The 57,671-nt window shown below is 62.6% G+C and carries 45 protein-coding genes and 6 pseudogenes (2 of these 51 running past the window's edge); 12 read left to right on the forward strand and 39 right to left on the reverse strand.

Annotated elements, in window-relative coordinates; translation table 11 throughout:
• The 9 genes from JQT59_RS01085 to JQT59_RS01125 form a co-directional block, all read right to left on the reverse strand.
• A protein-coding gene (locus tag JQT59_RS01085) for an SDR family NAD(P)-dependent oxidoreductase (RefSeq protein ID WP_213571235.1) crosses the window boundary here: on the reverse strand, window positions 1-124 show its 5' end (the start). 620 nt of this gene lie to the left of the window's left edge; the window shows 124 of its 744 coding nt (coding positions 1-124); the start codon lies at window positions 122-124; its stop codon lies beyond the left edge, outside the window.
• Window positions 121-954 carry a TauD/TfdA dioxygenase family protein gene (locus JQT59_RS01090; protein WP_213571549.1) on the reverse strand — a complete coding sequence of 278 codons (834 nt, stop codon included), beginning with the start codon at window positions 952-954 and terminating at the stop codon, window positions 121-123. The genes JQT59_RS01085 and JQT59_RS01090 overlap by 4 nt, the downstream gene beginning before the upstream one ends.
• A 299-nt stretch (window positions 955-1,253) precedes the next feature.
• Entirely contained in the window at window positions 1,254-2,684 is a 1,431-nt protein-coding gene (locus JQT59_RS01095) for an aldehyde dehydrogenase family protein (protein ID WP_213571237.1), read from the reverse strand.
• 48 nt (window positions 2,685-2,732) lie between these two features.
• Window positions 2,733-4,445, reverse strand: a complete 1,713-nt coding sequence (locus JQT59_RS01100) for a thiamine pyrophosphate-binding protein (RefSeq protein ID WP_213571239.1) — start codon at window positions 4,443-4,445, stop codon at window positions 2,733-2,735.
• A complete protein-coding gene (locus JQT59_RS01105) occupies window positions 4,435-5,361 on the reverse strand; it encodes an SDR family NAD(P)-dependent oxidoreductase (RefSeq protein WP_213571241.1) in 927 nt (308 codons plus the stop codon). Before JQT59_RS01105 ends, JQT59_RS01100 begins: the two co-directional genes overlap by 11 nt.
• A 30-nt stretch (window positions 5,362-5,391) precedes the next feature.
• The gene (locus JQT59_RS01110; protein ID WP_213571243.1) at window positions 5,392-7,233 is read right to left on the reverse strand and encodes a flavin-containing monooxygenase; all 1,842 of its coding nucleotides are present in this window, start codon (window positions 7,231-7,233) and stop codon (window positions 5,392-5,394) included.
• A 43-nt stretch (window positions 7,234-7,276) separates the two neighbouring features.
• On the reverse strand, window positions 7,277-8,650 hold the full coding sequence (locus JQT59_RS01115; RefSeq protein WP_213571245.1) for an aromatic ring-hydroxylating oxygenase subunit alpha: 1,374 nt from the start codon (window positions 8,648-8,650) through the stop codon (window positions 7,277-7,279).
• 24 nt (window positions 8,651-8,674) lie between these two features.
• Window positions 8,675-9,520: an SDR family NAD(P)-dependent oxidoreductase gene (locus JQT59_RS01120; protein ID WP_213571247.1), complete on the reverse strand. Its 846-nt coding sequence runs from the start codon at window positions 9,518-9,520 to the stop codon at window positions 8,675-8,677.
• 7 nt (window positions 9,521-9,527) lie between these two features.
• Complete coding sequence (locus tag JQT59_RS01125; RefSeq protein WP_249353650.1) at window positions 9,528-11,060, reverse strand: SMP-30/gluconolactonase/LRE family protein; 1,533 nt, start codon at window positions 11,058-11,060, stop codon at window positions 9,528-9,530.
• Between the two features lie 247 nt (window positions 11,061-11,307).
• Here JQT59_RS01125 and JQT59_RS01130 point away from each other — a divergent pair, with 247 nt between their 5' ends.
• Window positions 11,308-12,318, forward strand: coding sequence for an LLM class flavin-dependent oxidoreductase (locus JQT59_RS01130; protein ID WP_213571251.1), 1,011 nt, complete (start codon window positions 11,308-11,310; stop codon window positions 12,316-12,318).
• Window positions 12,319-12,459: 141 nt separating this feature from the next.
• On the opposite strand, the gene JQT59_RS01135 is transcribed toward JQT59_RS01130, so the two are convergent.
• The 16 genes from JQT59_RS01135 to JQT59_RS01210 form a co-directional block, all read right to left on the reverse strand.
• Window positions 12,460-13,308, reverse strand: coding sequence for an SDR family oxidoreductase (locus JQT59_RS01135; RefSeq protein WP_213571253.1), 849 nt, complete (start codon window positions 13,306-13,308; stop codon window positions 12,460-12,462).
• Window positions 13,305-14,618, reverse strand: coding sequence for a CaiB/BaiF CoA transferase family protein (locus tag JQT59_RS01140; protein ID WP_213571255.1), 1,314 nt, complete (start codon window positions 14,616-14,618; stop codon window positions 13,305-13,307). The genes JQT59_RS01135 and JQT59_RS01140 overlap by 4 nt, the downstream gene beginning before the upstream one ends.
• Window positions 14,619-14,621: 3 nt before the next feature.
• Entirely contained in the window at window positions 14,622-15,788 is a 1,167-nt protein-coding gene (locus tag JQT59_RS01145) for an acyl-CoA dehydrogenase family protein (protein ID WP_213571257.1), read from the reverse strand.
• Between the two features lie 25 nt (window positions 15,789-15,813).
• On the reverse strand, window positions 15,814-16,542 hold the full coding sequence (locus JQT59_RS01150) for a FadR/GntR family transcriptional regulator (RefSeq protein ID WP_349306970.1): 729 nt from the start codon (window positions 16,540-16,542) through the stop codon (window positions 15,814-15,816).
• 142 nt (window positions 16,543-16,684) lie between these two features.
• Entirely contained in the window at window positions 16,685-17,458 is a 774-nt protein-coding gene (locus tag JQT59_RS01155; RefSeq protein ID WP_213571261.1) for an SDR family NAD(P)-dependent oxidoreductase, read from the reverse strand.
• Complete coding sequence (locus JQT59_RS01160) at window positions 17,455-18,960, reverse strand: class I adenylate-forming enzyme family protein (RefSeq protein WP_249353584.1); 1,506 nt, start codon at window positions 18,958-18,960, stop codon at window positions 17,455-17,457. The genes JQT59_RS01155 and JQT59_RS01160 overlap by 4 nt, the downstream gene beginning before the upstream one ends.
• A gap of 48 nt (window positions 18,961-19,008) precedes the next feature.
• Window positions 19,009-20,049: an ABC transporter ATP-binding protein gene (locus JQT59_RS01165; RefSeq protein WP_213571263.1), complete on the reverse strand. Its 1,041-nt coding sequence runs from the start codon at window positions 20,047-20,049 to the stop codon at window positions 19,009-19,011.
• The gene (locus JQT59_RS01170) at window positions 20,049-21,140 is read right to left on the reverse strand and encodes an ABC transporter ATP-binding protein (RefSeq protein ID WP_213571551.1); all 1,092 of its coding nucleotides are present in this window, start codon (window positions 21,138-21,140) and stop codon (window positions 20,049-20,051) included. The genes JQT59_RS01165 and JQT59_RS01170 overlap by 1 nt, the downstream gene beginning before the upstream one ends.
• Before the next feature lie 29 nt (window positions 21,141-21,169).
• Window positions 21,170-21,769, reverse strand: coding sequence for an ABC transporter permease (locus JQT59_RS01175; protein WP_249353585.1), 600 nt, complete (start codon window positions 21,767-21,769; stop codon window positions 21,170-21,172).
• 299 nt (window positions 21,770-22,068) lie between these two features.
• Window positions 22,069-23,034: an ABC transporter permease gene (locus tag JQT59_RS01180; RefSeq protein WP_283253996.1), complete on the reverse strand. Its 966-nt coding sequence runs from the start codon at window positions 23,032-23,034 to the stop codon at window positions 22,069-22,071.
• Window positions 23,035-23,128: 94 nt separating this feature from the next.
• Window positions 23,129-24,607 (reverse strand): ABC transporter substrate-binding protein, encoded by a 1,479-nt coding sequence (locus tag JQT59_RS01185; protein ID WP_213571267.1) that lies wholly within the window; start codon window positions 24,605-24,607, stop codon window positions 23,129-23,131.
• A 417-nt stretch (window positions 24,608-25,024) separates the two neighbouring features.
• The gene (locus tag JQT59_RS01190; protein WP_213571269.1) at window positions 25,025-26,158 is read right to left on the reverse strand and encodes an acyl-CoA dehydrogenase family protein; all 1,134 of its coding nucleotides are present in this window, start codon (window positions 26,156-26,158) and stop codon (window positions 25,025-25,027) included.
• A complete protein-coding gene (locus JQT59_RS01195) occupies window positions 26,155-27,354 on the reverse strand; it encodes an acyl-CoA dehydrogenase family protein (RefSeq protein WP_502939688.1) in 1,200 nt (399 codons plus the stop codon). Before JQT59_RS01195 ends, JQT59_RS01190 begins: the two co-directional genes overlap by 4 nt.
• On the reverse strand, window positions 27,351-28,133 hold the full coding sequence (locus tag JQT59_RS01200; RefSeq protein WP_213571271.1) for an enoyl-CoA hydratase/isomerase family protein: 783 nt from the start codon (window positions 28,131-28,133) through the stop codon (window positions 27,351-27,353). The genes JQT59_RS01195 and JQT59_RS01200 overlap by 4 nt, the downstream gene beginning before the upstream one ends.
• Window positions 28,130-29,083: an acyl-CoA dehydrogenase family protein gene (locus JQT59_RS01205; RefSeq protein ID WP_213571273.1), complete on the reverse strand. Its 954-nt coding sequence runs from the start codon at window positions 29,081-29,083 to the stop codon at window positions 28,130-28,132. The genes JQT59_RS01200 and JQT59_RS01205 overlap by 4 nt, the downstream gene beginning before the upstream one ends.
• Entirely contained in the window at window positions 29,080-30,228 is a 1,149-nt protein-coding gene (locus JQT59_RS01210; protein WP_213571275.1) for an acyl-CoA dehydrogenase family protein, read from the reverse strand. Before JQT59_RS01210 ends, JQT59_RS01205 begins: the two co-directional genes overlap by 4 nt.
• Before the next feature lie 215 nt (window positions 30,229-30,443).
• On the opposite strand from JQT59_RS01210, the gene acuI reads away from it, so the two are divergent.
• The 5 genes and pseudogenes from acuI to JQT59_RS01235 all read left to right on the forward strand — a co-directional run bounded on the left by acuI (window position 30,444) and on the right by JQT59_RS01235 (window position 36,509).
• Entirely contained in the window at window positions 30,444-31,427 is a 984-nt protein-coding gene (acuI, locus tag JQT59_RS01215) for an acrylyl-CoA reductase (NADPH) (protein WP_213571277.1), read from the forward strand.
• Window positions 31,428-31,453: 26 nt separating this feature from the next.
• Entirely contained in the window at window positions 31,454-32,647 is a 1,194-nt protein-coding gene (locus JQT59_RS01220; RefSeq protein WP_213571279.1) for a MaoC family dehydratase, read from the forward strand.
• Window positions 32,648-32,681: 34 nt separating this feature from the next.
• Window positions 32,682-34,397: a class I adenylate-forming enzyme family protein gene (locus JQT59_RS01225; RefSeq protein ID WP_213571281.1), complete on the forward strand. Its 1,716-nt coding sequence runs from the start codon at window positions 32,682-32,684 to the stop codon at window positions 34,395-34,397.
• Between the two features lie 236 nt (window positions 34,398-34,633).
• Window positions 34,634-35,011, forward strand: a pseudogene (locus tag JQT59_RS01230) (aminotransferase class III-fold pyridoxal phosphate-dependent enzyme); the annotation flags it as partial.
• Between the two features lie 28 nt (window positions 35,012-35,039).
• The gene (locus JQT59_RS01235; RefSeq protein WP_213571283.1) at window positions 35,040-36,509 is read left to right on the forward strand and encodes an NAD-dependent succinate-semialdehyde dehydrogenase; all 1,470 of its coding nucleotides are present in this window, start codon (window positions 35,040-35,042) and stop codon (window positions 36,507-36,509) included.
• A gap of 912 nt (window positions 36,510-37,421) precedes the next feature.
• Here JQT59_RS01235 and JQT59_RS38220 read toward each other — a convergent pair.
• Window positions 37,422-38,988 (reverse strand): annotated as a pseudogene (locus JQT59_RS38220) (IS1634 family transposase).
• Window positions 38,989-39,310: 322 nt separating this feature from the next.
• Here JQT59_RS38220 and JQT59_RS01245 point away from each other — a divergent pair.
• Complete coding sequence (locus JQT59_RS01245) at window positions 39,311-40,114, forward strand: FadR/GntR family transcriptional regulator (protein WP_213571285.1); 804 nt, start codon at window positions 39,311-39,313, stop codon at window positions 40,112-40,114.
• A 169-nt stretch (window positions 40,115-40,283) separates the two neighbouring features.
• On the opposite strand, the gene JQT59_RS37945 is transcribed toward JQT59_RS01245, so the two are convergent.
• The 7 genes and pseudogenes from JQT59_RS37945 to JQT59_RS01270 form a co-directional block, all read right to left on the reverse strand.
• Window positions 40,284-40,478, reverse strand: coding sequence for a hypothetical protein (locus JQT59_RS37945; protein WP_349306975.1), 195 nt, complete (start codon window positions 40,476-40,478; stop codon window positions 40,284-40,286).
• A gap of 9 nt (window positions 40,479-40,487) precedes the next feature.
• Complete coding sequence (locus JQT59_RS37950) at window positions 40,488-40,751, reverse strand: transposase (protein ID WP_349306980.1); 264 nt, start codon at window positions 40,749-40,751, stop codon at window positions 40,488-40,490.
• A 331-nt stretch (window positions 40,752-41,082) separates the two neighbouring features.
• Window positions 41,083-41,283, reverse strand: a pseudogene (locus JQT59_RS37955) (IS110 family transposase); the annotation flags it as partial.
• Between the two features lie 708 nt (window positions 41,284-41,991).
• Window positions 41,992-42,723, reverse strand: a complete 732-nt coding sequence (locus JQT59_RS01255; RefSeq protein ID WP_213571287.1) for an ABC transporter ATP-binding protein — start codon at window positions 42,721-42,723, stop codon at window positions 41,992-41,994.
• Window positions 42,716-43,489, reverse strand: a complete 774-nt coding sequence (locus JQT59_RS01260) for an ABC transporter ATP-binding protein (protein WP_213571289.1) — start codon at window positions 43,487-43,489, stop codon at window positions 42,716-42,718. Before JQT59_RS01260 ends, JQT59_RS01255 begins: the two co-directional genes overlap by 8 nt.
• A complete protein-coding gene (locus tag JQT59_RS01265) occupies window positions 43,479-45,488 on the reverse strand; it encodes an ABC transporter permease (protein ID WP_213571291.1) in 2,010 nt (669 codons plus the stop codon). Before JQT59_RS01265 ends, JQT59_RS01260 begins: the two co-directional genes overlap by 11 nt.
• A 10-nt stretch (window positions 45,489-45,498) precedes the next feature.
• The gene (locus JQT59_RS01270; RefSeq protein WP_213571293.1) at window positions 45,499-46,731 is read right to left on the reverse strand and encodes an ABC transporter substrate-binding protein; all 1,233 of its coding nucleotides are present in this window, start codon (window positions 46,729-46,731) and stop codon (window positions 45,499-45,501) included.
• Window positions 46,732-47,196: 465 nt separating this feature from the next.
• On the opposite strand from JQT59_RS01270, the pseudogene JQT59_RS38225 reads away from it, so the two are divergent.
• Window positions 47,197-47,280, forward strand: a pseudogene (locus JQT59_RS38225) (DUF4193 family protein); the annotation flags it as partial.
• A gap of 112 nt (window positions 47,281-47,392) precedes the next feature.
• Here JQT59_RS38225 and JQT59_RS01280 read toward each other — a convergent pair.
• Window positions 47,393-50,674, reverse strand: coding sequence for a protein kinase domain-containing protein (locus tag JQT59_RS01280; protein ID WP_213571296.1), 3,282 nt, complete (start codon window positions 50,672-50,674; stop codon window positions 47,393-47,395).
• Window positions 50,675-50,896: 222 nt separating this feature from the next.
• Complete coding sequence (locus JQT59_RS01285; protein WP_213571297.1) at window positions 50,897-51,046, reverse strand: hypothetical protein; 150 nt, start codon at window positions 51,044-51,046, stop codon at window positions 50,897-50,899.
• Window positions 51,047-51,278: 232 nt separating this feature from the next.
• Here JQT59_RS01285 and JQT59_RS01290 point away from each other — a divergent pair.
• Window positions 51,279-52,509: pseudogene (locus JQT59_RS01290) on the forward strand (IS3 family transposase).
• A 477-nt stretch (window positions 52,510-52,986) separates the two neighbouring features.
• On the opposite strand, the gene JQT59_RS01295 reads toward JQT59_RS01290, so the two are convergent.
• Window positions 52,987-53,124: a hypothetical protein gene (locus JQT59_RS01295; RefSeq protein ID WP_213571298.1), complete on the reverse strand. Its 138-nt coding sequence runs from the start codon at window positions 53,122-53,124 to the stop codon at window positions 52,987-52,989.
• Window positions 53,125-53,455: 331 nt separating this feature from the next.
• Here JQT59_RS01295 and JQT59_RS01300 point away from each other — a divergent pair, with 331 nt between their 5' ends.
• On the forward strand, window positions 53,456-53,761 hold the full coding sequence (locus JQT59_RS01300) for a hypothetical protein (RefSeq protein ID WP_249353672.1): 306 nt from the start codon (window positions 53,456-53,458) through the stop codon (window positions 53,759-53,761).
• Here JQT59_RS01300 and JQT59_RS01305 read toward each other — a convergent pair.
• Window positions 53,704-54,934: pseudogene (locus JQT59_RS01305) on the reverse strand (IS3 family transposase). The gene JQT59_RS01300 and the pseudogene JQT59_RS01305 sit on opposite strands and share 58 nt — an antisense overlap.
• 192 nt (window positions 54,935-55,126) lie before the next feature.
• On the reverse strand, window positions 55,127-56,146 hold the full coding sequence (locus tag JQT59_RS01310; protein ID WP_213571299.1) for an esterase/lipase family protein: 1,020 nt from the start codon (window positions 56,144-56,146) through the stop codon (window positions 55,127-55,129).
• A gap of 370 nt (window positions 56,147-56,516) precedes the next feature.
• Here JQT59_RS01310 and JQT59_RS01315 point away from each other — a divergent pair, with 370 nt between their 5' ends.
• Both JQT59_RS01315 and JQT59_RS01320 read left to right on the forward strand, forming a co-directional pair.
• Window positions 56,517-56,876, forward strand: coding sequence for a hypothetical protein (locus tag JQT59_RS01315; RefSeq protein ID WP_213571300.1), 360 nt, complete (start codon window positions 56,517-56,519; stop codon window positions 56,874-56,876).
• A 103-nt stretch (window positions 56,877-56,979) separates the two neighbouring features.
• Window positions 56,980-57,201 (forward strand): hypothetical protein, encoded by a 222-nt coding sequence (locus JQT59_RS01320; RefSeq protein WP_249353586.1) that lies wholly within the window; start codon window positions 56,980-56,982, stop codon window positions 57,199-57,201.
• Between the two features lie 233 nt (window positions 57,202-57,434).
• On the opposite strand, the gene JQT59_RS01325 is transcribed toward JQT59_RS01320, so the two are convergent.
• Window positions 57,435-57,671: the end of a hypothetical protein gene (locus tag JQT59_RS01325; protein WP_213571301.1), read on the reverse strand. Its footprint extends 561 nt past the window's final position; only the last 237 of its 798 coding nucleotides appear in the window; its start codon lies off the right edge, out of view; the stop codon is at window positions 57,435-57,437.

A 57,671-nucleotide genomic window follows, 5' to 3' on the forward strand; every position in this document is an offset into this window, starting at 1 on the left:
TCTGCGCGGCCTCACTATCCAGGTCGAAGATCGCGACCTGGTTTCCCTCCTCGGCGAGCCGGCGACTGATCGCTTCGCCGATTCCAGAGGCACCGCCAGTGACGATTGCCGTGCGAGTGGTCATTTGATCGGTTCCCGACCGACGAGCGTCGTGCGATTCATGACTCGTGGCTTTGTGCGGTCGAAAGGGAGTACGCGGTGCAGCAAACCGGTGTTGTCCCAGATGACCATGTCACCGAGGGACCATTTGTGTTGGTACACCTTGTCAGGCGTGGTGGCCCGTGCGACGAGATCGTTCAGCAGTGCTCGTCCTTCTTCGATGTCCATTCCGACAATCTCCGACGAGCTGATTCCGTATACCAATGAGCGGCGGCCCGATTCGTGCTCCCAGACGAGTGGGTGCCTACGTTCGGGGCGCGAAGCCCATTCCTCGAGTTGCGCCTCGGTGGGGTTAGGGTAGGCCGTACGTTGGTTCATCTCGAATGTGTGGATCACCTCGTACTTGGAGAAGCGTTCCTTCTCTTCATCGGAGAGATCGTCGTACGCGCGGTAGGTGCTGGCGAATTCGGTTTCTCCACCTGTCTCGGACAGCACACGGCCGGTCAGAATCGAGGCTTTCGCCATGATCGGGTCCGTGAGTCCATCGATGTGCCAGAAGGCGTTCGCGGCGAGGTATTCGGCGTTTCCATTGGCGGGGTCGAAGCTGACCTCCATGATTTCCTCCGCGGCGGGAGGCACGTCGGGAAACTTTACGAGTTCGCCGAGTCTACGGGCGAACTTGACCTGGGTGTCGTCATCGACGTTGATTTCGCGAAAGAAGATCACACCGTGTTCTTCCAGTGCTTCTAGTACTGCGTTAGGCAGATCTTCGTCGTGAAGGAGGCGGTCGATGTCGACTCCGACGATCTCTGCTCCGATACCGACTCCACTTTCTTTGACAATGAGAGTGCTCATTTTATGGCTCCTTGCCTCTGGGATCAGAATTATTCGAACGGTGATGGGCTTGCCTAGCGGTGATACGAAAGTGGCCGACATCTGTGTGTACCTGCGCCCTGGCAGGGACGAGACGTTCCAGCGCCGTAGACCGGGTCGAAGCTGTGTTGCGCGGGGATCGCGGTACGACAGTTATATGTAACCCACCCTTGCTGCTCGACGCTTCGGGAGTGATTTGGACCACTCGGCAGTCATTGACAGTTAGTGCTGTCTCCCCAGTTATGTAATTACTATCCTAGTGGGGTAGTCGATCTGAGGTTCTATGCTCTATCTGGCGAGTGCCCAAGGATTGCTTTGATCTCCAAGTAATCGTGGAATCCGAACTCGCCCCATTCACGCCCGTTACCGCTCTTCTTGTAGCCGCCAAACGGGGCGGCGAAGTCGAATCCGTCATTGATTGCAACAGATCCCGCTCGGATCCGCTTGGCTACGTCGCGGGCGGCCTCGAGGTCATTGCCCGCCACGAACGCGGCCAGTCCATACTCCGTATCGTTCGCTATTTCAATCGCGTGGTCGATGCTGTCGTAGCTCAGAATCGTGAGGACCGGACCAAAGATCTCCTCGCGCGCAATGGTCATGTCGTTCTTCACGTCGGCGAACACTGTCGGCTTGACGAAGTAGCCGGACGTCAGCCCCTCGGGCCGACCGAGCCCACCGTGTACGAGGGTGGCGCCATCGTCGATGCCCTGCTGGATCAAGGTCTGGATCGCGTCGAACTGCGATTTGGCCACTACCGGGCCTATTGCGAAGTCGCCGTTGGGATCGCCTATCGAAACGTTCGCCGCGGCCTCTTTGGCAATTTGCGCTGCTTCTCCCATCCGGCTGCCTGGTACCAGCATGCGTGAGGGCGCGCTACAGGTCTGACCGGAATTCATCATCATTGCCATGACGCCCTTGGTGACATTGTCTCGGAAGGAATCGTCATCGAGAATGATGTTGGGGCCCTTGCCGCCCAGCTCCTGCGTAACGCGTTTGACGCTTGTCGCAGCGTTGGTCGCGACGGAGACTCCGGCACGGGTGGAGCCGGTGAAGGAGACCATGTCCACGTCGGAATGACTGGCCAACGGGCCACCCACAGACGGTCCGTCGCCCTGCACGAGGTTGAACACGCCTGCTGGTACGCCGGCGGCATCGAGGATCTCGGCGAAGATCTGGCCGGTGAACGGAGAGCGCTCCGACGGCTTGAGGACCATTGTGCAACCGGTTGCTAAGGCCGGAAAGACCTTGACCGCAATCAAATTCATCGGCCAGTTCCACGGCGTGATAAGTCCGCAGACTCCGATAGGTTCTTTGACGATCAGCGAGCCGCCGCGCTGCTCTTCGAAGACGAAATTCTCGAGCACGTCGATCGCCGTGGTCAGTTGTCCCGCGCCGAGGTTCACTTGAAATCCGTTGGCGAGTGAAGTTGGAGCACCCATCTCCTCAGTGAGCGCCGCCCCAAGGTCACCGGCACGCCGCTGATACTCCGCGAGAATGCTGCGCAGCACCTCTACCCTATCGACGATACTAGATTGCGACCAGGTAGCAAAGGCTTTCCGCGCGGCGGTCACGGCCCGATCGACGTCGGCACCCGAACCGAGCGCAACTCGGCCCGCCACCTCCTCTGTTGCCGGATTGACGACGTCAAACGTTGCCTTCCGCGCCGGGTCGACCCATTCACCACCGATGTAGAACTTGAGGTACTCACGCATGGCAGATCGTCTCCTTGCTCGTGTTCTCCGGATGTGCTGCCGGAGAAGTCACTGGTATCCCGATCCCTCGGAGTACCAGGTTTTGAATTCGTCGTAGCTCGGCATCTCTTCCGAGTTCGCCTTCGGATCGACCGCCACATGGATCACCGTCGGCTTCGTTTGTACAAGAGCACGTTTGATCGCAGGAGCGATGTCCTCATCGCGGTTTACGTACTCGCCGAGACAGCCGAAGCCTTCCGCGACCTTGTCCAGGCGGGTGTTCTCATCCCAGTGCACGGCCGTCTCGAGAGAGCCCTGCCCGAAGACGCGTTTGTAGACACCGACTTCCAGGCCCCAGGCGTAATCGACGGCGACAACACACACCAGAGGCAGGTTCAGCCGAGCGGCGGTCTCTAGCTCCGAGATGTGGAACTGAAACGCCGAATCGCCGGTGATCAACATGATCGGGCGTTTACCGCCATCCGCCACTCCCGCACCGATCGCGTAGGGAAGTCCGGTACCGAGGTGACCGAAGTTCTGATTCCACATGACGTCGTGCGGCTTGGCCTGCGAGTATGTCCATCCGAAGATGACCGTCGCTCCACCGTCGCGAACCATTATGCCGTCGGACGGAAACGCCTTCGTCGCTTCGACGATCAACCGTGCCGGATGTACAGGAGACATGCCGGACGGTGCGGTCTCGGCCAGATCGGCCAGCTGCGCGGCGTCTTGCTTGATCCAGCCGTCCAACTCCGGAGAAGCCTTCCGGGGGGAGTCTTTCAATGCCTCGACCAGCTGCGGAACGACTGCACGCAGATCGCCGACCAACGGCACATCGATGGTGCGGTTGACGCCGATTGCCTCCGGATCCTGTTCGACAAGAAGCCATTTCCGATTCTCTTCATTGGCGACCCAGTGCCGCCAACGGCCGAAGTGAACCGGCTCACCCATTTCTGTACCGATTGCCAGACACAGGTCGGACTTGACCACGGCGTCGATTGCCGCAGCAGAGAACCCGTAGGGGAATGTGCGGTCCTCGAGGCCCTCGATGAAGGACGTGCCACCTGAGGTCTGAATGACGGGGCAGGCCATGAGATCCGCTAAGGCCCTGACGGATTCACCGGCGCGGGCTGTGTGGACGCCGTGCCCGATGAGCAGGATCGGATGCTGTGCGGCACCGATCAATCGGACCGCTTCGTCGATACGGTCCTGTCCTGCCGTCTGGTTCACCAGGCGGTAGGATGACGGCGGCCCTGCCGGGGGTACGTCCAGTTCTTCCATGACCATGCTGGTCGGGAACTCGATGTACACCGGGCCCGGCGTTCCCGAGAGCGCCTTACGCATTGCCTCGTGGACGATGTCGTCGGTCTGATTGGCGTACTCGATGCTTGCGTTGTACTTGACCGACGCATCGAAGAGCGGCGCCTGCTTGACGAACTGAGTACGCCCGCGACGCACCCGCTGTTCGGTGACGCGTGCGCGCTGTCCACCGATGAAGATGATCGGGGAGTTCTCCACCAAGGCGCACATCATGGCGCCCGACAGGTTGGCGACACCCGGTCCGACCGTTCCGATGCACACCGCGGGCTTGCCGGTCATCCGCGATACCGCTTCGGCCATGAAGCCGCCGGATTCTTCGTGATGCGGCCCGACAACAGTCCAGCCGCGTTCTTCGGCAAGACGGAACATATGAACGAAGTTCGCGTCGGGAACACCGAACAGGGTGTTGATTCCCTCTGCCTCGAAGAGGTCCAGGATTCGTTCGTACACTTTAACTGACATGCGTGATGCCCTTCGTGGCGATCTCAAAGCTCTTGCTGATGTGATCTACGTGCGCCGACGGAACAACCGGCAGGATCCATGGGTCGTCGGTGTTCCGGATTTCGTCGATCTGCTCGGCGACGTCCTCGATCGACCAGGACGACTGGTACACACCCGGCGATTCGGCGACGAAGACCCGCGATACGCGGCCGGCGATCGACGACAGGATCTCGCCGGTGATGGAGCACGACTCGTGCGCCAGCCAACCCACAGCCGGAGCCGCGAGCGCCGGATCCATCGGGGGGTAAGCCGATGTGTCATAACCCTCGGCCAGCCGGGTGAGCGCGCCCGGTAGAATCACGTTCGACTTGATCCCCTGCGACTCGCCTTCGAGAGCAATCACATTGGACAGGCCGATGATGCCTGCCTTTCCGGCAGCGTAGTTCGCGATCCGCTTGTTGCCGTAAATCCCACCGATCGACCCTGTCAGGACGACACGGCCATATCCCGCCTCCGCCATCAACGGAAACGCCGGCCGGACCACGTGGAATGCGCCTCGCAGATGAACGTCGAGGACGGCATCGAAGTCGTCATAGGTCATCTCCGACAACGTTGCGTAGCGGTTGTTCCCGGCGTTGTGGATCAGAATGTCGACCTGGCCGTAGTTCGACATGGCGGTGTCGATGATCGCTTGCCCACCCTCAGCGGTCGCGACAGTGTCGATCGACACGACCGCCTCACCACCATTTGATCTGATCAGCTGCACGACTTCGTCTGCGGGACCTGTGTCGACACTGTCTCCACCGATGCTGCTGCCGGGGTCGTTGACCACCACCTTCGCGCCCCTCGCTGCGAGCAGCAGCGCGTAGGCGCGGCCCAAGCCACGCCCCGCGCCGGTAATCACTGCGACGCGGCCGTCAAATCTGAGCTCAGTCATTTCTGCCTAATCTCTCGCGGAGGTGCAGGCTCACAGAGCATCTGCACCAATCTTATCGGCCTGGATACCAGGCATCTCGCCTGTTGCACGCCACTCCGCAAGTATGTCCTCGAGCACGTAGAAGCCGCCCCAGAATGGTTCGCCCAGGTATGAGCGGATCTGCTTTTCACCCTCGTTGTTGTAGTAGCCCGGAGTGCATTCGCGCTGGAAGTTGCTGTTGTCGATGTCGGCTTCCCTGATAGTCGCGCCCCACTGCTCTTGGGCTTCCGCAGTCGGTTCCACCGTGGTGAATCCCTTCTCGCGGGCCTGACGGATGATGTAAGCGATGTGGTTGGCCTGCTGCTCGAACATCGCCGTCGTCGCAGCGGTCACCCCGCCCTGGATGAAGCCGGTGAAGAACTGGTTGGGGAACCCGTGGCTCATCGTGCCGTGCAGGGTCTTGTAGCCGTCACGCCAATGGTCGTAGAGCGAGATGTCATCGCGTCCGACATAGGGCGAGATCCCCAGACGACGATCGAGGTCGGTAGTGATCTCGAAACCGCTGGCGAAGATGATGCAATCGACTTCGTACTCGATGCCGTTGGCAACGAGGCCCTTCTCGGTGATTCGCTCGACGCCCTTTGTGCCCGAGACGTCGACAAGGGTGACGTTGGGGCGGTTGAACGCCGGCAGGTACTCGTCGTTGAAGCACGGGCGCTTGCAGAGGAAGCGGTAGTACGGCTTGAGGATCTCTGCGACTTTCGGATCCTCGACGATCTGGTCGACGCGATCGCGAACACGCTGCATGGCCTTGTAATCGTGCTCCTCGCGGAGCTCCATGAACTTCTCGGGCGTCAGTGTGGCCCAGCCGTCGGTCTCGTCGAGATGCGCCTGCACATTGCGGCTGACCTCGGTCCAGCCGTCACACACGAGGTCCGGCTGACCCGGTGCGTACGCCTCGAAGGCACCGGTGTGGAAGTTCCGACGGATCTCTTCCTGCCAGCCCGGCTGCAGTGTGGCGGCCCAATCCGGGTCTGTGGGCACGTTTCCGCGGGCGTAGATGTAAGACGGTGTCCGCTGAAAGACCGTCAGGTGCTGCGCAGAGCGGGCGAGGTGAGGCACGATCTGGACGCCACTGGCACCGGTGCCGATCACGGCAACCCGCTTGTCGGCGAGTTTGTCCAGCCCGCCGTGCATGTCACCGCCGGTGTAGTTGTAGTCCCAGCGCGCCGAGTGGAAGGTATGACCCTTGAAGTCTGAGATCCCCGGGATACCAGGCAGCTTCGGCCGGTTGAACGGCCCCTGGCACATGACCACGTAGCGGGCCCGGATGTCGTCGCCGCGGTTGGTGCGCAGATGCCAACGACCGATCTCGGCGTCCCACACCTGTTCTTGGACAAGAGTGCTGAGAATCGCATTCTCGTAGAGCCCGAAGTGCTTGCCGATCCGCTGGCAATGTTCGAACACCTCGTCGCCGTGCGAGTACTTCTCCTTCGGCACGTACCCGACTTCTTCGAGAAGCGGAAGGTACGCGTAACAGTCTGAGTCGCACTGAATTCCGGGGTACCGGTTCCAGTACCAGGCTCCACCGAAGTCACCGGCGAGGTCGATGATGCGGACATCTTCGACGCCGGCCTCCTTGATGCGGGCCGCGGCGACGAGGCCGGAGAAGCCGCCACCCAGCACTGCAACCTCGATGTCTTCGACCATCGGTTCCCGCGGAACGACCTTCGTGTAGGGGTCCTCTTCGTAGAAGTCCCGGAACTCCTTCTTGGTCTCGAGGTATTGCGCTTGGCCTTCGGGCCGCAGGCGCTTGTCACGCTCGGCCAGGTACTTCTCGCGAAGTGCGGCCTGGTCGACGGTTGGGGTCTGCGTGGGTTCGCATTTCTGCATCTGTAATTCCTTGGAGTGTCGAGCTGGACGGATGACGGCGTGTTCAGAGAAGGTCGGACGGACCTTCGTTGCCCATGTAGAGAGCTAGGTTGTGGTGGAGGTTGACAACGCTGCGCTCGCGGTAGGGGTTCGGCTTGGGCCCCGTGAAGCCACGCGTCTTCATACCTTTCTGGACGGCAGACATGTTCACGAAATCTTGCGGCAGAACAGTTCGCCAACTCGGATCTTCCGGCGGGGTGTGTTCCCACTGCGTTTCGGGTTCTTCTCCTTCGGGGAAGAGCTCGTAGACGGCGGCTTCGAAGATGCACTTGTCGGGGTCATCGCCATAGGGCCGGGCGTTGTAGCACAGCATGTTATTGAGTGCGTGGCCGATCTGGAAGTTGGGGAAGATCTGCCATGCGGTGCCACTCTTCGCCACGATCTTCGGGTCGACGGTGGGCCAAACCACGCCGCGGTTCGCATCGTCTTTTCTCGCGGAGTCCAGCCAGTGCCTCATCACCTGGTCGGGAGGTGTGCCTTCGGGCAGTTCGTTGATCAGTCTCTGCGCTGCCTCCACCAGGGTCTGTGTGGTGTTGGTGTTGGCCGCCTCCCACGTAAAGTTTTGTAGTTCCATTGTCGAGATACGGGCGTCCGGTCCGCTACCGATCCGGAGTTTGGCCTGGTTTTCTTCCATGCCTTTGGGCGCCTCGTAGCCGATGTTGCTGTGCTTTCCCTGGGCACGGGACCACCCGAGGAAAGACCCGAAGCCCATGAACTCCGGATGGGTATACGGCACGTGGTACGTCTCCATGAACGCCTCGAGCGCAACCTTCCAGTTGCAGTCGGCAATCAAGTACTTTCGCCAGCGGTAGCGCATGTTGTGCAGCTCGAAGGGCTCGAGAAGGCTTGCAGCCGGCTCGAGGTAGTCCCTTAGGGGTTCGCACTCCGGATCCATGTTGATCCAGATCCATCCACCCCAGGTGTCGACCTGTACTTCTTGCAGTCGGCTCTGCTGCTCGGTGAGAGCGCCCTGCCAGTCGCCGCGCTCGGGGGCCCAGGTGTTCTTACCTTCGAGGTCATACGTCCATCCGTGGAATCCGCACACAAATGTTCGGCAGTGACCCCGTGCCTCGTGTTCTCCGGAAGGGGTTTCGACGAGCCGGCGCCCCCGGTGAGAGCAGACGTTGAAGTGCGCGCGGATCGTATCCGGTGCGCTACGAACGATGATGAACGAGTCGTCGAGGATTTCGTAGGTGAGGTAATCACCGACGTTGGGAATCTCTTCGACTCGCCCGACCTGTTGCCAGACCTTGGACCACAGTTTCTCGGCTTCGTCACGTGCGTATTCGCGGGAAACGTATGCCTCCACGCCGAGTTTGAGCGGCCCGGAAAGGGGCTCTACTTCTTGCTGATCGACGTCTTCGACAATATCGGTCATGGCATTCTCCTTGGAAATAGTTTCTCAATGCGTCATCGCGGCGCGAAAATCCTCGTCCTTGAGGAAAAGGGACGTGTGGTCTGCACCCAGATGGGACCACTTGAGGTTCAGGCCACCATCGACCAGCAGCGTCTGCCCGGTGATGTAGCTGGAGAGGTCCGACAGGAAGAATAGAATTGCCCCGGCTTGCTCTTCGGGAGTGCCGCGCCGGCCCATTGCGATGGCCTGCTGGTCCCGGATCGAATCCTCCTCGACAAAGCTCTTCGAGGCCGGGGTAGCGGTCACTCCCGGCGCGATCGCGTTGACGCGGATGTTGTCTGTTGCCAACTCCACGGCCATCGTGCGGGTTGCGGCGACGAGTGCGGCTTTCGCGGTGCCGTATGCGATATGGAAAGGGGCGGTGTTCATTCCGCTGATCGACGAAATCGACACGATCGAGCCTGACAATCCTCGGGACTTGAGTTCGGCGGCCACGGCCTGGCTCATGAAGAACATCGGCTCGATGTTCTGCTCGAACAGATCTCGCCAATCAGATCGCGTAACCCGGGTGGCCGGCATCCACGTGCCCGGAGCGGCGCCACCGGCGACATTGACCAATCCATAGAGCGTCCCGTCAGCCTTGGCGGCTGCCGCTATGACCGTCGCGATGCCTTCGTCCGTACCGGCATCAGCAGCGACCGGAACGATCGACAGCCCTTCTGCCACAAGAGGCTCGATGTGGGTATTGAGGTTCTCCGCCGAACGGCTGACCGCGATGACGGTGGCGCCGGCACTGGCGATCATCTTGGTCACCGACGTCCCGATCCCTCCCCCGGCAGCTCCGGCGACGATCACGATGCGACCGGTGAGATCTACAAACGCGTTGTCCATAAACAGGTCAGCCCTTCTTGCGCAGTGCGAGGACGCTGCCCTCTGCGTCAGCGGAAATGTAGATGGTGCCATCGGGTCCCACCGCGATACCTGCGAACGGTCCTTGCGCGCCGGAAAGTGGCGGCAACCCCTTGAGCGGTTTGGTTTCGACACCTTCGGGCGCACCCACAGGCACGTTGACCGCCACCGTGGTGCGGGCTTTGGTCTCGAGGTCGACAGCAACCACCGATTTGGCACCGACGTCCACGATGTAAAGGGTGCCGTCGTGGACAACGATGCCGTGGGGCTCTTCGAGGCCGTCGACGACGACGTCGATCCCCGATCCGGTGGCCGCAACGATCCGACCGGCAGCGGATTCGGCGATCAGACAAGTTCCGTTGGCGGTGAACGCCACATCGATGGGACGCTTCAGATCTCCGGCCAAGCGTTCTGTCTTGCCGGAGTTCACCCACTCGACGGTGCCTGCGCCGAGGTCAGCGACCGCGATGGTGCCGGTGGGGGACACCGCGACACCGTAGGCCTGATCGAGGCCTTCGGCGAGGATTTCGCTTTCTGCGGTGCCGGGGTTGTACCGCGAGACGGTGCCATTACCGCTGACGAGGAACTCCCCGTTGCCGACGGCAGCCACCCCGCGGGCGTAGCCGGGGTATCCGGGACTGAACATCATGCCCAGCGCTTGCACGTCGCCACCTGGATGGAGAGCGTGGAAAAAGGAGCCGTCGGCGATGTGCAAGGTGCCCGTGCCATCGACGGCCAGGCCCAGCGGCCAGGTCAGACCGTCAGCGAGCGCCGTACGGGTTTCTCCGCCGGCCAGGATTTCGGTGATCTGTCCGGTGAAGCTGGACACGAACAGGCGCGCGCCCGCGAAAGTGAGGTTGTCGAGACCGGGAGCCAGGCTCGCGAGCACGGTTTGCTCACCGTTGCGGGGATTGATACGCAGGACCTGCCCGGAGGCGACCTGTGTGGAAACGATGAACCCTTCAGAGTCGAACTTGACGGCGTCGGGCACTCCGAGGTCGGCCGCGACGCGTTCTGGCTCGCCGCCCTCGGGATCGATCCGCCAGATCTCGTTGGTGCCGAGCAGCGGGTAATAGAGCTTCCCGTCGGGACCCACCTCCATACCGTTGGGCAAGGGCAGGTTCTCGAGGAGCACCTTGGGTTCACCGCCACCGGGGGTCAGTTCCATCAGGCGTCCGCCGATTCGACATTCGTTGACGAACAGCCGGCCCTGGTGCACGGTGATTCCGTTCGCGCCGGGAAGATCATCGCGTACGAGCCGGGTGCTTCCGTCGGGAGTGCGAACGCTGACGCGGCCATCGCAGTATTCGGTGATGTACATGTCACCGTTGGGAGCAAAGGCGACGTCGTCGGGTCCGACGATGTCGCTTCCTTTGGCGCTCACCGTTTCGACGTCGCCGGTCTCGAGATCGAGCGCACTGATGGTGCTGCCGGCGACCTGGGCAATGTAGATACGACCGTCAGGGCCCGTCCGAATGCCGTTTGCTCCGAACAACCGACTTGGTTGGGTCAACCGCTCCAAACTCCATCCGTCGATGACGCCGAACGGGGCGCTGCTGGTAAAGCGGGCTGTTGCGGACAATTTGAGCCTCCAGACAATGAGAGCGAACTCGCTACTTCGAGGGAAAGTTGACAATCGCGGTAGGTCGACCATTCGTGACGTACGCCACTCTCCCGGCAAGTTAACCAACAGACAGCCAACAATGCAAGTCTTGCTATCCTTGTTAGGATTAAAGTATGGTGTCGGTCACACACGATGAAGGAGTGATGTGACCCCTAGACTCGACTTCGGCTATCTCTACGACTTCCGCAACCCCCGCCACTCGGAGCGTCCTTGGTCTGACGTATACGCGGAAAATCTTGACGTCATCGCTTGGTCCGAGACCGTTGGATTCTCCGGCGCCTGGGTTCCGGAACACCACAATGCCAGCGACGGCTACCAGCCGGCACCGATGGTTGCGCTCGCCGCGATCGCAGCACGCACCGATACCCTGCGACTGGGTTCTGCCGTCTCCCTCGGTCCGCTTTACCATCCCGTTCGTTTTGCCGAGGAGTGCGCTGTTCTCGACATCCTCTCGCGCGGCCGAGCGGAGATGTCGCTGGCAATCGGTTATCGCCGAAGTGAATACGACGCCTTTGGCCTCGACTTCAAGACTCGCGGCAAGCGTTTTGACGAGTTCCTGCACATCGTGCGTGCACTCTGGGCGGGCGAGACCGTGAACTTCGAGGGTCGCCACTTCACGGTGAAGAACGCAAAGATAATGCCTCCGTCACCTCGCGGACAGGTCCCGCTCTACATCGGCGGATTTGCCGACAAGGCACTCGAGCGGGTCGCCAAGTACGCCGACGGATATTTCGGTAACGAAGAGTTCTGCGACAGCTACGTCGCGAAGCTCCAAGCACAGGGAAAGGACCCGGCTGAAGCCGGCATCCGCATTCAGGGCCTGTTCTACGTCGTCGCCGAAGATCCAGAGAAAGCGATGGAGGAGCTTGCTCCCTACTACCACCACGTCAACAACAGCTACGGCGAGTGGCTGAACGAGGACAATGCCATCGGCTTCGACAATGCCGCGCTCAAGCCGATGAGTCTTGAAGACTTCAAGACGAGCGGCATCCTGGAGATCGCGACACCCGACAAGGCCATCTCGAAGTTCAAGGACTTGCAGGAACGCACGAAGGCCGAGCACTTCATGATGATGATGCCGGCCGGGCTGCCGTCGGACCGCTTCATGGAATACGCGCAGGTGTTCGCGGACAAAGTGATTCCGGCTTTCCGTTAGTTCTTTCCCAGGGCAAGGATACCGCCACGCCGGGATTCTTGAAGAGCGACGGAGGTTTCCTGGTCTCCCGGGTCGACCCGGGAGACCAGGTCCAATCCTTCTGCGCCACTGATCGAGTCTCCTCAATCCGGCCAGTGGCAGCTACCGCCGGTGCATCCAGAAGTCGAGTTCGAGTTCTTCTTCGCTACCCGCATACCGATACGGGGCAAAGTCCGTAACACCTTCCGAGGCCAACACCTCATCGTCGATGAAGCACTCACCGGTGGCCCCGCCGACCGCATTGGTGAGCAACACATAAGCGGCATCCCGCATGATGTCGGTCTTGCGGCTCTTGGCGGTCAACTCCTCGCCGAGAACGTTTCGCACGGCTGCGGTATCGATGGTCGTCCGCGGCCACAACGAGTTCACCGCGATCGAGTCGCCTTTCAGCTCGCGGGCCAACCCGATCGTCACCAGGCTCATCGCAAACTTGGAAATGGTGTACGCCGTGCCGATGTTGTCGAACCACTCGGGTGTAAGGCTGATCGGCGGCGACAGCGTCAAGACGTGTGCGTTGTCCGAGCGGCGCAGGTGCGGTATCGCTGCCTTGGTCAGAGCAAACGCACCCCGGGCATTGATATCGAGCATCAGATCGTACTTCTTCATGCTGATGTGCTCGGTGGACGACAAATCCAGGGCGCTGGCATTGTTTACGACGATGTCGAGTCCTCCGAACTGGCTCACGGCCTGATCGACTGCCGCCTGTACGCATGCGTCATCGCGAACATCCCCGACGATTGGCAGCGCGTGCCCGCCGGCCTTCTCGATCGCCTTGGCGGCCGTGAATATGGTGCCGGGTAGCTTCGGATGCGGAGTCGACGTCTTCGCCAGCAGTGCGACGTTTGCCCCGTCCTGGGCGGCCCGGATCGCGATTGCCTCTCCGATTCCTCGACTGCCACCTGAGATGATCAGGGTGCGTCCGGTCAGAGACCTATTCGATGCGCTACTCATCTTCCCCTTGCTTCTGTTGTTTCTGCCGACGGCCAAACGTTCGTGGTGCAAGCCGTGTTGATGACATTCGCCGAGTTCGACTGCGCGACATCTGCTTCGATCAGCGCATCGATCTCCTCGGGGCCGTACCCGAGTCTTGCCAGGACCCGCCGGGTGTCGGCTCCCCGATCCCGCGGAGAAGTCACCACTTTCCCGGGCGTTCTGCTGAGTTTGATCGGTATGCCGACCGATCGATGACCATCTTTGTCCACCACCATCTTCCGGTGGAGGATGTGGGGATCTTGCAACGCCTGCGCAACGTTGTTCACCTGTGACGCAGGTACTCCGAGCGCCAGAAGTTCTTCAGCAAGAACACTCGCCGGCCGACTAACAATTGCTTGCGCCAGCAACATCCGCAGAACCTTCCTGTTCTGAACACGATCGGAGTTCGTGGCAAATCGCGGATCCAAAGCGGCCTCGGGAATCTCGAGTAGCGAGACCAGGCTCTGGAATTGGCGATTATTTCCCGCGCCGATGAAGATCTGACCGCCCGCGGCATCGAAGGTGTCGTACGGCGCGATCGTCGGATGCGCCGACCCGGTGCGCTGCGGAACCCGGCCATCACCGAGATGTGAGTGTGAGTGCGGGTGCAGCAGCGACACTGCGGTGTCGACCAGAGTGCAGTCCACGAGCTGGCCCAACCCGGTGCGGGTCCGATCATTGAGCGCCAGGAGAATTCCGGAGAATGCGTAGACACCGGTCACCATGTCGACGATCGGCACGCCGACACGCAGTGCCGGACCGTCGGGTTCTCCGTTGATGCTCATCAAGCCGCTGTAGGCCTGTAGAACCGCATCATATCCGGGCATCGCACCCATCGGACCGTCGACACCGAAGCCCGTAATGCGGCACTGAATCAATTCGGGAAACTGTTCGCGCAGCATCTGATCGGAGTATCCCCACTTCGCCAGGGTCCCTGCCTTGAAGTTCTCGACCAAGACGTCGGCCTGCGAGATGAGCCGACCGAGGACACGCTGGCCGTCCTCGGTCCGAAGGTCGAGGCTCACGTTCTTCTTGTTCCGATTGATCCCGCTGAAGTACGCGCTCATCGTCTCGCTCACAAACGGCGGGCCCCACGTACGGGTTTCATCGCCGGCGGGTGGCTCGACCTTGATCACCTCGGCGCCGTGGTCGGCGAGCATCTGCGTACACAAAGGTCCGGCCAAAACTCGTGATAGATCGAGAACGCGAAGACCGGCAAGGCTTCCATGGTGTGACGCGAGTGCGTTCAACACGGGTCCCTTCGTTCGATCGGATGGTGGTCTGGGCATTGCTCAGTACGACTTAGGCAGGCCGAGAACGTGGTTGGAGATGTAGTTCATCACCATTTCCTGGCTGACCGGAGCGATGCGGAGGATGCGAGACTCACGGAAATATCGCTCCACATGGTACTCACGTGCGTAGCCCATCCCACCGTGCGTCTGAATCGCCTGATCGGCGGTGTTGAAACCTGCGTCGGCGCACAACCACTTGGCCATATTCGCTTCGCGCCCACACGGGAATCCATTGTCGTAACGCCACGCAGCGTTCCGTGCCATCAATTCTGCCGCGTCCAGTCGCGTGACCGCCTCTGCCAACGGGAACGCCACCCCCTGATTCTGACCAATGGGCCGGCCGAAGACCACTCGCTCCTTCGCGTACGTGACGGCCCGGGCCAGCGCAGCCCGGCCGATACCCAGAGCTTCGTGCGCGAGCAGAATCCGCTCTGGATTCAGTCCGTCGAGAAGGTACTTGAAGCCCTTGCCCTCCTCGCCTACTCTGGCGCTGTCCGGGACGAAGTAGTCATCAATGAAGACCTCATACGATGAGACAGCGTTGCGGCCCATCTTCGGAATGGCCTTCAAAGCGACGTGCTCGGGATCGATGTCGATGAGGAACAGTGTCATCCCATCGGTGGATCGCTTCACCTCGTTGCGCTTGGTGGTGCGGGCGATGAGGATCATCTTGGTCGAATCACCAGCCTTGGTGATCCACACCTTCCGCCCGTTGATGATGTAGCCCTTGTCGACCTTCTCGGCAAACGTGGTGAGGTTGGTGGTGTCAGTGCCCGCGTTCGGCTCGGTCACTCCGAAACACACGTGCAACGAGCCGTCCGCCGCGGCCGGGAGTATTTCCCTGCGAAGCTCCTCACTGCCGTGTTTGACGATGGTGTTGAGACCGAAGATCGTTAGATGCATCGTGCTGCAGCCGTTCATACCGGCACCTGACGCTGCGACCTCCTCGAGGAGCAGTGCTGCCTCGAAGATCCCGAGCCCGCCGCCGCCGTACTCTTCGGGAATCGCAATTCCCAACCATCCGCCGGCAGCAAACTTGTTATAGAACTCCCAGGGGAACTCGCCCTTTTCGTCCTTGTCGGCCCAGTATTCATCGGAGAAACTCCGGGCGAGTTCCCTCGCCCCGACTCGCATTTGTTCCTGGTCTTCGGTCAATTCGAAATTCATGATGTGGTCCTTTCGGGGCGGTCGTTCATCGCATCGATGGTCGCCCACGCCGCGAAGAACTGTTCGAAACATTGACGACGCTGTCACCGTGATGTTCGATGATGAACGCCTGAGTGGCTTCTAGATGTGCCCGGGCCAGCCGTTTGGCCTCACCAGGCCGACCGGCCTCGATATCGTCGACGATCCGCCGATGCGCGCACACAACGTCGCTTTCGAGGGCCGAACTCGGGTAACTGCTATTCCGCATGGTCGCGACGGCCCACGCCTGCTCCTGGGCCGACCACAGGGCGACGTAACTGCCCACCGCCGAGCGGATCACCGGATTCGGGGTGAATGAGACGATCAGCCGGTGAAAGTCGCGTCCGGATTGAGTAAATACCACGCCGTCGTTCATTGCCTGCTCTGACATCTCAACACAACGCCGGAGCGCCGGTACCACCACTTCGGCACGGTCTTCCCGTGAGGCACACGCCTCCGCACAGTTCGGTTCGAGCATCTGAAGCCCTACAGCAAGGTCGCGCAGAGTCACTCGCGCCGATTGGAGGGACAGACCCAGATGACAGGCCGCCTGCGCCTCATCCGGTCGATGCACGTTTGCGCCGCCGACCTTCCCTCGTCGCACCGTCACCAAACCCTCGGTCTCGAGGATCCGTAGCGCCTCCCTTATCGAGGGATGACTCACACCGAACTCTCTGACCAGCTGCTCTTGGGTCGCAAAACTGTATTGGTCATCGGCAAAGATGCGTTCGCGCAACTCCGCCGCCACGGTTTCCGCGATGCGACGCTGTGGAATCCGACCGTGCCTCGCCACCGTCACGGTTCTGACAACTCGTTGCCACCCCGGACAGTCACACACAGACCGGGACTCTGCTGCCGGTGAGACCGCGGCCCAGATGTCACCGGGCCGTCCAACCACCGTCTACGACAATCGTCTGCCCTGTCACATACGACGCCGTATCGCCCGCGAGCCACAGCACGGCGCCGACGATGTCGTCCGCCGTACCCTGCGTCGGCAGAGGGGTGTTCCGGCGCAGATATTCGGATGCGCGTTCACTGTCGTACAAGGGGCCGGTGATCTCGCTGCGGAAGAACCCCGGTGCCACGGTGTTGATTCGAATCGAATGACGCGCCCATTGGACGGCCAACTCGACGGTGAGACCCGACAAACCGGCTTTGCTCGCGGCGTACGACGCCTGCGGGATCCCGGGTATCCCGACCCTCCCACTGATGGAGGAGATGTTCACGATGGTTCCCCTGCCCGCGGCCACCATGTGGGGAAACGCTGCTTGCGCCAATATGAATGGCGCCGCCAGGTTGAGATCGAGTGTCTTACGGATCGCCTCGACCGGTTCGGATTCGGCCTTCTCCTCGGTGAACATGCTGCCCGCGGCATTGATCAAGATCTCCGGTGGCCCCAGCGCCTCGACGACCTCAGGGACGACCGAGGCGACCTGCTCGAGCGCAGAGAGGTCACGGGCTACCGCAACACCGCCGATCCGTTCCACGATGTCGGCGAGTCTGTCAGCACGACGAGCCACGACGGCGACCCGGGCCCCGGCCTTCGCCAACGCCTCCGCGACTGCAACCCCGAGTCCGGACGAAGCTCCGGTGACGATCGCTACACGTCCGTCGAGGCCGAGCATGGATGCTTCGGTAGGGCAATTTGTCATGCCAGACCCTTTGCTGTCGATGTCGATTGTGCACTGACGAACTCGGCGAGGCCTGATCGCTGGACCTTGCCCATTGCATTGACCGGCAGAGCTTCGACCTGGGTCCAGATCTCGGGGACCTTATACGGAGACAATTCCTGCCGGCACAATTCTGCGAGTGCGTCCGTGTCGATCGGCCCCACGCCTTCGAATGCTGTCGCCACCCGCTCTCCGAGTCGATCGTCGGGCACGGGATAGACCACAACTTTGGCGATGTCCGGATGGGTCGAAATGACCCGCTCCACTTCGAGGGGATAGATGTTGGCGCCACCACGGATTATGACTAGCTTCTTACGATCCAGAACCGTCAACCAACCGTTCTCGTCGACCGTGCCCATGTCGCCGGTGGCGATTACTGACGACTCTGTCGGACGCACGCCACCGTTCTCCCAGTACCCGAGCAGTGGCCGCCACTCATCAGCAAACGGTCCGACCTCGGTCGCCGCCAGCCGCAGTTCGCCGAGGTCGCCCGGGGGCAACCTCACACCGTCGTCGTCGTACGCGGCCACGTCGTACTGGGGTAACACCTGGCCACTGCTCCCCTCCCGCCAGTCCGCTCCGACCGGGTCGATCGACACGATCGTCGGCGCCTCTGTCAACCCGTACGTGGCGCGCGGGATCAGCCCGTACCTTTCTGCGAACTCACGCCGCAGCGCGTCGGAGGTGTCGGCGCCGCCGCTCCACACCTCTCGCAGCGACGACAGGTCCACATCATCTCGCCGGGCCAAATCATAGAGTTGCGCGGGCGCGCCATTCCACAAGGTGATCTTGTGCGACGCGATCCATTCTGCGACACCGGAGGCGTCGCGGCGGTTCATGATCACGCAACATCCACCGACCTGTGCGGTCAGAAGTGTCGACAGCACCATCAGGTTGAGAATCGTCAACGGAAAGCTGTCACCCTTGCGCAGGTCCGGTCCCCAGCCGCGGGTGTGCGCCAGCGCGGCACCGGGTAACAGCATGTTCCGCTGGCTGTGGACAACTGCCTTCGGCTGGCCAGATGTCCCGCTGGTGAAAGCGATTGCCGCAGGTGCATCGATGTCGTGCTCCACCGACGGCGCGGACTCATCAGCGGCGAGAAGCTCGGTCCACCGAGAGAGGTCCACTCTGCCGGCATGTTTCAACCGGTACTTGGGGCCGGCGAGCACCAACATCGGCTCACAGAGAGCCCGAACGTGCTCCTGCTCGCCCTCCGACAACGCTTCTCCGACACCCGCCCAGACCGCTCCGATCCTCTGCGCACCGTGGAACGCGGCAATGATGTCCAGGTCGTTGGGCAGGCATGCTGCCACCCGATCCCCCGGGCGCACTCCGAGTTTCCACATCGCGCCGGCCGCCCGTCGCGCCTGGTCATTGAGCTCGCGGTAACTCCATACCCCGGAGATCGCCTCGACGGCTGGGGAATCCGGGCAAGCCGCAAGCGCGGCGTCGAGCACCCGATCGATAGTCCTCAATTTTTGCACAACCTCACACTATATTATCATTATAATGATTGCACACATGAAGCGACGTCACCGACTGGCCGTCGCCGAGGCGTCGGAGAGATCTTTGTCCCGGATCGGAACCTTCAGAGGGAAGTGGCAAGCCGCGAAATGGCCCGGTCCGATTTCTCTGATCTCAGGCTCTTCTTCGGCACATCTGCTCTGTGCAGATGGGCACCTCGTGCGGAAGCGGCAGCCACTGGGCGGATTCAGAGGTGACGGCAGGTCTCCGCGAAGTGCGAGCTCTTGCACCGGAGCGTCGGGATCCGGTTCCGGGATGGACTTGATCAGGGCCTGGGTGTACGGATGCACCGGTGAGGTGAACAGATCGTCGGAACTGGCGACCTCACAGATTTTTCCGAGGTACATCACCACAACGCGGTCACTCACGTTTTTGACAACGGCAAGGTCGTGAGCAATGAAGAGCAACGTCAGCCGGTAACGCTTCTTCATGTCCTCGAGAAGGTTGATTATCTGCGCCTGCACCGACACGTCCAGGGCCGAAACCGGCTCATCGCAGATCACGATCTCCGGATCGAGAACCATCGCACGCGCAATCGAGATGCGTTGACATTGTCCACCCGAGAACTCGTGAGGTCTGCGGTCCGCTGCCGTATCCGGATCCAGGCCAACACGATCGATCATTTCCCAGGATCTCTTGGTGACCTGGTCCTTGCTCAGGCCTCCTTGAATCCGCAAACCTTCCGCGATGATGTCCTTCACTTTCCGCAAGGGGTTCAAGGACGAGATCGGATCCTGGAAGATCATCTGCAGTTTCCGGCGATGGCCCCGCAGAGCAGTACCCGACATACCCGACAGGTCGGTGCCATCGACCAGGACCTGCCCGGACTTGGGCGCCGGCAACTGCATAATTGCTTTTGCCACGCTGGACTTTCCGCAACCCGACTCACCCACGAGCCCGATGGTCTCTCCGCGACGGGCATCCAAGCTCACGTCGGAGACCGCAAAGACACGGTCACCGTCTTTCCCGCGGTATTCCACGATAAGATTTCGAACGCTGAGAACGACATCGTCGCCGTCCCGCAGATGAGCAGTTCCACTGCCAGCCATCAGATCACGCCCCTCAAGTCGATCTCGGTGCCCGCCGCGGTGGTACCCGCAGCCGCGTTGGCCGCACGGGCCGACTCGCCCTCCGGTGTTCCCAGCGGGAAGAAGCACGCCACAGAATGGTCGCGCGTGTCGTCAGACGCCGAAAGTACGGGCGTCTCCACCAAGCACCGGGCCTGGGCTGACGGACACCTCGGTGCGAAACTGCATCCCGGCGGAGGATCGATGATCGTTGGCGGTCGCCCCGGAATCGAGGGAAGGTAGGTGTGACTCGGATTCGCCAGCCTGGGAATCGCATCGATCAGAGCCCGGGTGTACGGGTGACGCATGTGTGCGAACAATTCGCGCGTCGGAGCCTTTTCCACGACCCTGCCTGCGTACATCACAGCAATCGTATCCGCGCGGCCGGCCACAACACCCAGGTCGTGCGTTATCAGGATCATCGCCATGTTCGACTTGACCTGCAGGTCGTGGAGCAGGTCGAGGATCTGTTGCTGCACCGTCACGTCGAGCGCAGTGGTCGGCTCGTCTGCTATCAACAACTTAGGACTACACGAAATCGCCAGCGCTATGGTCACTCGCTGACGCATACCACCGGACAAGTTGTGCGGATACTGGTCAAAGCGCTTGAGTGGCTCAGGGATTCCCACCTGCGTCAGCAAGCGTATGACGACTTCCTTCGCGGCTTGTCGGTCCAAACCGAGATGGAAGCGCACTGTCTCCGACAACTGTTCACCGATGGTCATCACCGGCGTCAGTGACGTCATCGGGTCCTGAAAGACCATCGAGAGATCCACGCCCCAGAGGTGCTGGTTCTTCTTTCTCGACACGGTTACTAGATTGGTGCCGGCAAAACTGATCCGGCTACCGTCCCGCACCTGCGCGCTGGGCGCGAGAATTCGCATGATCGCACGGGACAGAACAGATTTACCGGACCCGGATTCGCCGACGATGCCCAACGTCTTGCCCGCCTGTAGCTCGAGGTCTACGCCATCCACGGCGCGTACGAGTCCACGGGGCGTATCAAACCAGACTTGGAGGCCGGAAACCTCGAGTAGATTCGACCGCTCGACTGCCGACGTCGCGACCTCCATCTCGCGGACCGCTGTCCTACGACTACTCATCATATGGCTGACTCCTTACCGATCCGACCCCGCGCCCAATCACCGAGTCTGTTGAAAGCAAAGACTGTGAGAAAGAAGAACAGCGAGGGGACCAGTACCAGATGTGGATAATCACGTAAGTACTCCCGACCTTCCGCGAGCATGCCGCCCCAGCTCGGCGTAGGCGGCGGAACTCCCAATCCCAAGAAGCTCAAGCTCCCCTCCGCGACCACGAGAGTAGCCATCACGACCAAAGCGAGTGACATCACGGGCAGCATGACATTGGCGAGAAGTTCGCGTGTCAGTATGCGAATCGGACTTGCACCAAGCGCTTTCGATGCGGTCACGAACTCTCGGTCGGAGAACGCGATGGTATTCGCTCTCGCAACACGGGCGAAGTTCGGGATGCCCAGGAGCGCGAGACCGATCACCAATGTCGAAAGCCCGGGACCGAGCGCAGCGACGAGCGCGATCAAGAAGATCAACGCGGGGAATGACAATAGGAAGTTGATGAGAAACGAGATCACCGTATCGACAGATCCGCGCAGATAGCCGGCGAACATACCGATCGTCACGCCGATGACCATAGCGATCGCGGTACCACCGATGGCTACGGTCATCGATACCCGAGCACCGAAGATGCATCGGGACAGGACGTCTCGGCCGAGTGGGTCGGTTCCCAAAGGGTGAGAGTTGAAACCTGGTACGGCGTTGAAATCGTCGGTCAACTCGTTGGGGTCGGGGAACGGCAACCAGTCCGCGGCCAGCGCGGCAAATACCACGAGCCCGATCCACACCGCCCCCAGTAGTGCACCGTAATCGCGACGACGTCGCCGAGATCGCCTCGGACGGTCGGGGCGACGCTTGCCGGGCACCAGCATCGGCTTGGCAAATTCGTTGCCCCGTTGAATGAGGTCGGTCATGATGCCTGAGCCTTTCGAACTCTCGGATCGAGCCACGGATACGCAGAGTCGACAATGGTGTTCAACACCAAATAGATGACTGCACTGAGGAGGACAATTGCCTGCACCACAATGAAGTCCCGCGACATGATCGAGTTCACGACCAAGGAGCCCATACCCGGGAGCGAGAAGATCAGCTCGACGATGACGGTGCCACCGATCAGCCGCCCGATCACCACACCGGATACGGTCACCAGAGAAAATGAAGACTGGCGGAGTGCATGACGAACGAGAATCCGCCACGTGGGCAAACCGCGCGCGCGCGCGGACAGCACGTGATCTTGCTGGAGCGTTGCGACCATGTCCCCCTTGAGGATCCGGGTGAACAGGACACATTCGCCGGCCGCCAAGGTGAGCACCGGCAGGATCAGGTACCTGATGTGCTCGATCGGATCCTGAGAAAATGGCACCCATCCCAGAATCGGTAGCACTCCCAACTGCACGCCGAAGATGAAGACCAGCAGGATTCCGAGGACAAACGAAGGTATGGCCAAGGTCGCTGAGGTCGCGGCCGTGGCAACCTTGTCAAACTTGCCTCCCTGACGGTAAGCCGACCAGACGCCGACCGGGATCGAGACGACAAGCGCCACGATCATCGACACGACTGCAAGCTCCAAGGACACCGGGGCACGTTCCGCGATCAACGCCATCACATCGTTGTTCGTCGCCAGAGACGTCCCGAAGTCACCTTGAACGATTCCGCCGATCCAAGAGAAGTAGCGGTCGAGTAGCGGTTCATTCAGCCCATAGAGTTCGCGTGCCGCCTCCCGCACGTTCTCCGGCGACCCGGGAGGAACCAAACTGTCCACGGGGTCACCGGGAATCAGTTCCAGCAGAAGGAAAACTGCCACACTGACCATCCAGACCAGTAAGAGGAAGTTCGCCACTCCGATAAGTATGCGCCTGATGGATCTTCCACTCACGTCTAGATCACATCCCTTCGTTGATGTGCCACACCCGGGGGGAGCGACTGTTGGCCAGCCGCTCCCAATCGAACGGCACTTCGAACTATCCGGACTACTTGTTGAGCCAGACTTCGTCGATGATTACGCCAGCCGCCGCCGGTACTCCGATGACTTTCAGGCCTTGGACGTACTTCTGACTGAAGATGTATCCCTCCGGGTATCGCCACGTCCGGATCGGTGCTTCCTCGGACACCACACCGTTCACCGTCTGGTACGCCGCTTCCACATCCGCTGGGTCATTTGACGTTCGCGTTCTCTCCAGTGCGGCATCGACTTCCGGATTCGAGAAGCCCGTGATGTTGTTCTTACCGCCGGAATGGAACGTGTCGTAGAGTGCATCCATCTGCTGCGAGAGCGTCGAACCCAACACCATCTGGAAGTTACCCGCACGTCGCATCGTCTCGAGGGCCCCGTATTCCACCGGTTCGATGTTCACCGTCAGACCATTGATCTTCTGCAACTGCGACTGGAGAACCTGCGCTACAAGAGTCAGGTCGGGGATTCCGGCATGAACTTTGAAGGACAGAGTGACATCCGACTTGCCGGTGCGGCTGAGGTACGAGTCGAAGATCTCCTGCGCCTCGTCAAGGTTCAGTTCCGGGTACTTACCCAGTGCATCATCGCGGAACTCGCTGTCGGGTCGCAGGAAAGCGTCAGCCGCTTCTGTACCGGGGTAGACCGCGGCGTTTATACCCTTCGGGTCGATGCTCTTCTGGATGGCGAGTCGCAGGTCCGGGTCTTTGAGAACTGGATCCTCGAGATTGAGGTTCAGTCCCGTACCACCGACCAGGGGCAGGGCATCGACGGTGAAACCTTCGGTTTCCATCGTCTTCGCGTCCTTGGATTGCGTGGACCAGGCGACATCGATCTCGCCTGCTCGCAACGCATTGAGTCGTTGATCATCCTGCTTGATGACCTTCAGCACGAAGGTGTCGAGATACGGCAGGTTGGCGTCCCAGTAATCGGGATTGGCAACGTATCGGGCTTCCGTGTCGCGAGTCCAGCTCTCCAGCAGGAACGGGCCGGCCCCAATAGGGGCATTACCATAATCGGCACCCATCTCCTGCATCGCAGTGGGCGACCCGATCATCCCGAGTCCTTGCGTCAGCGCCCAGGGCAATTGGAAGTTGGGCGTCGCCGAGGTGACCTCGAGCGTCAGTGGATCCACGACCCGCCAAGTCAACGGCGCCGCAAGTTCGGTTGCCGTCGAGAGTGTTGCCGGATCCTTGATCCGGGCCCAGTTGAACGCAACGGCCTCAGCGTCATACGGTGTACCGTCGCTGAACTTGACACTGTCACGGAGCTTCAGGATCCAGGTGACGCCATCCGTCGATTCGAAAGACTCAGCCATTGCCGACTTTATCTCGTCACTTTCGGCGTCGTACTCCAGCAGCGTGCCGAAGATCGGCGCACACCTGTCGTAGACGTAGGGGCACCACGCCGGATCGAGTGTCTTTGATTCGATGTTCACCGCCATGACCAGTTCTCCGCCATGCTTGGGATCACCGACCGGCCCACCGTCACTGGTCACTGTCGAAGTACCGCCACACCCGGCGATAACAGTCACGAGCACAGCGCACGGGATCAGCGTCCGCCACGCTCGTCTCCAGTTCGTTAACATTTGGGTGCTCCTTGTCGTATTCGTTGCGCCAGCGATACCTGCCCAGATGTTCTATCTGGATACCGCTGGGCGACCAGCGTATGTTTGTTTCGAAAAGTGGCCTACGGGGTCGTGCACCACATCGCAGTTAAGTTGTGACTGCGATCACAAGTTGAAGTATGCATGCTTTTCGCTAAGAATACAATCCTTACAAGGATACAATTCAGATCAGGTACGCCTGCATGCCGCTGCACGCACCACGCAGCGACTCCAGCGACGCCGATTTCTACAGCATGGCGGTAATGGACGAGCCTGGCCAGGCGACTTGCGGTTGTCTCTTCGCTCTCGTCACCGAGCGGGTGAACAGTAGGCGCGATCTGACGTCAGACCGCCGCTTTCCAGATACCGGGCACCTAGCAGCTTTCGATGCGTAGCAGGAGACCCGAATTGAGCGCGGTTCAGAGTAGCGCGCTTCAGGTAGACGTGGATGCCACTCTCCCACGTGTATCCCATGCCGCCGTGGAGTTGCATTGCCTTACCGGCGATGTCGACTGCCATTGCGGTGGCGAAGGATTTGGCCATCGAGGCCGCCACTGCGGATTGCTCGTCCCATTCGGGAGCACACAGGGCGTTCACGGCTTTGGCCACGAGTTTACGTGCGATGGTGATTTGCACCAGCATGTCTGCGCACGAGTGTTTGACTGCCTGGAACGAACCGATCTTGCGTGCGAACTGTTCACGGGCACAGACGTACTCGACAGTCGCGTCGAGCATGGCCTCACTCACTCCGATGCTGTCACAAGCGATCGCCACAGCTGTGCGATCGTTCACGCGCCGCATCGACTTGTCCGGATCGCCGCTGAAATGGTGAACAGAACTTTTCGGCACGGCCACGCCATCAGCGATGATTTCCCCGAACGAACGGGTCTCATCCACCACGGGCTGCTCTGTGATGGACAGTCCGGAGCAGTCCTTCGCGACCTCGACAACTACTCGGGTGCCGTCCGGCAGCGTGGCCGGTACCAGGAACCGATCCGCGTGCGATGCATCCGGGACGAAGCCCGCCGAACCGCTGAGCGTATATTCGTCCCGCTCGTCGATGAGCTCGAATGCCGAGTGCGACAGAAGATCACCAGACTGCACAAGGACTGGTACCGCTTCACCTTTTGCGGTCTGCCGAAGAAGGTCGTCACGACTTGGGCTTGTCTCGAGGAGAAGGAGGGCACCGACGGCAGCCGAGGCAACCGCCGAGTACGGTCCGCCGGCCGCCGCCCGGCCGTACTCCCGGAGGATGACTGCGATCTCTGCGAATGTTGCTCCTGCACCGTCGAGTTCGTCCACGATCTCCAGCCCCAGCCAGCCGGCGTCGGCAATCAGCATCCAGTCGATGGCGCCGGCGGACGTGGCTGAACCCAAGACATCGCGTGCGACTGTGGCGAGTTCGTCGTGAAAGGCGGTGAAGTCTTCAACGTGATCGGTCATTGGTTACTCCGTGGCTCATATGGCAATCCGAGACCGCGCTCCCCGATGATCGTTCGCTGGATCTCACTGGTGCCGCCGGGAATCGTCCATTCCCAGGACCCGATGAAATCCAGTACCCAGGAACCTGATTCCCAACCGCTTGACATCGGTTTGCGCAGTTTGGTCTGGCCGGCGAGTCCGGCGATGTCGGCGCCGAAGTCGGTCATCCGTTGAAGCAACTCGCTGTAGTACAGCTTGACGATCGACGCATCCGCCTGACCCGGGCTGTCGTTTCCGACGAACTCCGCACACAAGTCGCGCAGTCCGGTGACCTCGATTTCCAAAGTGGCGAGGCGGTCTACAACAGCGGCGTCGTCCAGGGGACGAGTCCCGTCTGCTCGTCGCTCTGCGCACAGTTCCACGAGCCATGGAAATCCGCCGTGGCCCAACCGTTCCGCCAGTTCGAGCATGGTCATTCCGCGCTCCGCGCCCAGAGTCTCCTGTGCAACTCTCCAGCCCTCGTTCTCCGGCCCGACCATTGCAGAGGACGGGATCACCACATCATTGAGGAAGATCTCGCAGAAATGGGATTCACCGGTTGCCTGCCGGATCGGGCGAACATCTATACCGGGTGAACGCATATCCATCAGAAAGTAGGAAATGCCGCGACGTTGCGGAGCCTCAGGATCGGTACGCGCCAGGAGGAGGCACCAATCGGCATACATTGCTCCACTGGCCCAGAGCTTTTGGCCGTTGACGATGTAATTGTTGCCGTCCTTTCGCGCGGTGGTCGAAAGGGCGGCCATGTCGGATCCGGCTCCGGGTTCAGAGAATCCTTGGCACCAGATTTCACCTGCCAGGATTGCCGGCAGATGACGGTCGCGCTGTTCCTCACTGCCCGCTGCGAGAAGAGTGGACGCGGCGTGATGGATCGAAACGAAGGGCAGGACCAGACGAGGCGCATCGTGAGCCGCCAGCTCCTGGTACAACACCACCTGCTGCTCGACCGACATGCCGCCTCCCCATTCGGCGGGCCAGTGCGGAACCGCGAAGCCGGCTGTGTGGAGCTCTGCGAACCAATCCTTTTGAAACTGTACGAAGACCTCGTCACTGACACCGGTCTGGGAAGTTCGCCAGTCGACGGGCACATGCGCTCGGCACCATTCGCGGACCTTCGTCCGGAAGTTCTCCAGGTCGCGGTTTTTCGACATGGTCATCGGACGTCGTCCTTGCGACCGAGCGCCAGCAATCGTTCACGATGATCAGCCGACTGCATACTCGCGACCTCAGCCGCGAAACCCGCCTGCAAGGGACCCGCGAGCGCCTGGGACAGGTACATGTTGACTACACGTTTCGTGCTGTGGAGCGCCTCGCGCGGTTGCCGGGCAAAGCGATCAGCGATGCGCCGGGCTTCCGGCAGGAGACCGTCCGCGGTGGTGGTGCGGGTGGCAAGGCCCAACTCGACCGCATGTGCGGCGGGGATACGGTCCCCTGTATAGAGGTATTCGCGGGAGCGTAGAATCGGCGTCAGCAACGGCCAGAACGCCGCACCACCGTCGCCCGCCGTCAGACCGACAGTCACATGTGGATCGGCGAGGTAGGCCTTCTCTGACATCAGGACGACGTCGCAGAGCACGGCGATGCTGCATCCCAGGCCGACAGCGGGCCCGTTGATGGCAGCGATCACGGGGAGGGGAAACCTCAGCATTTCCTCGATGATCTCCGAGCCTTCGCGAATGCTGTCGTCCCGCGCCACTGGATCTTCGAGAAATGAGGTGATCCAGTCCAGGTCACCGCCGGCGCTGAAGGCTCGCCCGGCTCCGGTGAGAATGACGACGGAGGCCTCGCGGTCGGCCGCCAACTGCCGCCACACGGTGGCAAGTGCCCCATGCAGTTCTTTGTTGACGGCGTTCAGATCGTCGGGACGGTTGATCAGCACGGTGCGAACGGGCCCCTCAGACGTCACCGTCAGGGCAGATGGAAGGTCGTACTTCACAACCCACCCGCCTCGTCGGCGGGAGCGAACAACCCGGTCAAGCCGCGGCGTCCGACCTGGTCGGTCAGCGCGGCCGCGGTCGCCGACAATCCCACCGGAAGCCGCCGCAACGGCAGGCTGTACCTGGAGAACCACGACAGCGTGGTCTCGTCACAGAAGCCACTGGCCCCGTGGAGCTGATGTGCCACACGAAACACGGTCTCGGCCGCCTCGATTGCTGCCAGGCGCAGAGCCAGTGCGTCATCGATGGCCTCCGGCCGGCCGGTCTCGATGCTCCAGAGCGCATACTTGGCCAGCACCTCGACACCCGATCGTTCGGCCTCGGCATCGGTGAGCTGGAACTGCACGCCCTGGAGCGTCGCCAACGGCTTACCGAACTGCTCGCGGATCAGCACATGTGATCGCGTGAGGTCGATCGCCCTGTCGAGCATCCCGAGAAGTGTCCAGCACGGTAGTACGAGACCGAGAGCGACGTCTGCGAGCCCGTTGGCATCGAGCGGTTGCAGGTCCAAGGGAGCGACAAATGCCGAAGTACGGGGCGACCCCACCGGTGGGCGCGCGACGGCCACACTGCGGTGCCCACCCAGAGTAGTTGCCAACCAACGAAGTTCCAGTCCCGAAACTGCCGCAGAAGGTTTGTTGTCGGCGATCACTAATAACCCGTCGAAGTCGAGGTCGACTGGCTTGGACAGCCGCTCCGCCACCGGATAGGGCACAGCCCAATAGCCCGCGCTGCGACATAACGCCGCTGCCGCCTCGAGCTCGTCGTCGTCCTTCCGCGGCGCAAGGTCCCAGGCACCGAGTTCAGTGAAGACACCCGAGAGCAGCCGATCACGTTCATCGGGGTTGATTTCTGCGGCTTCGACAAGTCCATCGCCGCCCACGGACTCAAATGCGCGCAAGGCTGCGTGGCCGTAATCCTTTGCTTCGTTACTCAAGTCAATTTTCATGACGAACCCAGCATCGTCCGCGCCAACAGAATTTTTTGCATCTCAATGCTCCCCGACGCAACCGTCGCTGCCTGCGAGTAGCTCCAGTGGTCCCGAACATCCAGTTCGAACAGGACCGCCCTTGCTTCGGATGACTGCATGTAGGACACCATCTCGATCAACACCTCAGCACTTTCTTGATCCAGAGTGGTGACGGCGATCCGATACGACGCAGCGTCGCCGGGACTCACCGCTCCCTCTGCTTGTTTCGCCACAACCTGATAGGCGAGCAACCGAGCTCGACGGCAGTGCACGAGTGCGCGCGCCCACCGGACGCGCAGCTCGGCAGGGAGGTCGTCCCACTGTTCGGCGAGTACTTCCGGCGTACTCTGCAGCAGGCGTTCGACACGCGCGTATCGCGCTATACCCACTCGCTCGAAGGCCAGAACCTCGCGGACCACCTTCCAGCCGTCATCGATGGTCCCGAGAACTTGCGCCTCGGTCACCTTGACGTCATTGAAGAAGACCTCGTTCAGATGATGCGGACCCAACATTGTGCGGATTGGTCGCACTTCGATCGCCGGGTCGGACATGGGCACCAGGAACACGGTCAAACCGTGCTGCTTCGGGCCCTCAGATGAGGTTCGTGCGAGCAGGAAGCACCACTGCGCCATCGTCGCGTAAGAGGTCCAGATCTTCTGACCCGAGATCGACCATCCGTCGCCGTCGCGACGCGCGGCCGTCCGCAACGACGCCAGGTCCGATCCGGAACCGGGTTCGCTGAACCCCTGACACCAGATCACCTCACCGCGGCCGATCGGAGGCAGGTGCTGGCGCTGCTGCTCTTCGGTCCCGTGGCGCATGAGGGTCGGCCCCACCCAGTTGACACCCATGTACTGGGCGCCGCGAGGCTCGTGGTGTGCCCACATCTCCTCGCGGACCACTACTTCCTCCCATACCGAGGCGTCGCGTCCACCGAATTCCTTCGGCCACGCCAGACACAGCAATTCCTTGTCGGCCAGGACTTTGCAAAACTCCTGCGCCGCCTGGAGATCCGCGGGATCATCCGTGAAGGCTCCCCGGAAGTGTGCAGGCACCTGGTCTTTTATCAGCCGACGTAAATCGGCGCGGAGCTCAGAAGCCGCCGCACCCAACCCGAATTCCATGTGTCAGACATTACTGGAATCCTTATTAGGATTGCAATACTTCAAACTATGCCGTTTGGGTCGAACCACGGGGCGGCGTGCGGAGCGGTCCGCCCACCATGCCGCCGACCAAGGTCGCCGACGTCACTCTTAAACATTGACAACATTATAAGGATGATCGTAGCGTGGCTCCCAAAGGTGCCCGGCCCTCAGGCACAGAAAAGGAGATCCGACTGATGTTCAAGGCAGTTGTCATCGAGAAGGACGAGAGTGGGCAGCGTGTCGCCCTGCAGGACCTGGATGCCACCGCGCTTCCGGAAGGAAACGTCCAGATCGATGTGGACTACTCCTCGCTCAACTTCAAGGATGCCCTCGCCATCACCGGCAAGTCGCCGGTGGTCCGCAAGTTCCCCATGGTGCCCGGTATCGACCTCGCCGGGACCGTAACCTTCAGCTCACACGCACGATGGTCACAAGGCGATCGCGTTGTCCTCAACGGCTGGGGCGTCGGCGAAACACACTGGGGTGGCTTCGCGCAACGCGCAAGCCTCGACGGCGATTGGCTCGTCCCTCTTCCCGACGTCTTCACCCCGCGCCAGGCAATGGCCATCGGCACCGCAGGGTACACCGCAAGCCTGTGCGTCGAAGGCCTGCTGAACAATGGAGTACGCCCCGACCAGGGCGAAATCTTGGTCACCGGTGCCACCGGCGGCGTGGGCAGCGTGGCAATCGCCCTGCTGACGAAGGCAGGCTTCACCGTGGCCGCATCTACCGGCAAGAGCTCCGAGGTCACGTACCTAAAGGAACTCGGTGCCACCACAATCATCGACCGCGAAGAGCTCTCCGCCAAGGGCAAGCCACTGCAGAAGGAGCGTTGGGCCGGAGTCGTCGACTCGGTCGGTAGTTTCACTCTCGCCAATGCCTGCGCTCAGACGCGGTACGGCGGAACGGTGACCGCATGCGGACTTGCCCAAGGCATGGACTTCCCGGCGTCGGTGGCACCTTTCATCCTCCGGGGCGTGTCCTTGTTGGGTATCGACAGCGTCATGGCCCCCACGGAACGACGGCTGACCGCCTGGACCCGACTGTCCAATGACCTCGAGCCCGCTGCCCTGGACTCAATCGCAGCCGAAGTCTCCCTAGAAGAATCGATCGCCGCCGCCGGCCAACTCATGGACGGTACCGTCCGTGGCCGCATCATCGTCGACGTAAATCGCTAACTATCACACCAGCCAGGAGCAACTCAATGACGAGTGAAATCGAGGCCGGACCCGTCGAGCTCGACCTGTCCGACGTGGACCATCGCGTAGGCAAACCCGTTGGCGGCGGCCAGCTCCATGACCCGTGCAGCGGTTCCGACATCCGTCGTTGGGTCATGGCGATGGACAATCCGAACCCGCTGCACTGGGACAATGAGTTCGCCGAGAACACTCGGTTCGGCGGCCTCGTCGCGCCACAGTCGATGGCGGTTTCATTGGATTTCGGCCACGGAGCCCAACCGGCGCTGGTCGGCAAGATCCCGGGGAGCCATCTGATCTTCGGTGGTGAGGAATGGTGGTTCTACGGTACCCCAATCCGCCCCGGTGACAAGCTGTTCCAAGAACGGCGCTTTCACGATTACAAGGTGACTGACACCAAGTTTGCCGGCCCGACGATGTTCTCCCGGGGCGACACCACTCACACCAACCAGTACGGGGCCCTGGTCGCCAAGGAACGCTCGACAGGTATCCGCTACCTGCAGACCGAAGCCAAAAAGCGTGGCATGTACGACACCCAGATCGGTGCCATCAAGAAGTGGACTGCTGCCGAACTGGCCGAGGTCGACAAGCTGCGTACCGAATGGCTCATGTCCAACCGCCTGGGCGTATCACCACGCTTCGACGAGGTCAGTGTCGGTGACAAGCTCCAGCGACGCGCCATCGGCCCCCACAGCATCGCCAGTTTCACCACCGAATACCGTGCCTTCATCTTCAACATCTGGGGCACGTTCGGATGGGTTGCACCGCCCGGTATCGAAGACCCCTGGATCAACCAGGATCCCGGTTGGGTCGAGGGCTTCGGATTCGATGAAGAGGGCGCCAAGATCGACCCACGGCTACGGGACGGACTATACCTCGGCCCTTCTCGAGGCCACATCGACGCCGACAAGGCCGACGAGGTGGGCATGGCACGCGCCTACGGCTACGGCGCCACCATGGGTGCCTGGTGCACCGACTTCCTGGCCAACTGGGCCGGCCATGAGGGCATGGTCCGACACACCAAGGCTGACTTCCGAGGACCCGCCTTCGAAGGCGATGTCACCTACTTCGACGCCGAGATCATCGACAAACAAGCGGAATCGAACTGGGGTGTCCCACTGGTCCAGATCAAGCTCAAACTCACAGATCAGAACGGCGTGACACTCGTGTCGTGCATCGCCGAGGTCGAACTGCCGTTGTGACGGCTTGTTCTCTGCAACGACAGCGAGGTCAGTAATGAGTACCACCCCCACATTACCTGCAATCGTCAGCGGCGCACCGCTCGAGGGCGAGCCCGGTCTCGGCAGTCTCACCCTGCCGGGATTCCTGCGCGAGGTCACCGAGACCTTCTCCGATCGCGAAGCACTCACGATGCAGGTCGACGCACAGATAGTACGCTGGACATACGCGGACCTGTGGGAGCGTGCAATCGAAGTCGCGCAGGCACTCCGTTCGACTGGACTCGGCAAGGAGAGCCGGGTCGGCATCCTGATGACCAATCGTCCGGAGTGGCTGTCCGCGGTCTTCGGCACCTCGCTGGCCGGTGGAGTTGCCGTCACTCTCAGCACTTTTTCGACTCCAGCCGAACTCGATCATCTGCTGAAGGTTTCCGGCGTGTCAGTACTGCTCTTCGAGCGCCAGGTGCTGAAGCAGAACTTCGCCGACATACTGACCGACCTGGAGCCCAGGATCGCCACTGCGGCACCCGGCGCGCTGCGGTCGTCGAAGTATCCGTTCTTGAGGCATCTCGCCGCGGTGACGGACACAACGCCGGCGGACCAATCAGGCGACGGTTCGATCGAGTCCTGGCCGACCTTCTTGACACGCGGAGTGAGCGAATCACGGGAGGTGGTGGAGGCATGTGCCGCCACCACTGCGCCCAGCGACACCGCGGTGCTGTTCTTCTCTTCTGGCTCAACCAGTAAGCCCAAGGGCATCCTCAGCGCACATCGCGGTGTTGCCATCCAAATGTGGCGCTTCCGGCGAATGTACGGTCTCTCACCTGAAGACAACGTCCGCTGCTGGTCGGCCAACGGTTTCTTCTGGTCCGGTAACTTCGGCATGGCTCTGGGCTCGACACTGGCAAGCGGCGGTAGTTTGATCTTGCAGAGAACATTCGACGCCGACGAAGCACTCCGCCTGATGGACGCCGAGAAGGTGAACTTCCCTGTTGCCTGGCCACACCAGTGGGCTGCGCTCGAGGCCTCCCCCAACTGGGACTCTGTAGACCTGAGCCACATGCGTTTTGTGGACTTCAACACCCCCATCGCAAAGCACAAGACTGTGTCCACGAAATATTCTGAACCTGGACATGCGTATGGCAACACCGAAACCTTCACCATTTCCACCTGCTTTCCTGCCAACACACCCGATGAGGAGATTGCCGGCAGCAGCGGAATACCGCTGCCCGGTAACTCGGTCAAGATCGTGGACGCGCTGACCGGAGCCACCCTGCGCATTGGAGAACGCGGTGAGATCTGCGTCAAGGGGCCGACTCTGATGCTCGGTTATGTTGGCACCCCACTCATGGAGACTCTGGATGCCGAGGGCTTCTTTCACACCGGCGATGGCGGTTATCTCGACGATTCGGGCAGGTTGTTCTGGGAAGGTCGACTCACAGACATTATCAAGACCGGTGGCGCGAACGTGTCACCGCTCGAAGTCGACGAAGTTATTCTCGGACTCCCCGGCGTGAAAGTTACTCGCACAGTTGGCGTTCCACACGAGACCCTGGGGGAGGTTGTCGTAGCCTGTATTGTCCCCCAAGACCGTGCGAGCCTAGACCCGGAGGCGATCCGCACTCTCATCAAAGAGAAGTTAGCTAGCTACAAAGTGCCCCGCCATGTACTTTTCTTTTCCGACAACGAGATCAGCATGACAGGTAGTGCCAAGATCAGGACCGATGAACTGCGGAACCTTGCCTCGGCAAAAATTGACTCCGCCAATCGATAACAGGCATCTCCTGGCTACTCACTCACGTGGCCTGCTATCAAGACTGACGTAACCGGCGAACGGTAATCCCCATGGTTGCTATCCTTAAAAGTTTGCCGACGAATGATTGGTGTTACCACTTGTGTATGGAGCGAGATGCGTGATGCCAACGCAAATCCGGGTCGCCGAGTCCCACAACGTCGAATCGCCGAGACGGTTGCCTACGCCATCCGAAACGACATACCGTCGCCTGTGCCGCAGCGCTCGCCGCGATCGACGAGATCATCGCCCAGGATCTGCCGACCCGCGCATGCCAGATCGAAAGCCTTATCACCTCCTCGTTCACGACACTCGCCGATCAACTGAACGCCGAAGGGCACGGTGTGATCGGTGAGGTGCGAGGTCGCGGAGGCGTGATCGCCATCGAGTTGGTCAAGCCCGGCAGCGCCGACCCCAATCCCGGTCTGGCCAAAGATGTTGACGCAGAAGCACTGCAAGAAGGCGTCATCGTCCTGATGTGCGGCACGTACGGCAATGTCATACGACAGCTGCCGCCATTGGTGATCATCGATGATCTCCTGACCGAGGCCCTCGATATCTTCGGCTCGGTCATCAGCGCATGCGCCGCACGCTGACATTCGACACACCACGAAAGAACTGACGATGCCTACACACCTATCGGACTTCGCCAAGAAGGTCCTCGCAGCAGTACCCACCGGCCTCTGGATCAATGGCCAATCGACCCCGGCCGAGGGCGGCGCCACCTTCGATGTGACCGACCCCGCCACCGAACAACCGCTGGCGAAGGTTGCCGACGCATCGGTGGCCGATGCCCACCACGCCCTGGACGTCGCGGTCGGCGTCGCCGGTGAGTGGGCTGCCACGGCACCACGCGAGCGCAGCGAAATCCTGCGCCGTGCCTTCGAGATTGTGACCAAGCGGTCCGACGAGTTCGCCATGCTGATGACCCTGGAACTCGGACGCGCCTTGCCCGACAGCGTCGCCGAGACCCGATACGGAGCCGAGTTTCTGCGCTGGTTCGCCGAAGAAGCGGTCCGCATCGGCGGGCGCTACACCACCTCACCGAACGGCACCGGCCAGATCCTGGTCACACACGGTCCGATCGGCCCTTCGTTGGCGATCACCCCTTGGAACTTCCCCCTGGCCATGGGAACCCGCAAGGTCGGCCCCGCCCTGGCCGCCGGCAACGTGATGGTCGTGAAGCCGGCCGGGGAAACACCCTTGACCATGCTCGCGCTCGCCGAGGTCTTCGCCGAAGCCGGACTACCGGCCGGAGTCCTCTCGGTCCTCCCCACCTCACACAGCAGCACCGTGTCCTCCGCACTCATCAACGATGACCGGATCCGCAAGATCAGCTTCACCGGCTCAACTCCGATCGGGCGAATCCTGTTGAGCCAGGCCGCAGAAAGGGTGCAACGAACATCGATGGAACTCGGCGGAAACGCACCGTTCCTGGTCTTCGACGACGCCGACATCGATGCGGCCGTCGAGGGTGCATTCGCCGCCAAGATGCGCAACGGCGGCGAGGCCTGCACCGCGGCCAACCGCTTCCTGGTCCAGTCGACGGTCGCTGAGGAGTTCACCGACAAGCTGACCACTAAAATGGCGGCGATGCAGCTCGGTCCCGGCTATCAGGACGGCATCACCCTGGGGCCGCTGGTCAACGCCTCACAGCGCGACAGCGTCGCAGCCCTGGTCGACACCGCCGTCGCGGCCGGCGCCCGAATCCGTCTCGGCGGCAAACGGCCCGAAGGTGCCGGGTTCTATTACCCGGCGACCGTACTCGATCTGGTTGATCGCGAGTCAGCGGTGCTCCGTGAAGAAATCTTCGGACCCGTGGCCATGATCAGTACGTTCGACACCGAAGCCCAGGCGATCGCCGCGGCCAACAGCACCGAATACGGTCTGGCAGCCTACTTCTACAGCCAAGGCGCCGAACGGTGTAACCGCATCGCCGCAGCCCTCGACGCAGGCATGGTCGGTGTCAACCGCGGAGTGATCTCAGACGTCGCGGCACCTTTTGGCGGCGTCAAGCAATCAGGTATCGGACGCGAGGGCGGAAGCGAAGGTATCGCCGAATACCTCACTACGAAATACATCGCCCTCACCTGAACGATCCCGCTACTCTCCCTCGACCACCGATTCTCGTTCGAAGACCCACTGTGACCACCACGCAGCGCCAGTCCACGCCGTAACCTTCCCCCTCGGAGCCGAAGATCTGGCTCAACACAGAGGGACCGAAAACGAGGGCCACCGTCAAGTGCGCCTGTCAGAACATCGGCGGATCTGATGATCCCCATACCACCTCCATTGTTGAGACGCGTTAACGAATGACAGGACACGCCGCTACAGACTGACGGATCGTGACCGGTGGGCGGTGCTCGTCAACGTAGATACGCGGTGGAACGCACGAGGAGGCCAATACGGTGGCATCGCGCTCCTCGGGGATGTTGGGGACAGTGAACCGCTCGAGCGTAACTACGACAAAAACGGCTACGACTTAGCAAATCGTCAGTCGGGGAGTCTATGTTGCTCGTGTCGTCACCGAAGAAGTCGCTGCGCGCAAGCGCGATCAACGCCGGGTACTTCATTTCGTAGGTTTGCGTGGTGTGCCGGAACGCCTCGATCGCCGACTCGAGCGGTCGTGTCGGCATACATGCTCCGCGCATACGCCAGCAACGCCTCGTACTGCTGGATGTGCTCAGTGCTTGCCGGTAACCCGGACACGATGGTGAGGGGAATTTGTGGGTCGGCGCCGAGCGGTCGTGGGCGGCGGAGCTGGCGATGAAGGCCGGATGAGCAGGGTGCCCTGCGTCCATCTCGACGAGTCGTTGGCGGAACCACGGGGAATGCACGAGCCCGGCGTGTTCCCACGCCCGGTGCACACACCATCGCGCGACGGCTGGTTGCCGCTGGTCGCGAGCGCCGCGACACGGTCGATGAGGTCCCAATCCAGTCCGGCGGCATGCCGGGAGGCATGGATCGCCTTGAGAGCCGGAGTGAGGGGTTTGTCGCCGAAGGTGTTCACGCGGTGCGCACGGCGGGTAGTTCGAGCGCGGTGAGGATAGCGGCGGCATCTGGTGTCAGTGGGTCCGCTGCTGTGTGGGGTTGGCCGGCGATGGTCAGGATGATCTCTTGAAGCGGGCGCAGGGCTTTCGCGAGGCGCCCGATTAAGACCCCCCGTCTCGGCCTGCAGGGTAGCGGGCGACCGCAAGGGCGGTGAACACGATGGTCAGGTGTGCTTCGTTCGCCTCGCGGGTGTGGTGGAACATCGGCCTGGCTCGCAGGTCGGTCTTCGACATGCAGAACGACTGCTCGACGCGCCAGAGGTCGTGGTACTTGTCGATGACCTCGCCCGGCCTCATCAGCGCGTTGGGGATATTGGCGGGTGTAACCCTTCAACCCGACCAACGATCGTGCTCGCTCCAACACCGAGGTGTCGAGGCTGCGGCCTTCGGCGGTGGTCTTGACGAACCGGTCGCTTTCGGTGCCTTCTCGCCGTCGACGATGTCCTGTGCCCGCCCTTTCTGGGCTTTGAGGGTCTGATTGCCACGAACAGCGCGTCGCTTCGAGTACTGCCAGACCGCCCGCCACGAACTCGGGTGTCCGGACACTGGTTCGGTCCGTTTCCTGTCGTTGTTGACGACACTTCTCCCGTGTCGGGGCGTGACCGTGTCGATGATCTGGTCATCGGTGAAAGCGTCTCCGTCCAATGGAAATGTGAGACGAGATCGCCAGGGGCTTTGGTGACGCGGACCCGACGATGAACTTCAATCCGGCTTCGTCGAGGGAAGTGAAATTGCCAGCGGAGAGCTCGCCGGCGGCTGTAGCCACTATCTCGACGCCCTCGATGTTGTGGCGGGTCTGGAACTGCCGGATGATGGGCACGATGGTGTGGGTTTCGGCCTTGTTGCCCTCGAAGCACCCAATCTCGGAGGGGATCCCGGTGCGGTCGACGAGCACGCCGACCACGATCTGCGGATCGACCCGGCGCTCCTTCGAGTTATGCCGTCCTCGGCATAACTCGAATACCCGACCTTGCGGAGGTCGTCTTCCTTCTCCGCCTCGAAACACAAGGTAGTGACGTCGTAAAGCACCAAGCTCAACGCGGCAGTCCTGGCGGCATGCTCGAAGCACTTCGTCGCGACGCGGTCCCGGTAATCCCATGCGGCGCACCGCTCCGATGCGTTGGCGTAGGTATTGCGGGGGGTGGAGTCAAGGCGATCTCACCGACGACCCGGGAGGTGTCGCTCATCGGTGTCGACTCGACGATCCGGCCGAGGACGAGCTGGAAGAAGGCGTCGTGGTCGATCACATCGAAACCCAACCGTCGCCGTCCCGCCTTGATCGCCTCGATCAGCCAGCGGGACCGCTTCGCCACGATCTCAGACCCTCGATCACCGCCGTCGAGGCCGAGGTCGAGTTCCTGCTGACTGGCCGTCAACTTCTCGCGGGCGATCTGCAGCAACGCCGCCAACTCGCCGTCGGTGTGGGCGGAGCCGACGTGCTCGAGAATTTCGTGGCGACCACGGTCCTTCGCTGCGATCTGCACCGCCGTCGCTCCCGACGCGGACCTTACGGATATACGCAGCCACTACCGGCGATCCCACCGGCCGGATGTGCCCCATATCGCCGACCATGGACCCCGCTACCAGCGCAAACGTCAGCTGATGCCGGACATTCCCGTCAACCTGTGCAAGCCAGGGCCTGGCCATAGCAAAACTCGCGGCTTGCCAGTCAACAACAGTCCATCCCTGGCAGCATAGGGACGAACCACTCGTAAGACCATGCCGCCGTGCGCGCTACTTGCCCAGCAGAGCAATGCCCAGCAGAGCAATATCGCCATCCTTGCTAGGCTTGAACTGTTAGGATGAAGGGGATTGCCGATTGCAGGATGTACATTAAGGGCACACATGACCGCCTCCCCAACCCGCCGAGTCCCACAGCGAAGAATCGCCGAAACAGTCGCCGACGAGCTCCGCAACGACATTCTGGCGGATCACAACTACCGCCTTCCGACACAGGATCAGCTCGTTAAAGACTTCGGTGTCAGTTACCCTTCGGTACGAGAAGCTCTCAGAATTCTTGAGACCGAAGGCCTGGTGACTGTTCGCCGAGGCAACGTCGGCGGCGCTGATGTACGCAGACCTGACGAAACGTCAGCCGCATATCACCTCGGCCTCTCGTTGCAGGCCGGTGGCGTTGTGTTGCGTGACCTGGCAGAGGGTTTGCAGCTGTTGGAACCTATGTGTGCCGCCGAATGTGCAAAACGGGAAGACCGGCTCGAAGTTGTAGTTCCAGCACTGACTGCCGCGATTGATTCATCCGCTACCTTCACGGATTGCGGACTAGATTTTACTAATACGGCCAGAGATTTCCACACCTTGGTTGTGGGATTCACACCGAACGCGACGATTCGTTACGCGGTGGGGAGTTACGTAGCGCTCTGGGCCGCGCAAGAAGAGGCGTGGGCGGAGTCACGCGTCAAACTTGGTGAGTACCCTACAGAAGTAGAAGCGGCAGCTGCAGTAAGCGCGCATCGTCGGATTGTCGACGCGATTGCCGAAGGAAGGCCCGAGGAGGCCGAACGACTTGCCCGCGCACATCTTGCGGCCACCCAAGCGCTAGTGCTCGTCGATCACGCCGATCGCGTGGTCAATGCGTCATCCGCAATGTCCCGCCAGGCTATTCGACGCAAACGCCGTTCCCGGGTCTGATACCAACAGAGCTCGCCGCGACCTGAGATATCAGGACATGGGCAGCAGCATCAAGGGGCAAGCCCATGAGATGGTATGCGAGGTCGTCGCGTGAGCCTCGCCCAGGTCGGTGTCCGAGATGGGGCCGCGCTGCTTGGCCTTGTAGTAGACATCCCACGCGGGTCAGACGTCAAGCGACCGCCGGTTGCTGTCCCGCATAGAAGTCGGGCCACGCCGCGCGGTCGTCCCAGGGTATGTCGTGTCGCAGACACCACAGGCGCCTGAGTAGCTTGTTCGCGAGATTACGCAGTGCCGCGTTGTGCTGGTCGCCCGCGGCTCGGCGCTTGTCGTAGTGGGCTCGTGCGCCGGCTGATTTGGTGAGCATCGAGAACGCCTACCAATGGCAGGCGTCGGCCAGGCGTTTGTTACGGACCTTGCGGGCCTTGACGTAGTGCGATCGGCCCGATGACATCGTCACCGGCGCGGTGCCGGCGTACGAGCGAAGATTGTTCGAGCCGGTGAATCGTTCGGGGTCGTCGCCGATTTCGCCGAGGACTCGGGCGGCCAGGACGGGGCCCAGGCCGGGTGCCGACCGCAGAATAGCGGGCTTGTGGGTGAGCTTCGAACTGCTGCCCGAGCTGCGCCTCGAGGGCGTCAGCGGCCTGTCGCATCGCCACCAGGACGGCGATCAGCCCGGTGACGGTGTGGCCGTATGCGGCCTCGACTTGCAGGGGTTGCCGCAAAGCCGGTGCCCGAAGGAGGCTGAGGATCTGCTCGGCCAGGGCAGGGTGGTTGCCACGACCCGAGCGTTGCAGCAGGGTAACGACGCGGCGGCCTGTCAGCTTGGCCGCAGCGGCGGGTGTCGGGACCGTCGCGAGCACAGTCGTCGCCGCGCGATGTTTTAGGTTCGGGAATGCCTGCACCGCTTGCGGATAGAACTCCAATAGCAATGAGCGGAGTCGGCTGACCGTTTGATTCAGCGCCCACACCGCTTCCTGATGCTGACGTGCGAGCGTCTTCACCGCGCGCCCCTGCTCGCTGATGGCCGGTAGCGGCCTGTGCATGTGCCGGTCGGTTCGCAGTACGTGCGCGAGGACGGCGGCGTCGCCCGGGTCGGTCTTGCCCACCGCGGCGACGCGCCGCCGACATCGCGGCGGGTTCGACGACCGCCAATCCGGAACCGAGGACACGCTCGGCGAGACCTGCTCCGTAGGAGCCGACGCCTTCGATAACTACCAGAGTCGCGTGCTCACCCACGCGTCGGCGGATCCATGTCACCGCTCGCTCGAGCCCGGATGGGCTCGTCGGAAACATTGATTGGTCGACAATTGCTCCGGTCGCGACGGTGACAACCGACAGTGAGTGGGTAGCGGCGTGGGTATCAACCCCGATGACGAATTCGTACTGATCTGCAACGATAGGCATGGCGGCGGAATCCTTCCCAAGAGGTGACGTCGTGCCGGCGTCGGCCCGGGAAGAACACTTCGAGGCAGGCCTGTAACGGGCCACGACCCGCGCACACGGGTCGGGCAGGCTTCTGATCAAGCCACCGAAGCGAGACCGGGTCGGCGTCGCCGTCTCGGCCGAGTGGACAGATCCTGGACAGTGCACCCCGAAGGGGCCATGCGGTTCAGGGGTCACACTCAATCGCGACGACGGCACCGATCCTGCCAGCCAGCCCCGGGCCAGCCACTACAAACACTTACAGACAGTTCAGTTCGACCTTGTCTAGTTTGAGCACGGTCAGCAAATCTTCGCGCTGGTGCTCACTCAGCCGGTACAGGTGGAGTAGCACGTTGGCGTCGACGCGACGGTCCCCTCGGTCACGACTCTCCGGATGGTGTCCTCGGCGTACGTGTAGAAGTCGCCACGACCTGCGGGCAGCTCGCCGCCGAAGGCTAGAGCGATTCGCCACCGAAGTAAGCGGTTTCGAGGCGATCGCGGTCGGCCAGCAGGTCTTTCGCGTCGCCTTCGAGGACCATCCGGCCGTGATTCAGCACGATTGCCCGATCGGAAACCGCGAGGGCGAGTTCGACGTGCTGTTCCACGAGTACGACGGCGATACCTTCGTCGCGGGCCAGGTCCCGAATGGTGGGCAGCATCTGCTCGACCACCATCGGCGCGAGCCCGAGACTCATCTCGTCGACCATGAGGACCCGCGGTTCCGCCAGGAGCGCCACGGCGATCGCGAGCATCTGCTGCTCACCGCCCGACAACAGCCCGACTATTCGTGACTGCACTTCGGCCAGCGCCGGGAATCTGTCGAGGACGAATTCTTCACGTGCCCGGTCGGGTCGCCGGCGTGAGAGCCGCAGGTGCTCCCGCACCGTCATGACCGAGAACAATCCACGATCGTCGGGGACGAAACGCATTCCCCGCCGCGCCATCCGGTACGGCCTCTTGTAATCGACCGGCTCTCCCATCGCGGTGGTCCGTCCACTCATGGCGGGTAGTAGTCCGGCGAGAGCCAGCAGCGTTGTGGTCTTGCCTGCCCCGTTGGGTCCCAGAACGGAGAGCACCTCGCCGGCCGCGACCGTCAAATTCACGTCGGTGACCGCCGCGACGCCGTTGTAGCCCGACGTGAGGGATTCGGCGGTGAGGAGATCACGGGCGAGTGTGGGATCAGGCACGGGTCGTCTCCATCGGTGTTCCCAGGTAGGCGGCGACCACGGCGGGGTCTTTCCTCGCCTGCGCCGGTGTTCCGGAGAAGATGACCTTTCCGAATTCCATGACGTAGATCCGGTCGCACACGCCCAGTACCAGCGACATGTCGTGGTCGATGAGCAGAACACCGGGTCCGGTGCGCGCCAACTCCCGGATGCGTCCGGCGAATTCGAGGCTTTCCCGGCTGTCGAGCCCGGCGGCCGGTTCGTCGAGCAGGAGCAGGCGGCAGTTCCCGACGAGTGCCCGTGCGACCCCGACGAGTTTCTGTTGCCCGAGTGTGAGGTCGCGTGCGAGGGTCTTGCCGACGTCGCCGAGCCCGACCGTGTGAAGGGTGGTAGCCACGATGTCGTCGGTGCCTGTGCCGCGGCGACCCCACAGATCGTGCCAGAGGGTGGCGAGGCCGCCCGGCCGCAGGGCGGCGACGACGTTCTGGGCCACGCTCAGATTCGCGAAGAGCTCGCCGCCCTGCCACGTGCGCGAGAGACCCGAGCGGCGCCGCCGATGCGGCGCAAGAGGGTTCATGGGCGCACCGTCGAGCAGGACGGTGCCCTCGTAGTCGAGGAAACCGGTCACCGCGTCGACGAAGGTGGTCTTGCCGGCGCCGTTCGGGCCGATCAGCCCGACGATCTCCCCGGGCAGCACGGTCACGGAGACGTTTTCGTTGGCAACCACACCTCCATAGCGGACGGTCAGGTTCTCGGTCGACAATCCGGTGGGTGTGTTATCCGGCATCGCTCACTGCCACCTTTCGGTCGGTGTCCGCGGTCGCGGTGGCCGGCGCGACAGGGCCGGCCGGTGCTCGTTTCCGCCGGGCACGGACGAGGCCGGCCATTCTGCTCGCCTCACCGGCTATGCCGACAGGGTTCATGACGGCCGTGAGAATCAAAGCGATCCCGGAAATCAACGCGTAGTAGTCGCCGAGTTCGAGGACGTTGTGCACCAAGACATAGACGATGCCCAGCGGGCCGATGACACCGGCAATGGCGGCACCGCTGAACGAGGTGATGCCACCGAGGTATGCGACCGCCAGGACCTGCAGGCCGACGAAGACGGTGAACGATTCCGCCGAGAGCTGACCGGCACTGTAGCCGATGAGGCAACCGGCGATTCCGGCGATGAAGGCCGAGAGCCCGAATCCGATGATCTTGGTCAGCCGGACGTTGATACCGCTTGCGGCAGCGGCACGTTCGTTGGCACGAACGGCGAGGAACGTTCGGCCGGTGTTGCCGGACGCGAGTCGGACGAACGCCCACACGACGAATGTGGCAACCGCGAGCACTGTCAAAGAAAACGGCAGGCGTGCAATCTCACTGCCCTCACGTACACCGAGATTCAACCCGAAGAAGGTGGGGTTCGCGATGGGGTTACCCGAGGGCGGGGTCAAACTGTAGTTGTTGAAGACGAATCGTTCGATGGCCAGCGCCGCCGCGATGGTCACGATAGCCAGCTGAGCTCCCCTGATCCGGAAGGCGGGCAGCGCGACCAGCATGCCCAGCAGTGCCGCCACGAGTGAGCAGAACAGCAGGGCCAGCGGAAACGGCATGTTCCAGTTGGTGGTGACCTTCGACAGCGTGAACCCGGCCGCGCCCGCGAATGCTGCCTGCGCTAGCGAGATCTGACCCAGATATCCGGTGATGATCACGTACGAGAGCGCGAGCAGCATCAGGATGATCGAGTAGGTGAGGCCGAAGCGGTAGGCGCCCGAGGTCGCCGCCAGGAGCGCACCTGCCGCGAGTAGCAGAAGGGCGGCAGGAATCGGCCGGAACCTCGGTATCGTCACGTCCGGCAACTTGACGGTCTGCAACGATCCTCGCGACGGCAACCGCCCGCCGAACAGGAACAGAATCAGGATGACTACCAGGAACGGCACCACCTGATCCACTCCGGATTGCGCCCACACCGGCCACCAGGGTTCCCCTGCGAGCAGGTTGAGCACCGACTGGAACGCGCCGAGAGCAAGCGACGCGATCGCGATGGTCGTCACCGACTCCATTCGCGCGATGAGGAGCACGGCGAGGGCGGGGACGACGAGCAGCGAGTAGTTGAGCGGGTTGAGTCCGGTCAGGCTCGCCCCGAGAATCACACCGACCGTGCTGACCACCGAGGCCATCACCATCGCGAGCGCGGCGAGCCGATCCGGCGAGAATCCCATCAGGGTCGCGCCGCGCTCGTTCTCCGCCGCCGCGCGAGTTGCGGCGCCGGCGCGGGTGAAGCGGAAGTACGCCCACACCAGCGCCGAGAACCCCAGCATGACCGCGGCCATCACGATCTCGGCCGACGACACCGAGGTACCGAACAGGGAGAGGGAGCCGGACGGGATCAACGACTCGATCGCAATGTTGTTCGGACCGAATCTGATGACCACCAGCGCCTGGACTGTGAGCATCAGCGCGACGGAGACCACCACCTGTGCTAGCGCCGGTGCGCGCCGCACCGGACGAAAGACCAGGTAGTGGGTGATCACACCGAGCAGCATCGCCGCCACGAGCCCGATCGCCAGGGCGACCGGCGTGGAGGGAGGATCGTCGAACTCGATGCGTCCGATCGGCAGGATCAGCGTGCCGTCCAGGCGCAGTTGCGCGAAGACGTATGCGCCCCACATCGCGGTCGCGCCCTGCGCAAAGTTGATGATCCCGGTCGAGCGGTAGACGAGGAGCAAGCCGTTGGCGAGCCCGATGTACACCGCGGCGAGGCCGAACCCCAGGACGATGAACTGCAGGTAGGTGTTCATGGCAGGGTCCTCAGGAGGTGGTGGGCACCAGGGACGGATCGAGGTCGATGTACCCGCCCTCGTCCACCGAGCGGAGAGTGCCGTCGCCCTGAACCTCGAAGAAGATCGCCTGTGCGTTGCAGGTGGTGGCGACGCCGGGCCACTGCTGACCGTCGCACGTCACGGTCGGTCCGGCGAAGGTCGGGAAGTCCTTCAGCGCCTTGAACGCATCCGTCACGGCGCTCGCGGTGATCTCCCCGTCGGTCTTGGACAGGACCTGGGCGATATTGACAATGGCCGCGAAAGTGTAGATCGACCGTGACGAGAGTTCGTCGCCGTAGCCGACCGCCTCCATCGCTTCCGCGAAGGTGTCCAGTTGTTCCTGGACTTCGGCGGGCGCCGAGTCCTTGGCCAGCGGAACCCACAGTCGCGGCTGGGTGACGATGCCGGCGGCGTCCGCGCCCAGGTCACTGATGAACTGCGAGCACGAACCGGCCAGAATCGTGTCTTCGTAACCCTGCCGGCGCAACGCCTGGAACAGGCTGGTGCATCCGTCCTCGGGCAGTGCGATGACACCGGCCATGTCCGGATCATCCGAGAGTTGCGTCGAGGCAATCACGTTCAGGTTCGCACCCGAAGCGGGAGGATACTGGACACTGACATCGATGCCCATCCGCTCGGCGATCGGCATGATCAGGTCGTCGACGTAGGCATGCGAGGTAGGCGATTCGTTCACCGCCAGCGATGCTTTCGTCTTATTCATCTTGTCGAGCAGTGACATGCTCGCTAGTGCGCCGAAGGATACCGGTCCCGTGAAGTAGAACGCCTGCCCGTATTCGGCTGCGTCCGCCACGAATGAGCCCGCGAGTGTTCCGACGATGGGGATACCCGCCGAACTCAGGATCGGCACCGCGGCACCCATGCTCTGGTCGACGGCATCGATCACGAGCGAAACGTCCTTCGACACGAAGCCGTTGGCGCAGCTGATCGCGGTCTCCGGGCTCCCGTCGCCGCCGCAAACGTCCACTTCGAGGGGACGACCGCCGATACCGCCGAGCACCTCGTTGACGTACTGCACGCCGGCCTCGAGACCGTAAGCGGTCTGCGGGTAGGCCGTTGCGCCCTTGATCGGGGCCTGGGCACCGATGACGATCGGCGTACCGGGGAGCTCGGTACCTGTGTCCTGGTCGCCACCACTCGAACCGCATGCCGAAAGCGCGAGCGCGGCAACCGCGGTGAGCGCGCCGACGGGAAACTTCTTCACGTGATGTCCCACTTTTCTCGAATCAGTCGCGGAAGAGGGAGCCACCCCTACTGGTGTGTGGCAGTTAACCATGGACAGTACAGTCATTACAAGTATAGTTATCCTTGCAATGATCATCCCATTGGTTGGTCGAATGTAGATATCCACGTAGATCGGGACACGGGTGTCTACCTAGATACGGAACAGATTCCAGCGGCGGGACAGTTTTCCTCGGTATCGCTTGCTGTGGTGAAGGTGGGGGTATCCGAGGCCGCCCGGCGGGACGGTAGACGGTGAGGTGGAGGCTGCCGACCGGAGATCACCCCGGTGGAGGCCACGGCGGGAAGGTAGATCGTGGGGTCTTGTTGCGGGGTTGAGCATTTCGGGCCATCGAGCGCCGGGGAGCGTGTCCAGGCCACCGATCACCAGGGCGACGAGAAGGGTCAATGGTCCCACCTGGAACGGTCCCTCGGGCAGGCCGAGGTCGAACGCGTTGAACTGCCCGGCGTCGACCTGTCGGGTGAAGAACTCACCGTCCGCGTCATCCCGATACACGCCGACGAATTCACTGCACAAATTGCTTTGCCACCCAGGGCAGGATTTATTATGTGCAGAATCGGGCGAGTCGCCGGGCTGGTCCACGTTACCGGCGATGCCACCGCTGGCCGAGGACGACGACCAGCTACCTAGTAGTGCCCCGCTCCGTTACCCAGGCCGCGACCTGGGTCCGGGAGGTGAATCCGAGTTTGGCCAGGATGTGCTCCACATGACCTTGTGCCGTGCGAGGTGAGATCACCAGGCGACGGGCGATTGCCTGATTAGTCAGGCCTTCGCCGATGAGGTCGGCAACTTGACGTTCCCTCCTGGTCAGTAGCGCCGACGAGTCGGTCTCGCGAGTGGATGGGGCCGCCGGTTGCTGGTGAAGGGCATAGGCGATGGCCGCATCGAAGCCGAACTGTTCGCCTTGGCGGTGGGCCGCCTTGAAAGCTTTGTCCCCGAGTTTCTGCCGGGCCTTCTGGGCATACTCCTTTTGGTAGACAACCAGATGGGAATGTATGACCGCGGAACTCCCGATCTCCCGTGCCAACCCGTCCGCGGCTCCCATCAGAACTGCTGCCCGACGTGCATCGCCTTGTTCGAAGTTGATCCAGGCCAGCGCCTCGAGGCCGGCGGCAACGGCGCGGGGACTGTGCACTTGCCTGGAGAGCTCCAATGCTTGTTCGATAAGCGGCACCGCACGATCGGTAGCATGCTGCTGCCACACAGAAATTCCCAAGGCCCGCAGCGCATACGATCGATGCACCTTCTCGCCGTGCTTTTCTGTGATCGCAAGGACACGCTCATGGCATTCGATCGCCTGCTCTGTCAGACCCGACAGTCCATAAACCGTCCCTAGTGTGATCAGGGTAGCTATCTCGAGCCCCCGGTGTCCGCGTTCGCTGAACTCTGCGAGTGCGGATTCGAGGAGAGAGCGGGCCCGTTCGAGATCACCGCTGAGGAGGCCGAGCCGTCCTTCGGCGACGGTAGCGAACGCGCGCACCATCGGGTCGGTGGTCTGCGCTGCGAGCGTGCGCCCTTGCCCGACGAGCGTGGTCCCGGCGTGGAGGTCGCCTTGCATGATGGCCAGCACGCTGGCACAGTGGAGCGCCTTGGCCCATTCGACGGTGGGTGGGCCGCTCTGGCGGGCGAGCAGTTGCTCGAGCCAGCGCCGCCCCTCGCTGTAGAGGCCCTGGGAGCTCCAGAACAGGTAGAGTGCGGCGGCGGTGCGCAGTCCTACGGCGGGATCGTCGTCGATGCTGAACTCGAGGGCCTCCCGGATGTTGGGTTGTTCCCGCTTCAGGCGGGCGATCCAGTCGAGCTGGCGGGCGCTGATCCACTCGGCTTCCGATTCGAGCGCCAACGCCTCGTACCAGTCCCGGTGACGGCGACGCAAGGCAATGCCCTCACCGTTCTGCCCGAGCTTTTCCAGGCCGTATTCGCGGAGGGTCTCGAGCATCCGGAACCGCACCGCCGACCCGTATTCGTCGCGGATCAAAATCGACTTCTCCACCAGGGAGGTCAGCGTGTCCAGCATCTCGCCCGCCTCCAAACCCTCGCCGCACACCCGCTCGGCCGCATCGAGTTCGAAGCTTCCCGCGAACACCGCCACCCGACCCCACACCAGTTGTTCACCGGTGGTGCACAACTCGAAGCTCCAGTCGATACACAGCCGCAGTGTCTGTTGCCGCGTCGGCGCACCCCGGCTGCCGCGGGTCAGCAGAGTGTAGCGGTCGGCCAACCGGTCCAGGATCTGGTTGGGCGAGAGCGCCCGCAACCGGGCCGCCGCCAACTCGATCGGCAGCGGCAAACCGTCGAGACGGTGACAGATCCCCGCCACCGTCGCCGCGTTGTCCTCGGTGAGCGCGAACCCCGGAACGGCAGCATTGGCGCGTTCGGTAAACAACGTCACCGCATCGTATTTGGGCAACCCGCGCAGGGAGGGCCGCCGTTCCGGATCGGGGGCAGCAAGTGGCGGGACCCGCAGCACCGCCTCCCCACCGAGAACCAGGGGCTCGCGGCTGGTGGCCAGAATTCGCACCCGCGGGCACGAGCGCAGCAGGAGGTCGGTGAGTTCGGCGACCGCGTCCACCACCTGCTCGCAGTTGTCGAGCACCATCAACACCTCACGCGGTGCGAGGAACTCGGTCAGAACCTCCCGCACCGGTCGTGCCGAATGATCCCGTAATCCCACGGCGGCGGCTACCGCGTCGACCAGCGAAGACTGGTCGCGCAGCTCCCCGAGTTCGACCAGGCGCACCCCGTGGGCGTAGTCGCGCTGCACCGCCGCGGCGACCCGCACCGCCAGCCGCGTCTTGCCGACACCGCCGATCCCGGTCAACGTCACCAGTCGCGACCCGGCCAGCAGATTCTTCGCCTCAGTGAGCTCGTGGCGGCGGCCGACGAAGCTGGTCAATTCCGGGGGAAGACTGCCCGTTGCGCCCGCGGTGGCGGGCGCCGTGGTCCGTCGTCGGCCGCGCGGCACCCGCCCTGGGTCACCGACCTCCGCGTCCATCCCGGCATCGACGTCCGGGCGCAGGGCCATCTCGTCGATCGGGAGGTTGTGGTCGCGTTGCAGGGCTCGCAGCTGTTCCCCGAAGTCCGAGGCGGTGGCCGGGCGCTGACCGGGCTCACGGGCCATCGCGCGGGCGATTACCGCGGACACGTCGTCGGGGATGCCGTGCTCGCGCGGATCGGGCACCTCGTGTGTGGTGATCCGCAGGAACTGCGCCACCACCTTCTCACCGCTGCGGCGTTCGAATGCGGCGTGACCGGTGAGAGCACTGAACAGGGTGGCGCCGAGGGCATAGATGTCGGCGGCCGGGCCCGGCGGATCGCCGCCGAGCACCTCCGGCGCGGTGTACGCGGGCGACCCGGTCACGACGCCGGTGGCGGTCTCGAAGCCACCGGCAATGTGCGCGATGCCGAAATCGGTCAACTCCGGCTCACCGTATTCGGTGAGCAGGATGTTCGAGGGTTTGACGTCGCGATGAACGATGCCGAGCCGGTGGGCCGTCTGCACCGCACCGGCCAGCTTCACTCCCACCCGCAAGGCCTCGCTCAACGGGAGCGGACCTTGGCGGCGGATTCGCCCGTCGAGGGAGTCCCCCGGGTGATACGGCATCACGATGTAGGGAAGGCCGCTGTCGGTGGCGCCAACCTGCAGGACGTTGACGATGTTCGGGTGCCCGGTCAGCCGCCCCATCGCACGCTGCTCACGGAAGAAGCGGGCTCGATTCTCCTCGTCGAGTTCGACGGTGAGCACCTTCACCGCCACCGTGCGATCCAAGCCCGTCTGGGTGCAGCGGTAGACCACGCCGAAACCACCGCGGCCGATCTGCTGGGCATCGACGAAGCCGGCGCCTGCCAGCTCCGCGGACGGCGAGGGCGGGTACCGCTGCGTATCGAACGGGTCTCTTTCATCCATCGGATAGCGCTACTCACTCCGTCGACTCGTCGTTCCCGCGCACCGGTTCCGACGGCACAACCCGCGCAAGTTCCTTCCGTGAAGCCACCTCGTACGTACCCTCAAGGATATCGCTGTATGTGATCTTGAGGCCGCGGACGAAGCGGTATAGCTGCGGGTATGTCCCTTAAGCGGAGTATTGCGAAATGTCAGTTTCGGTAAGTATCGTCACGGCCGCGAAAATTATTCATCGAATAACGGTAATCCGAAGTTTGCGGCACTGAGTCCTTCCGCGGCCAGGGTGGTCAGGTCGTCGGCGCCCTCGGACCGGGACAACGCGGTCAGCGGGTACAACAGCTGCAGCAGATCGAGGGTCGCGTCCTGATCGGTCAACCTTGTCGCGACGGCGTTCGCCTGTTGCCCGATAACTCCGGGCGCAGTCTCGTTCGCTTTTGCCGGTGAGCATGTTCGCTGCCACCGACGCCAGATAAACCTGCGCTAGCCATTTCAGGTTGACGGCGGCGGCCATCGTCACCAGCGGGGTGAACCAGGTTGGGGGGTTCCCCTCAAGTGTGGACATCGTGAACACTGGGTCGTGAAGGTCCCAGAGGAAGAGATGTCACTGATGGCGATGAAGGCGTACTCGACGGAGTTCAAGGCCGATGCCGTCGCGCTGTATCTGTCCGAGCCGAGCCACACCTTCGATGGCATCGGCAACGACCTGGGCGTCAGCCGCGAGACCCTCCGCAACTGGGTGCGGGCCGAACGCAAACGCACCGGTACCTCCACGGCCCAGCTCCGGGCCGGCGGGGCGGCGCGGTCGGCGTCCCGGGCGGGCGCGGTATCGTCCGAGTCTGTGTTGGACGAAGAAAACAATCAGCTCAAGGCCCAGATCCGGAAGCTCGAGACCGAGCGGGAAATCCTGCGCAAGGCCGCGAAATATTTCGCGGGCGAGACGAATTGGTGAGCCGCTTCCAGTTCGTCGACGACCACTGCGACACCGTCCCGGTGAAGTGGCTGTGCCAGATCCTCGAAGTCTCCCGGTCGGGTTTCTACCGGTGGCGGACCGCTGCGCCGGACCGTGCCGAGCGCGCCCGCGCCGATCAGGAGCTGGCGGCGCGGATCCGCGTCATCCACGCCGACTTCGATGGCACCTACGGTGCCCCGCGCATCACGGCCGAACTGCGCGATGCCGGGATCGAGGTGAACCACAAGCGGGTCGAACGGGTGATGCGCGAGCACGGGATCGTCGGCGTGCACCTGCGCAAACCGGTGCGCACCACCGTCCCCGATCCGGGCGCGGCCGTGGTGCCGGACCTGATCCGGCGGGATTTCACCGCGAGCGCACCGAACACCCGATACGTCGGGGACATCACCTACCTCCCGGTCGGTGACGGTGAATTTCTGTATCTGGCGACGGTGTTGGACCTGAGTTCGCGACGGTTGGCGGGGTGGTCGATCGCCGACCACATGCGTACCGGACTGGTCACCGACGCACTGCGGGCGGCCGCTGCCTGTCGAGGCGCCGTCGGTCTCGATGGGTCAATTTTCCACTCCGACAACGGAGCCCAGATTCATCGGCCGAGTTCGCCGACCTCTGCCGCGAGCTGGGGGTGACCCGGTCGCGGGGTGCGGTCGGAACGTCAGCGGACAACGCGGCCGCCGAATCGCTGAACGCGACGTTGAAACGGGAAACCCTGCAGGGTCGGAAGCGCTGGAACAGTGCGGGTGAGGCTCGCGCCGCCGTCTTCCGTTGGATCACGCGCTACAACACCAGAAGGAGGCACTCCACCCTCGGTCAGATCTGTCCGATCGAGTTCGAGCAGCGATCGGCTACGCTGGCCACCGCCGCATAGGAACTGGTGTCCACACCTCGGGGGGAACGCCCCCGGGTTACTCCCCCGCCGCGCAGACAAAAGCGACAGCGGCTCAATCCTCCGATACCCCTTCCGATAGCCTTTCGGCGCCTCCGGTAGCGCGGACACCGGCGACTGCGTGACCGCGCTCTGTGGCTGTCGAGCTACCTGGGTAGTGCCCCATATCCGGCGCTCGTCACCGTCGCGAGAAGACAGTCTCACGCCCTCGAGCCCCCCAGTTCACCATTTCGAATTCGCCTGCACGGTGCGACCAGCTCCCCGCTGCGGCGGACGCCGGGTCGAGTGACGCTGCCCCTGCTCTCGCGCGAAACGATTTGAACGCTCGCCCATCGGATCGACTCCGAAGAGTCCTACCACCTGCACGACGGAGTCGATCGACGACTCGGGCGTCGCCGAAGAGTCACATGCCGTCTCAACCACTCCGCGCAACTCCCGGAATCGGCCGGGCCTGACAACTCAGTGTGAGCGGCGCTTCTGACGTAGCTTGGTGACCAATTCCCGGGCCTTGCGCTGGTTCTCCGGCTTGGACGCCTCACGTTTGACGACCTGGATGGCCTTGATCGCGGCACCGCTCTTGAAGGCCTTGTCGAGCATTCCCAAAGGGCACCTTCCGTTGTTTCGCTACTGCACAATTCGATACCTAAACAGTACCGGGGCGATCGGCGAGTGGGCGACCAGTCGGAGCCTCTGCGAATCGGAGGAGCCTTCGTGTCGTGAGGGGCACACAAGGCCGGAACACGCTGGGGGGGCTCCCGACAGGGGTACCCACGCCCCGCGGAGCTCCGACACGAACCAGGTCCCTCGGCTACTGCCGCGGCACCCACAGTGCGGCGGTCATTGTTGCGTCAACAGCAACGGCCCCCTCCAGACCTAGGGCCGCGACCAGGACCGACGTGAGGACGACTCGGGACTACGAACCTTCTTGGTGCGAGCACCCATCGGAATGGACCCGCCGACCACCTCCCGGGGGTGGCTGGTCGCCGCGCTGGTGCACACCTGCGAATCCGCCGACCGCCCCACGGTGCGTAACGATCTGATGCGCACCTGGGTTCCAGAGCCCGGAAGCGGCTACCGCACTCACGACGGACGACGCCGTGCAACCTGGGCGCAATTACCCGCCCGGTTCGACCTCGTCGAGGTGGGGCGTTCCCCCCGAGGTGTGGACACCAGTTCCTATGCGGCGGTGGCCAGCGTAGCCGATCGCTGCTCGAACTCGATCGGACAGATCTGACCGAGGGTGGAGTGCCTCCTTCTGGTGTTGTAGCGCGTGATCCAACGGAAGACGGCGGCGCGAGCCTCACCCGCACTGTTCCAGCGCTTCCGACCCTGCAGGGTTTCCCGTTTCAACGTCGCGTTCAGCGATTCGGCGGCCGCGTTGTCCGCTGACGTTCCGACCGCACCCCGCGACCGGGTCACCCCCAGCTCGCGGCAGAGGTCGGCGAACTCGGCCGATGAATCTGGGCTCCGTTGTCGGAGTGGAAAATTGACCCATCGAGACCGACGGCGCCTCGACAGGCAGCGGCCGCCCGCAGTGCGTCGGTGACCAGTCCGGTACGCATGTGGTCGGCGATCGACCACCCCGCCAACCGTCGCGAACTCAGGTCCAACACCGTCGCCAGATACAGAAATTCACCGTCACCGACCGGGAGGTAGGTGATGTCCCCGACGTATCGGGTGTTCGGTGCGCTCGCGGTGAAATCCCGCCGGATCAGGTCCGGCACCACGGCCGCGCCCGGATCGGGGACGGTGGTGCGCACCGGTTTGCGCAGGTGCACGCCGACGATCCCGTGCTCGCGCATCACCCGTTCGACCCGCTTGTGGTTCACCTCGATCCCGGCATCGCGCAGTTCGGCCGTGATGCGCGGGGCACCGTAGGTGCCATCGAAGTCGGCGTGGATGACGCGGATCCGCGCCGCCAGCTCCTGATCGGCGCGGGCGCGCTCGGCACGGTCCGGCGCAGCGGTCCGCCACCGGTAGAAACCCGACCGGGAGACTTCGAGGATCTGGCACAGCCACTTCACCGGGACGGTGTCGCAGTGGTCGTCGACGAACTGGAAGCGGCTCACCAATTCGTCTCGCCCGCGAAATATTTCGCGGCCTTGCGCAGGATTTCCCGCTCGGTCTCGAGCTTCCGGATCTGGGCCTTGAGCTGATTGTTTTCTTCGTCCAACACAGACTCGGACGATACCGCGCCCGCCCGGGACGCCGACCGCGCCGCCCCGCCGGCCCGGAGCTGGGCCGTGGAGGTACCGGTGCGTTTGCGTTCGGCCCGCACCCAGTTGCGGAGGGTCTCGCGGCTGACGCCCAGGTCGTTGCCGATGCCATCGAAGGTGTGGCTCGGCTCGGACAGATACAGCGCGACGGCATCGGCCTTGAACTCCGTCGAGTACGCCTTCATCGCCATCAGTGACATCTCTTCCTCTGGGACCTTCACGACCCAGTGTTCACGATGTCCACACTTGAGGGGGGAAGGCCCGTGGCCCCATAGCCGGCGCAAACCCTCGGTGTGGCGTGATGCGCCTACCGTCATTCCCACCCGCACGACACCCATGTTCTCCCATCCCGTTGCGCCACAGCGGGTTCCGTATCGGCTCGGTCAGAAGTTCTCGGTCAGGATCATGTCGAGTATCCCGGTGCCCGCGGGGACCACGGTGCAGGGTGGTGTCACCGCCGTTGCGGGATCGAGCAGGCCCATCACGAGTTGGAGGGTGTACTCGTCGTAGGGCATCCGGAAATGGCCCGACTGGTTGAGCGGGCAGAGGTCTTGAATCATCAGGTTCGTCGCCGACCGGTCGCGCAGCGCGATATTGGTCGCCGGTTGGATGACCTCGTCGATGCGGGAGCCGATCGTCGTGTACCGGGTTCCCGGGACGGTGTCTCCCCCACCGTTGAGGTCGTCGAGGAGCGGTGAGCCCTGAGCCTGCTGCACCAACGCGGGTGAGACCAATTCCGGGGGCAGCGCCGCGACCGCCCACGCCATGCCGCCGGGGGTCTGCTCGAGGACCGGAACGAGACCGAACATGGTGCCCCCATAGGTCGGTGAGGCGAGGCCGATCCAGTGCCCGGTCGCCGCTGCTCCGCCGAGCCGGTTGAGGTAATAGCGGGCCACCGTCGCGCCCTGCGAGTAGCCGACGATGTCGACTTCACGTGCCCCGGTCGCGCCGCGGACCTGCGCCACGAACTGCGCCAGCTGGCCGGCGCTGACCGTGATGTCCTCGGTTCCGTAGCTCTCGCCCCCGGGTTCGCCGCCGTAGTTCAGCGCGAACACGCAGTGACCCGATGCCGCCAGTCGCGGACCGAGCGCCGCCCAGTCCGAGTACGCGTTCGAGTCCGTGCCGTGCACGAGCACCACCGGCCTCGGGTGCGCGCCCGTGGGGGTGCAGGTGAAGTCGTTGACTCCGGGCGGCACCGATCCCGGGTGTTGCCGGGCGTACCGGGCGGCATCGGGATGCGCACTTTGGGCTGGACCGACGCGGTCCGGGATCTGCCACACCGAGCTCACCCCGGGTATATCCGGAACCTCCTCCGCCGCCGCGAGCGGCACCGAAAGGATACTCGCGACCCACCCCACACCCACTGCTGCGGCAACCCACCTGATCCGTCGACGTGCCTGCATGCTGCCGCTCCTGCCGCCCCTACATCCACAGCCCGATGATTCGTGCCGACACCACCACCAGAGCATTCCGGATACCGGGCAGCCCCGGTGACAGTGTGGAATACGTTGGACGCAAACGCCATTCGGTCAATCGTCCAGTTGTACTGGAACGCAGGCCCTCCGGCCGCCACCCGCACGGTACGAGCACTGACGCTTCGGACGAGATCGATATGAGATGTGGATCACTACCACCCAGTACTGTGATGGAGGACACAGATTCTTGTTCGGAGATGCCCTACCCTACTTATAAACACGCCATTACGACTTCCCCGGCAATCGGGACAAAAATGAGTCGGAAAACGCGCACCGGCTCGAGGAAGTGCAGGTCGCCATGACCACCGAACCGCTGGTCCGCCATACCGTCGACACAAGCGGGGTCATCGCCGACTACGCCAGCCGACCGCTCTGCGACGTCGTCGCGGCGATGCTCTCCTTCGACCTCGGGGACGGATACGTCGACTTCGACGCCGTCGACCGGATCCGAGAAGGCAAATTCGACGAGTGGGTCCTCGCCGCCACTCGGTCCGGCCTTTTCCTCCCGCATGAGATCGCGGCACTGACACGGTCGTGGCACACCGATCCCCGGTCGCTGTTCGAGGCGCTCCTCACCGACTCCGACGACGTGACTCGCAAGCGCTACGAGATCGTCTGGGACTCGCTCGCCGAGGCCGACTCGCTCGAGTACGCCTAACGGTTCCCTATGACGGTGAGGCAACGGCTGACAGCCGCCACACGCCTCCCCGACAATCATCAACACCATGCTCGAGGTGCACGGAAAGAGGGGTCGACGCCCGATGACGAACCCGACCGTTCGGGAGCAGTTGCTGCACGACGTGCAGGACCGCACCACCGATTTGCGCCGATGGTTGGACACGAACAACAACAGTGAAACGCTGATGGCCCACCTCCACGACGAGCCGGTCGATCGAGGATGGCTGCGCACCTATCAGCGCCTGGGTCGCGACCTCATGTCAGCGGTCGGAAACGCGCAGGACCAGTTGCCGCGACGTCGCTGAACAGTTCGAACGGATACCGGACACGTGTAGCTTCCGCAGCCAGAGCAACGGCGCCCATTTCCGTGATGGCGAATCAGGAAAGTCGATCCGCAGCACTGTTGGGTGGATCGAGGTGACGTCACCGTCGGGATACCTGCCGTTTCCGGCAGTTCACCTGCCCTGCCGGACCCACCCGCGCCTCCTGATAGCGACGTCCGCGGAACCACCCGCGGAAACGGCACGTCACCCCGGGATCAAATCCAGTCGATGTGGACCGAATCGATGTGGTCGAAGTGGAATCCGAACTGGTCGCTGTACCTGTCGAAGCCCTTGTTCTCGGGGTAATCGAGGGTGGCGTGCCGCTCCAATAGAGCGACGACCCGGGCATGATCATCATTGGCCAGGGCGGCGGCCAGTTCGCGGGACTCCTCGGCACTGAACGGGGTGTCGGAGTTCGCGAAGTCCAGGGTGCGGACCCGGTAGTCGTAGCC

The organism is Rhodococcus sp. USK13, assembly GCF_018343855.1.
GTDB classification, from domain to species: Bacteria; Actinomycetota; Actinomycetes; order Mycobacteriales; family Mycobacteriaceae; genus Rhodococcus_F; species Rhodococcus_F oxybenzonivorans.

Excerpts from the sequence above, each read along its gene's own strand:
- JQT59_RS01090 (WP_213571549.1), bottom strand. The coding sequence starts at position 954 with ATGAGCACTCTCATTGTCAAAGAAAGTGGAGTCGGTATCGGAGCAGAG.
- JQT59_RS01095 (WP_213571237.1), bottom strand. The coding sequence starts at position 2,684 with ATGCGTGAGTACCTCAAGTTCTACATCGGTGGTGAATGGGTCGACCCG.
- JQT59_RS01100 (WP_213571239.1), bottom strand. The coding sequence starts at position 4,445 with ATGTCAGTTAAAGTGTACGAACGAATCCTGGACCTCTTCGAGGCAGAG.
- JQT59_RS01105 (WP_213571241.1), bottom strand. The coding sequence starts at position 5,361 with ATGACTGAGCTCAGATTTGACGGCCGCGTCGCAGTGATTACCGGCGCG.
- JQT59_RS01110 (WP_213571243.1), bottom strand. The coding sequence starts at position 7,233 with ATGCAGAAATGCGAACCCACGCAGACCCCAACCGTCGACCAGGCCGCA.
- JQT59_RS01115 (WP_213571245.1), bottom strand. The coding sequence starts at position 8,650 with ATGACCGATATTGTCGAAGACGTCGATCAGCAAGAAGTAGAGCCCCTT.
- JQT59_RS01120 (WP_213571247.1), bottom strand. The coding sequence starts at position 9,520 with ATGGACAACGCGTTTGTAGATCTCACCGGTCGCATCGTGATCGTCGCC.
- JQT59_RS01135 (WP_213571253.1), bottom strand. The coding sequence starts at position 13,308 with ATGAGTAGCGCATCGAATAGGTCTCTGACCGGACGCACCCTGATCATC.
- JQT59_RS01140 (WP_213571255.1), bottom strand. The coding sequence starts at position 14,618 with ATGCCCAGACCACCATCCGATCGAACGAAGGGACCCGTGTTGAACGCA.
- JQT59_RS01145 (WP_213571257.1), bottom strand. The coding sequence starts at position 15,788 with ATGAATTTCGAATTGACCGAAGACCAGGAACAAATGCGAGTCGGGGCG.
- JQT59_RS01155 (WP_213571261.1), bottom strand. The coding sequence starts at position 17,458 with ATGACAAATTGCCCTACCGAAGCATCCATGCTCGGCCTCGACGGACGT.
- JQT59_RS01165 (WP_213571263.1), bottom strand. The coding sequence starts at position 20,049 with ATGGCTGGCAGTGGAACTGCTCATCTGCGGGACGGCGACGATGTCGTT.
- JQT59_RS01170 (WP_213571551.1), bottom strand. The coding sequence starts at position 21,140 with ATGGAGGTCGCGACGTCGGCAGTCGAGCGGTCGAATCTACTCGAGGTT.
- JQT59_RS01175 (WP_249353585.1), bottom strand. The coding sequence starts at position 21,769 with ATGACCGTAGCCATCGGTGGTACCGCGATCGCTATGGTCATCGGCGTG.
- JQT59_RS01190 (WP_213571269.1), bottom strand. The coding sequence starts at position 26,158 with ATGACCGATCACGTTGAAGACTTCACCGCCTTTCACGACGAACTCGCC.
- JQT59_RS01195 (WP_502939688.1), bottom strand. The coding sequence starts at position 27,354 with ATGACCATGTCGAAAAACCGCGACCTGGAGAACTTCCGGACGAAGGTC.
- JQT59_RS01205 (WP_213571273.1), bottom strand. The coding sequence starts at position 29,083 with ATGAAAATTGACTTGAGTAACGAAGCAAAGGATTACGGCCACGCAGCC.
- JQT59_RS01210 (WP_213571275.1), bottom strand. The coding sequence starts at position 30,228 with ATGGAATTCGGGTTGGGTGCGGCGGCTTCTGAGCTCCGCGCCGATTTA.
- acuI (WP_213571277.1), top strand. The coding sequence starts at position 30,444 with ATGTTCAAGGCAGTTGTCATCGAGAAGGACGAGAGTGGGCAGCGTGTC.
- JQT59_RS01220 (WP_213571279.1), top strand. The coding sequence starts at position 31,454 with ATGACGAGTGAAATCGAGGCCGGACCCGTCGAGCTCGACCTGTCCGAC.
- JQT59_RS01225 (WP_213571281.1), top strand. The coding sequence starts at position 32,682 with ATGAGTACCACCCCCACATTACCTGCAATCGTCAGCGGCGCACCGCTC.
- JQT59_RS01235 (WP_213571283.1), top strand. The coding sequence starts at position 35,040 with ATGCCTACACACCTATCGGACTTCGCCAAGAAGGTCCTCGCAGCAGTA.
- JQT59_RS01245 (WP_213571285.1), top strand. The coding sequence starts at position 39,311 with ATGACCGCCTCCCCAACCCGCCGAGTCCCACAGCGAAGAATCGCCGAA.
- JQT59_RS37945 (WP_349306975.1), bottom strand. The coding sequence starts at position 40,478 with ATGCTCACCAAATCAGCCGGCGCACGAGCCCACTACGACAAGCGCCGA.
- JQT59_RS01260 (WP_213571289.1), bottom strand. The coding sequence starts at position 43,489 with ATGCCGGATAACACACCCACCGGATTGTCGACCGAGAACCTGACCGTC.
- JQT59_RS01265 (WP_213571291.1), bottom strand. The coding sequence starts at position 45,488 with ATGAACACCTACCTGCAGTTCATCGTCCTGGGGTTCGGCCTCGCCGCG.
- JQT59_RS01280 (WP_213571296.1), bottom strand. The coding sequence starts at position 50,674 with ATGGATGAAAGAGACCCGTTCGATACGCAGCGGTACCCGCCCTCGCCG.
- JQT59_RS01295 (WP_213571298.1), bottom strand. The coding sequence starts at position 53,124 with ATGCTCGACAAGGCCTTCAAGAGCGGTGCCGCGATCAAGGCCATCCAG.
- JQT59_RS01310 (WP_213571299.1), bottom strand. The coding sequence starts at position 56,146 with ATGCAGGCACGTCGACGGATCAGGTGGGTTGCCGCAGCAGTGGGTGTG.
- JQT59_RS01315 (WP_213571300.1), top strand. The coding sequence starts at position 56,517 with ATGACCACCGAACCGCTGGTCCGCCATACCGTCGACACAAGCGGGGTC.
- JQT59_RS01320 (WP_249353586.1), top strand. The coding sequence starts at position 56,980 with ATGACGAACCCGACCGTTCGGGAGCAGTTGCTGCACGACGTGCAGGAC.